54 protein-coding genes and 2 pseudogenes (1 of these 56 running past the window's edge) are annotated in these 57,671 nt (G+C 49.7%); 35 read left to right on the top strand and 21 right to left on the bottom strand.

The annotated features are described in order from the left end of the window. The 4 genes from nadA to nadB all read left to right on the top strand — a co-directional run. Positions 1-913: the 3' portion of a quinolinate synthase NadA gene (gene nadA, locus ACYVJM_RS29575; RefSeq protein WP_461151732.1), read on the top strand. Its footprint begins 77 nt before the window's first position; only the last 913 of its 990 coding nucleotides appear in the window; the start codon falls outside the window, past its left edge; its stop codon occupies positions 911-913. 33 nt (positions 914-946) lie between these two features. Further along, the gene (locus ACYVJM_RS29570) at positions 947-1,138 is read left to right on the top strand and encodes a DUF433 domain-containing protein (RefSeq protein WP_461151731.1); all 192 of its coding nucleotides are present in this window, start codon (positions 947-949) and stop codon (positions 1,136-1,138) included. Between the two features lie 99 nt (positions 1,139-1,237). Further along, positions 1,238-1,393: a hypothetical protein gene (locus ACYVJM_RS29565; RefSeq protein ID WP_461151730.1), complete on the top strand. Its 156-nt coding sequence runs from the start codon at positions 1,238-1,240 to the stop codon at positions 1,391-1,393. A gap of 321 nt (positions 1,394-1,714) precedes the next feature. Then, the gene (nadB, locus tag ACYVJM_RS29560) at positions 1,715-3,301 is read left to right on the top strand and encodes an L-aspartate oxidase (RefSeq protein WP_461151729.1); all 1,587 of its coding nucleotides are present in this window, start codon (positions 1,715-1,717) and stop codon (positions 3,299-3,301) included. A 184-nt stretch (positions 3,302-3,485) separates the two neighbouring features. Here nadB and ACYVJM_RS29555 read toward each other — a convergent pair whose 3' ends face one another. The 4 genes from ACYVJM_RS29555 to ACYVJM_RS29540 all read right to left on the bottom strand — a co-directional run bounded on the left by ACYVJM_RS29555 (position 3,486) and on the right by ACYVJM_RS29540 (position 7,056). Continuing rightward, a complete protein-coding gene (locus tag ACYVJM_RS29555; protein WP_461151728.1) occupies positions 3,486-4,169 on the bottom strand; it encodes a LytR/AlgR family response regulator transcription factor in 684 nt (227 codons plus the stop codon). Beyond that, complete coding sequence (locus tag ACYVJM_RS29550; RefSeq protein WP_461151727.1) at positions 4,169-5,020, bottom strand: lysostaphin resistance A-like protein; 852 nt, start codon at positions 5,018-5,020, stop codon at positions 4,169-4,171. Before ACYVJM_RS29550 ends, ACYVJM_RS29555 begins: the two co-directional genes overlap by 1 nt. A gap of 123 nt (positions 5,021-5,143) precedes the next feature. Next, positions 5,144-6,271, bottom strand: a complete 1,128-nt coding sequence (locus ACYVJM_RS29545) for a sensor histidine kinase (RefSeq protein WP_461151744.1) — start codon at positions 6,269-6,271, stop codon at positions 5,144-5,146. 35 nt (positions 6,272-6,306) lie between these two features. Further along, positions 6,307-7,056: a hypothetical protein gene (locus tag ACYVJM_RS29540; protein ID WP_461151726.1), complete on the bottom strand. Its 750-nt coding sequence runs from the start codon at positions 7,054-7,056 to the stop codon at positions 6,307-6,309. 238 nt (positions 7,057-7,294) lie between these two features. On the opposite strand from ACYVJM_RS29540, the gene ACYVJM_RS29535 reads away from it, so the two are divergent. From ACYVJM_RS29535 to ACYVJM_RS29460, 16 genes are all read left to right on the top strand, one after another. Next, on the top strand, positions 7,295-7,477 hold the full coding sequence (locus ACYVJM_RS29535; protein WP_461151725.1) for a hypothetical protein: 183 nt from the start codon (positions 7,295-7,297) through the stop codon (positions 7,475-7,477). Then, positions 7,443-7,967 (top strand): DUF6169 family protein, encoded by a 525-nt coding sequence (locus tag ACYVJM_RS29530; RefSeq protein ID WP_461151724.1) that lies wholly within the window; start codon positions 7,443-7,445, stop codon positions 7,965-7,967. Before ACYVJM_RS29535 ends, ACYVJM_RS29530 begins: the two co-directional genes overlap by 35 nt. A gap of 33 nt (positions 7,968-8,000) precedes the next feature. Continuing rightward, entirely contained in the window at positions 8,001-9,374 is a 1,374-nt protein-coding gene (locus ACYVJM_RS29525) for a glutamine synthetase family protein (RefSeq protein ID WP_461151723.1), read from the top strand. 99 nt (positions 9,375-9,473) lie between these two features. Continuing rightward, the gene (locus tag ACYVJM_RS29520) at positions 9,474-10,514 is read left to right on the top strand and encodes an aminoglycoside phosphotransferase/kinase family protein (protein WP_461151722.1); all 1,041 of its coding nucleotides are present in this window, start codon (positions 9,474-9,476) and stop codon (positions 10,512-10,514) included. A gap of 23 nt (positions 10,515-10,537) precedes the next feature. Beyond that, complete coding sequence (locus tag ACYVJM_RS29515; protein WP_461151721.1) at positions 10,538-11,131, top strand: RNA polymerase sigma factor; 594 nt, start codon at positions 10,538-10,540, stop codon at positions 11,129-11,131. A gap of 49 nt (positions 11,132-11,180) precedes the next feature. After that, positions 11,181-11,504, top strand: coding sequence for a hypothetical protein (locus ACYVJM_RS29510; RefSeq protein WP_461151720.1), 324 nt, complete (start codon positions 11,181-11,183; stop codon positions 11,502-11,504). Continuing rightward, on the top strand, positions 11,483-12,019 hold the full coding sequence (locus ACYVJM_RS29505; protein ID WP_461151719.1) for a Spy/CpxP family protein refolding chaperone: 537 nt from the start codon (positions 11,483-11,485) through the stop codon (positions 12,017-12,019). Before ACYVJM_RS29510 ends, ACYVJM_RS29505 begins: the two co-directional genes overlap by 22 nt. A 110-nt stretch (positions 12,020-12,129) precedes the next feature. After that, entirely contained in the window at positions 12,130-12,933 is an 804-nt protein-coding gene (locus ACYVJM_RS29500; protein WP_461151743.1) for a YHYH protein, read from the top strand. Continuing rightward, positions 12,890-13,507 (top strand): toxin-antitoxin system YwqK family antitoxin, encoded by a 618-nt coding sequence (locus tag ACYVJM_RS29495; protein ID WP_461151718.1) that lies wholly within the window; start codon positions 12,890-12,892, stop codon positions 13,505-13,507. The genes ACYVJM_RS29500 and ACYVJM_RS29495 overlap by 44 nt, the downstream gene beginning before the upstream one ends. Beyond that, positions 13,476-14,162, top strand: a complete 687-nt coding sequence (locus tag ACYVJM_RS29490; RefSeq protein WP_461151717.1) for an SCO family protein — start codon at positions 13,476-13,478, stop codon at positions 14,160-14,162. The genes ACYVJM_RS29495 and ACYVJM_RS29490 overlap by 32 nt, the downstream gene beginning before the upstream one ends. Before the next feature lie 116 nt (positions 14,163-14,278). Beyond that, positions 14,279-15,127 carry a TIGR01459 family HAD-type hydrolase gene (locus tag ACYVJM_RS29485; RefSeq protein WP_461151716.1) on the top strand — a complete coding sequence of 283 codons (849 nt, stop codon included), beginning with the start codon at positions 14,279-14,281 and terminating at the stop codon, positions 15,125-15,127. Between the two features lie 155 nt (positions 15,128-15,282). Further along, entirely contained in the window at positions 15,283-15,522 is a 240-nt protein-coding gene (locus ACYVJM_RS29480) for an acyl carrier protein (protein WP_012929621.1), read from the top strand. Between the two features lie 147 nt (positions 15,523-15,669). Then, entirely contained in the window at positions 15,670-16,920 is a 1,251-nt protein-coding gene (gene fabF / locus ACYVJM_RS29475; RefSeq protein WP_012929622.1) for a beta-ketoacyl-ACP synthase II, read from the top strand. A gap of 3 nt (positions 16,921-16,923) precedes the next feature. After that, complete coding sequence (gene rnc / locus ACYVJM_RS29470) at positions 16,924-17,685, top strand: ribonuclease III (protein WP_461151715.1); 762 nt, start codon at positions 16,924-16,926, stop codon at positions 17,683-17,685. Between the two features lie 231 nt (positions 17,686-17,916). Beyond that, positions 17,917-18,363 (top strand): Hsp20/alpha crystallin family protein, encoded by a 447-nt coding sequence (locus tag ACYVJM_RS29465; protein WP_461151714.1) that lies wholly within the window; start codon positions 17,917-17,919, stop codon positions 18,361-18,363. Between the two features lie 209 nt (positions 18,364-18,572). Next, positions 18,573-20,093, top strand: a complete 1,521-nt coding sequence (locus ACYVJM_RS29460) for a Do family serine endopeptidase (protein ID WP_461151713.1) — start codon at positions 18,573-18,575, stop codon at positions 20,091-20,093. Positions 20,094-20,245: 152 nt separating this feature from the next. Here the strand turns inward: ACYVJM_RS29460 and gmd are convergent, their stop codons facing one another. Next, on the bottom strand, positions 20,246-21,358 hold the full coding sequence (gene gmd, locus ACYVJM_RS29455) for a GDP-mannose 4,6-dehydratase (protein WP_461151712.1): 1,113 nt from the start codon (positions 21,356-21,358) through the stop codon (positions 20,246-20,248). Positions 21,359-21,439: 81 nt separating this feature from the next. After that, the gene (locus tag ACYVJM_RS29450) at positions 21,440-22,021 is read right to left on the bottom strand and encodes an SPOR domain-containing protein (protein ID WP_461151711.1); all 582 of its coding nucleotides are present in this window, start codon (positions 22,019-22,021) and stop codon (positions 21,440-21,442) included. A 121-nt stretch (positions 22,022-22,142) separates the two neighbouring features. On the opposite strand from ACYVJM_RS29450, the gene murB reads away from it, so the two are divergent. Next, positions 22,143-23,168 (top strand): UDP-N-acetylmuramate dehydrogenase, encoded by a 1,026-nt coding sequence (gene murB, locus ACYVJM_RS29445; RefSeq protein WP_461151710.1) that lies wholly within the window; start codon positions 22,143-22,145, stop codon positions 23,166-23,168. A 69-nt stretch (positions 23,169-23,237) separates the two neighbouring features. Here murB and ACYVJM_RS29440 read toward each other — a convergent pair whose 3' ends face one another. Next, on the bottom strand, positions 23,238-24,152 hold the full coding sequence (locus ACYVJM_RS29440) for an ROK family protein (protein ID WP_461151709.1): 915 nt from the start codon (positions 24,150-24,152) through the stop codon (positions 23,238-23,240). Between the two features lie 143 nt (positions 24,153-24,295). Further along, entirely contained in the window at positions 24,296-24,970 is a 675-nt protein-coding gene (locus ACYVJM_RS29435) for an SDR family oxidoreductase (RefSeq protein ID WP_461151708.1), read from the bottom strand. A 170-nt stretch (positions 24,971-25,140) separates the two neighbouring features. Here ACYVJM_RS29435 and ACYVJM_RS29430 point away from each other — a divergent pair, with 170 nt between their 5' ends. Beyond that, positions 25,141-25,872, top strand: coding sequence for an MlaE family ABC transporter permease (locus ACYVJM_RS29430; RefSeq protein ID WP_461151707.1), 732 nt, complete (start codon positions 25,141-25,143; stop codon positions 25,870-25,872). Between the two features lie 95 nt (positions 25,873-25,967). Further along, on the top strand, positions 25,968-26,714 hold the full coding sequence (locus ACYVJM_RS29425) for an ABC transporter ATP-binding protein (protein WP_461151706.1): 747 nt from the start codon (positions 25,968-25,970) through the stop codon (positions 26,712-26,714). A 21-nt stretch (positions 26,715-26,735) separates the two neighbouring features. Here the strand turns inward: ACYVJM_RS29425 and ACYVJM_RS29420 are convergent, their stop codons facing one another. Beyond that, positions 26,736-28,835 carry a ComEA family DNA-binding protein gene (locus tag ACYVJM_RS29420; protein WP_461151705.1) on the bottom strand — a complete coding sequence of 700 codons (2,100 nt, stop codon included), beginning with the start codon at positions 28,833-28,835 and terminating at the stop codon, positions 26,736-26,738. Between the two features lie 93 nt (positions 28,836-28,928). Then, a complete protein-coding gene (locus ACYVJM_RS29415; RefSeq protein ID WP_461151704.1) occupies positions 28,929-30,197 on the bottom strand; it encodes a hypothetical protein in 1,269 nt (422 codons plus the stop codon). A 216-nt stretch (positions 30,198-30,413) separates the two neighbouring features. Here ACYVJM_RS29415 and ACYVJM_RS29410 point away from each other — a divergent pair, with 216 nt between their 5' ends. Next, the gene (locus tag ACYVJM_RS29410) at positions 30,414-31,043 is read left to right on the top strand and encodes a thymidine kinase (RefSeq protein ID WP_461151703.1); all 630 of its coding nucleotides are present in this window, start codon (positions 30,414-30,416) and stop codon (positions 31,041-31,043) included. Further along, on the top strand, positions 31,036-33,333 hold the full coding sequence (gene porZ, locus ACYVJM_RS29405) for a type IX secretion system anionic LPS delivery protein PorZ (protein WP_461151702.1): 2,298 nt from the start codon (positions 31,036-31,038) through the stop codon (positions 33,331-33,333). The genes ACYVJM_RS29410 and porZ overlap by 8 nt, the downstream gene beginning before the upstream one ends. A gap of 16 nt (positions 33,334-33,349) precedes the next feature. On the opposite strand, the gene ACYVJM_RS29400 is transcribed toward porZ, so the two are convergent. Beyond that, positions 33,350-35,791: a TonB-dependent receptor domain-containing protein gene (locus tag ACYVJM_RS29400; RefSeq protein WP_461151701.1), complete on the bottom strand. Its 2,442-nt coding sequence runs from the start codon at positions 35,789-35,791 to the stop codon at positions 33,350-33,352. Between the two features lie 431 nt (positions 35,792-36,222). Between ACYVJM_RS29400 and ACYVJM_RS29395 the strand changes: the two genes are divergently transcribed. Both ACYVJM_RS29395 and ACYVJM_RS29390 read left to right on the top strand, forming a co-directional pair. Further along, positions 36,223-37,203, top strand: a complete 981-nt coding sequence (locus tag ACYVJM_RS29395; protein WP_461151700.1) for a pyruvate dehydrogenase complex E1 component subunit beta — start codon at positions 36,223-36,225, stop codon at positions 37,201-37,203. Positions 37,204-37,455: 252 nt separating this feature from the next. Next, a complete protein-coding gene (locus ACYVJM_RS29390) occupies positions 37,456-37,815 on the top strand; it encodes a hypothetical protein (protein WP_461151699.1) in 360 nt (119 codons plus the stop codon). A gap of 134 nt (positions 37,816-37,949) precedes the next feature. Here the strand turns inward: ACYVJM_RS29390 and nadC are convergent, their stop codons facing one another. Together nadC and ACYVJM_RS29380 are read right to left on the bottom strand one after the other, a co-directional pair. Then, entirely contained in the window at positions 37,950-38,783 is an 834-nt protein-coding gene (gene nadC, locus ACYVJM_RS29385) for a carboxylating nicotinate-nucleotide diphosphorylase (protein WP_461151698.1), read from the bottom strand. Between the two features lie 112 nt (positions 38,784-38,895). Further along, positions 38,896-40,038 (bottom strand): annotated as a pseudogene (locus tag ACYVJM_RS29380) (acyltransferase family protein). Positions 40,039-40,404: 366 nt separating this feature from the next. Between ACYVJM_RS29380 and ACYVJM_RS29375 the strand changes: the two are divergent. From ACYVJM_RS29375 to ACYVJM_RS29350, 6 genes are all read left to right on the top strand, one after another. Continuing rightward, entirely contained in the window at positions 40,405-40,788 is a 384-nt protein-coding gene (locus ACYVJM_RS29375; protein ID WP_461151697.1) for a hypothetical protein, read from the top strand. Positions 40,789-40,927: 139 nt separating this feature from the next. Then, positions 40,928-44,014, top strand: coding sequence for a protein translocase subunit SecDF (gene secDF / locus ACYVJM_RS29370; RefSeq protein ID WP_461151696.1), 3,087 nt, complete (start codon positions 40,928-40,930; stop codon positions 44,012-44,014). 166 nt (positions 44,015-44,180) lie between these two features. Then, a complete protein-coding gene (locus tag ACYVJM_RS29365) occupies positions 44,181-45,689 on the top strand; it encodes an APC family permease (protein WP_461151695.1) in 1,509 nt (502 codons plus the stop codon). A 114-nt stretch (positions 45,690-45,803) separates the two neighbouring features. Beyond that, positions 45,804-46,601 carry a sulfite exporter TauE/SafE family protein gene (locus tag ACYVJM_RS29360; RefSeq protein ID WP_461151694.1) on the top strand — a complete coding sequence of 266 codons (798 nt, stop codon included), beginning with the start codon at positions 45,804-45,806 and terminating at the stop codon, positions 46,599-46,601. Between the two features lie 71 nt (positions 46,602-46,672). Next, positions 46,673-48,070, top strand: a complete 1,398-nt coding sequence (locus tag ACYVJM_RS29355) for an MBL fold metallo-hydrolase (RefSeq protein WP_461151693.1) — start codon at positions 46,673-46,675, stop codon at positions 48,068-48,070. A gap of 153 nt (positions 48,071-48,223) precedes the next feature. Continuing rightward, a complete protein-coding gene (locus tag ACYVJM_RS29350; protein ID WP_461151692.1) occupies positions 48,224-49,099 on the top strand; it encodes a MerR family transcriptional regulator in 876 nt (291 codons plus the stop codon). Between the two features lie 72 nt (positions 49,100-49,171). On the opposite strand, the gene ACYVJM_RS29345 is transcribed toward ACYVJM_RS29350, so the two are convergent. Then, positions 49,172-50,143 (bottom strand): YheT family hydrolase, encoded by a 972-nt coding sequence (locus ACYVJM_RS29345; RefSeq protein ID WP_461151691.1) that lies wholly within the window; start codon positions 50,141-50,143, stop codon positions 49,172-49,174. A 53-nt stretch (positions 50,144-50,196) separates the two neighbouring features. On the opposite strand from ACYVJM_RS29345, the gene ACYVJM_RS29340 reads away from it, so the two are divergent. Next, positions 50,197-50,640 carry a hypothetical protein gene (locus ACYVJM_RS29340; protein WP_461151690.1) on the top strand — a complete coding sequence of 148 codons (444 nt, stop codon included), beginning with the start codon at positions 50,197-50,199 and terminating at the stop codon, positions 50,638-50,640. Between the two features lie 45 nt (positions 50,641-50,685). Beyond that, entirely contained in the window at positions 50,686-51,447 is a 762-nt protein-coding gene (locus ACYVJM_RS29335; protein ID WP_461151689.1) for a cupin, read from the top strand. Positions 51,448-51,536: 89 nt separating this feature from the next. On the opposite strand, the gene ACYVJM_RS29330 is transcribed toward ACYVJM_RS29335, so the two are convergent. From ACYVJM_RS29330 to ACYVJM_RS29300, 7 genes and pseudogenes are all read right to left on the bottom strand, one after another. Continuing rightward, positions 51,537-52,307 (bottom strand): glycosyltransferase family 2 protein, encoded by a 771-nt coding sequence (locus tag ACYVJM_RS29330; RefSeq protein WP_461151688.1) that lies wholly within the window; start codon positions 52,305-52,307, stop codon positions 51,537-51,539. Between the two features lie 30 nt (positions 52,308-52,337). Then, on the bottom strand, positions 52,338-53,312 hold the full coding sequence (locus ACYVJM_RS29325) for an aldo/keto reductase (protein WP_461151687.1): 975 nt from the start codon (positions 53,310-53,312) through the stop codon (positions 52,338-52,340). Between the two features lie 160 nt (positions 53,313-53,472). Next, positions 53,473-54,261 (bottom strand): TauD/TfdA family dioxygenase, encoded by a 789-nt coding sequence (locus ACYVJM_RS29320; protein ID WP_461151686.1) that lies wholly within the window; start codon positions 54,259-54,261, stop codon positions 53,473-53,475. 76 nt (positions 54,262-54,337) lie between these two features. Further along, positions 54,338-55,306 (bottom strand): glycosyltransferase family 2 protein, encoded by a 969-nt coding sequence (locus tag ACYVJM_RS29315; protein WP_461151685.1) that lies wholly within the window; start codon positions 55,304-55,306, stop codon positions 54,338-54,340. Between the two features lie 70 nt (positions 55,307-55,376). Continuing rightward, positions 55,377-56,201, bottom strand: a complete 825-nt coding sequence (locus tag ACYVJM_RS29310; RefSeq protein WP_461151684.1) for a hypothetical protein — start codon at positions 56,199-56,201, stop codon at positions 55,377-55,379. A gap of 111 nt (positions 56,202-56,312) precedes the next feature. Beyond that, positions 56,313-57,260: a glycoside hydrolase family protein gene (locus ACYVJM_RS29305; protein ID WP_461151683.1), complete on the bottom strand. Its 948-nt coding sequence runs from the start codon at positions 57,258-57,260 to the stop codon at positions 56,313-56,315. Between the two features lie 55 nt (positions 57,261-57,315). Continuing rightward, a pseudogene (locus tag ACYVJM_RS29300) lies at positions 57,316-57,671 on the bottom strand (NAD-dependent epimerase/dehydratase family protein); the annotation flags it as partial.

Here is a 57,671-nt window from a genome sequence, read left to right as displayed (position 1 = left end):
CGAAATTAACCGGCTCAAAAAAGAAAAGAATGCCGTAATTCTGGCCCACTATTACGTTGATGGGGCTATTCAGGATATAGCCGATTACATTGGCGATAGCCTGGGCCTGTCGCAACAGGCAGCCGCTACCCCCGCCGACATGATTGTGTTCTGTGGTGTCCACTTTATGGGCGAAACGGCCAAGGTGTTGTCGCCCGAGAAGAAAGTGGTCATCCCTGACCTCAACGCGGGTTGCTCCCTCGCCGACTCCGCTCCTGCGGATAAGTTTGCGGCTTTCAAAGCGCAGTATCCCGACCATATCGTCCTGTCGTACATCAACTGTTCGGCCGAAATCAAGGCGTTGTCCGATATTATCGTCACCTCGTCGAATGCGCTAAAGATTGTTGAAAGTCTGCCGAAAGATCAGAAGATCATCTTCGCGCCGGACGCTAACCTCGGCCGTTTCGTTTCGAAAAAAACCGGCCGCGACATGGTGCTGTGGGATGGTGCCTGTATCGTTCACATCGATATTTCGCTGGAGAAGCTGCATAAACTTCGGGTAGACTATCCCGAAGCGAAGTTCATTGCCCACCCCGAATGTCAAGAGCACATTCTGAGTGAAGCCGATTTTGTAGGCTCCACAACAGCGCTGCTGAAATACGTGGTCGACAGCCCGGAGCAAACGTTTATCGTGGGTACGGAAGCGGGGATTCTGCACAAGATGAAGCAGGCTGTTCCGCACAAGAAGATCATTCCGGCCCCGGCCAGCCAGAATAACACCTGCGCCTGTTCGGAGTGTCCGTACATGAAGATGAACACGATGGAAAAGGTCTACAACGCCATGCTCTACGAACAGCCGGAGATCATTGTACCGGAAGATGTGCGACTGAAAGCGTACGAGTCCGTGGCACGGATGCTGGAGTTAAGTAAGTAGTTAGTTAACAAATCCTTAAACACCAAGAGAATTATGAACTGGCGAGACTATATTGCTTCAGACCCAGCCATTATGTTCGGCAAGCCTGTTATCAAAGGTACATGTATTCCGGTGGATTTGGTTTTGGAGAAACTTGGTAACGGTGAAACGATACCTCAGTTAGTAACCTCACACACACGTGTTACAGAAGAAGGACTTTATGCCTGTTCGCTTCGGAGACAATAAAAAAACGAGGTTCTTATCTAACACAATGTCATGTAAATTATAATTGTACAACCTCAAAATCAGGGAGAGTTTCAATTAGTAACTCAATTGATGAAGCGTATGAATATCAAATTAACCATCGCAGAAGAGACTCCCAAGCAGAAAAAGAAGCGTGAGATTCTGGAAAGTTTGGAGCGAAGCGTTGATGAGATGAACGCGCACTTACGAGGGGAAATCCAATTAAAATCGGCGGACGACTTCCTTAAAGAGCTTTAACGTTACAATTGCCGAGGAGGCACAGCGTGAAGCTAAACAGGTAAGCAAAAAATATCGCTCATTCAAAACCGAGCTAATAAATATACTGAAAACGGATCCCCAACAAGGTGAACCACTTGGTAAAGATTGCTACAAAATTCGGTTGGCAATAACCGATAAACGAAAAGGCAAGCGTGGAGGGGTGCGAGTGATTACGTGCGTTAAGATTGTTAAAGAAACCGTGTTTCTTCTATCAATTTATGACAAAAGCGAAGCTGAAACAATTGCAGACAAGAATTTAGAACGTCGGCTTAAGAACGCTGGCTTACTTTGAATTAATCAATGCCCCATCAATTCGATTTCTTAGTTATTGGCTCCGGAATTGCGGGCCTGAGTTACGCCACCAAGCTGGCCATGCACTTCGACAACCTGCAACAGGATGTGCGTATTGGCGTCATTACCAAAGTGCAGGCCGACGAAACCAACACCAAATACGCACAGGGCGGTATCGCAGCCGTATGGTCGGAGGATGACTCGTTCGAGAAGCACATTGAAGATACCATGGTGGCGGGCGACTACCTCAGCGACCGGCATATTGTTGAGATCGTCGTCAACGAAGGGCCGGGACGTATTCAGGAGCTGATCAGCTATGGTACCCGCTTCGACAAGGAACATGGCGGTACGGATTATGACCTCGCCAAAGAAGGTGGCCACTCCGATTACCGGATTCTGCACTTTAAAGACATCACCGGGGCCGAAATTGAGCGGGCCTTACTCGAGAAAGCGAACTCGCTGAAGTCGATTGAGATTTTTACGCATTTCTACGCTGTTGAACTCATCACCCGCCACCAGCTCGGCGAAACCGTTCATCGGTACGATACGGACAACAAATGCTTTGGCGCCTATGTCCTGAACACCCAGACGGGGCAGGTCGAGGTATTCCTGGCGAAAACAACGCTGCTGGCTACCGGCGGCATTGGTAATATTTATCAAAATACGACCAATCCCAATATTGCCACCGGCGATGGCATTGCGATGGCCTACCGCGCCAAGGGCATTGGCAAGGATATGGAATTTATCCAGTTCCACCCCACGGCGCTTTACGAGCCGGGCAAAAAGCCCAATTTCCTCATTTCCGAAGCCGTGCGGGGTTTTGGCGGTATTCTCCGCACCCGAAAGGGCGAAACGTTCATGGAGAACTACGACCCGCGCCTATCCCTCGCCCCGCGCGATATTGTGGCCCGCGCCATCGACTCCGAAATGAAAAAAGCCGGTGACCCACACGTGTACCTCGACGTGACCCACTGCGACTACGAGAAGTTTATCGAGCATTTTCCAAACATCACGGCCTACTGCCGCGACCACCTGGGGCTGGATCTGCGAAAAGATTATATTCCCGTTGTTCCGGCGCAGCATTATCTCTGCGGAGGCATTCGGGTGAATGAATGGGGGCAGACGAACATTCAGTTTCTGTATGCCGTTGGTGAATGTTCCTGCACGGGTCTGCACGGTGCCAATCGACTGGCTTCTAACTCCCTGCTCGAAGCGGTGGTCTTTGGTCATCGGGCCTTCGAAAAAACCGTCGAGCTACTCGGCGGTGCCGCTATCCCAGACAATATCCCCGACTGGAACGATGCCGGAACCACCCATCCCGAAGAACTGGTACTGGTCACCGAAATGAAGAAAGAGCTGGAGTCGATCATGTCGAACTACGTGGGCATTGTCCGCTCGAACCGACGTCTGAAACGGGCCATGGACCGGCTTGAACTCCTCTATCTGGAACACGAAGAACTCTACCGCCAGTCGAAAGTATCGGTGCCTATCTGCGAACTCCGGAACATGATCGAAGTGGCCTATCTGGTGATCAAAATGGCCATGGCCCGGCGCGAAAACCGGGGGTTACATTATAATCTCGACAACGAAAAGTAACTGTACCGAACAGCAGCGGCCCGGGTGGCCGCTGCTGTTCGGTACAGTACATTAACGTAAATTTTGGATGTATTCGCTGTCAACTATCTGATTATCAAGGCCCTTTTTTGTCATTCCTCCTTGCGTTGGGATGACAAAAACGGGCTATTGCTCAGTTGTTGAGCTGTCCATGATTCACGTTACCTTACTTTACCCGTTCCAGCAACTCATCGCGGTAGGAACCGGCCAGGGGGATTTGCGCCTTGCCGATGGTGAGTTGATGCCGCTCTATCTTTTCAATTCGATCGATGGCTACGATGTAGGATTTATGAACCCGCATGAACCGGTCGATGGGGAGCAGGTCAATGGCTTCGGTAATGGTCATGCGGGTGAGGGCTTTTTTGCCGGTTTCCTGAAACGTGAGGTAGTTACCCTCCGATTCGATGTACTGTAACTCGTCCAGATTGATTCGTACCCAATCGTAGCCGTCTTTAACAAAAACGAAGGGCGACTTTTTTGAATCGCCGGACAAGCGTTCGTAGGCTTTGTTGGCCGTCTGCATAAACCGCCCGAAGGCAATGGGCTTCAGCAGGTAATCCAGCGCGCTCAGTTCAAACCCCTGCAAAGCGTATTCCGGGTAAGCCGTTGTAAACACCACCAGCGATTTGTTGCCAACCACCTGGGCGAAGTCCAGCCCCGTCAGGTCGGGCATATTGATATCCAGAAAAATCAGATCGACAGCTTCCGTTTTCAGGAACGTTAACGCATCGAACGCATTCACGAACGTGCGCTTCAGGTCCAGAAACGGTACTTTACCGGCGTGTGCCTTAATAATATCGAGCGCAATTGGTTCGTCGTCGATGGCGATACAGCGGAGGGTAAATGGCATTAAGTAGACTGATTAATCGGCGCAGTTGGCAAAATTCGATTCAGGTATCTGTAGGCAGCCACACAAACCAGCGCGCAGCCCACCAACAAAGCAACATAATAAACATCACTGCCCATCCACTCGCGAGTCGTATTTTCGCTCATATTCAACCCGTCATCACTTAAAAATGTAAGTGAGCTAAGGCCATTATTCACAAAGTGCAAAAACATACAAAGCGTAAGCGAACGGGTGCGATAATATAACCAGCCGAGCGCCAGACCGATGAAAGTCGCATTCAGGGCCTGGGCCGGGATGAAATGAATGAAGCCAAAAATCAGCGCCGACCAGATAATGGCTTTTGCCGGGCGGTAGTTTTTTAAGAATCCGTCCAGAATAATTCCCCGAAACAGAATTTCTTCCAGAATAGGTGCGGCAATAACAGCCGAAAGAATAACATGTTTGGTAAACGCTTTCCGTATAAGTTCCTCGATGGCTTCGGGCATGGGAATAGCGCTCACAATGGGTTCGGCCAATACACCCATCGCAATTAACCCAACCGCCGAGACCAGATAAGCCAAAACGGGAACCGACGCAAAAGACAACTCACGGCTACCCCGCTTCCGGAACGCATACCAGATGGTGAGCCCCATACCAAGAGCATAAGCCAATGTTTGCCCGATGGTATCCAAGAAAGGCAGTTTGTAGGCCTCGGCAGCCGCTTGCAGGCCAATCATCGGTAAGGCAGCGGGTACTTGTGCCAGCAGAAATACACCTATCAACGTCCAAATCTGCGTGAGATTTGGATACGTGCTTTCAGACGGAGTAATAGGCTGAACTCCTTCTTCAAATGAGTCAGCGGTATCAGTTGTCATGGTCATGTACAGGTTTTATGGTCGATATACTCAAACGTGTTCTATTGATATTTCGTTACTAACCTTATGCATAGCCCCTTAATCGTTGTGGCTTCTCAGCGAATATTTGTGTAACATACTTTGTCATAGACTAATAACCAAATTAACCAGAAATGTATCTTTAATTTTATTTACCGTTAGCGTATGCCGATCAGGGTAGGCTAATGTAAGGCGCTGACGAACGTTGGCCAAACCCAGCCCCGTTCCTTTTTCCAGGTCGGTGCGGGTCAGAACGCTATTCTCTGTGGTAAGGTGAAGTGTTCCCTGCTGCACCCGCAATCGAATATGAACGAAACAGGGGTATTGCATGCTTATGCCATATTTGAAGGCATTTTCGATAAGCGGATTCAGCAACAGCGGCACAATCTGAGCGGGCTTTTCATCCCAGTCGATGGTTACCTGAATGTCGATATTGTCCTGATTCGGGAGTCGAAGGCGCTGGAGTTCGACAAAGTCATCAATGAACCGAAGTTCGCGCTGAATGTCTGTCGTTTGCAGCCGGGATTCTTCCATCACATAGCGCACAATACCCGATAGCTGCTGAATACTCTCGGCGGTCCGGGGGCTATCTTCCAGAATGGCCGTGCCGTAGATGTTGTTGAGTGAATTGAACAGAAAGTGCGGATTGACCTGGGCTTTCAGGGCTTCGAGTTCGGCTTGGGTGCGCTGCTGGATAAGATCGAGTTGAAGCTTACGGCTTTTACGAAAGTCGACGATGAACCCGTAAATAACCATGCAAATCAACAAAAACAATGTCAGTGCGAAGGCAAACATCTCGTTGTAAGCCCCGGCGTTTTCCTTGTGTTCCAGATTATACTTGTCAAATACCTTAGTTAATCCATCTGCGCTGCCATTCCAGAGTAGAAGAAGACAAACAACATACAGCACGGTATAGGCCCCCTTATTATTTTTGAAGACATGCCGATGAAACAGGGAATAATAAATATGCGAAAGGCCCCATAATAACACGATAAAAAAAACAAGTACAAAGGCGGCACCCACAAGAGCCACAATGAATGAAATAGACTCCTTTCTGCCAGATTCCGCATACCCATTCTTAAAACCTCGCATGAAGTCCCCAAAGTCTGTAAAGAGGAACAAAACAAGCGTGCAAACGACAATAACGAGCCAGATTCCCCATGTCTCCCAGAAGCGAATAAGCCGGGGAGAAAACCGCTGTTGTGGAGCGAGGGGCACAGTCTGATAGGGCACTTTTTTCAAGGTAGTTTCTATTTACTTTGTCAAAGTTAGAGGATACGAATAGCTTCCGGTGCCAGCGCGGCCAACAATACCAGGACGTGCACCGCTACGCCATACCAGAAACCGTACTTCATGCGGACGTAACCAAAGTAAAACCCATTGAGTAAGCTGCATAGAAGTAAAATGGGCAGTAACAGCAACTGCGCATCTTTCAATGCACCCACATCGTCGATGATTTTCATGAAGCCGTAAACTATACCAACACTATAAAAAATCCAGCGGAAATTGGTTTGCCAGAATCGTTCGATACGGGCGAAAACAGCCGGACGTTTCAGGTAATAATTCAGTCCATACACAACCGCTGCCCATAAGAGTATCATCCAAAATAGCGTAAACTCATTGGTCATTACCTTTAGTGTATGGTAATAATAACCAAGCGGAATCCATAACGCGAATGCAAGCAGGTTTCGAAGTCGACTTGGTGCAAGCCGAAGTATAGCCCGGAATACCGCTTCTTCAAGAGTGACGGCAATCAGTATAACAAGCAAGAAGACACCCATAGAAGAGCGATGACGGTCCAGAAGCGGCCTAAAGATGACCTCCCCCGTTGTAAAATGCACCAGAAGAGTATTTCCGGCCGTAATCAGCAGAATTCCCAGCACTAACGGATAGCCCGCTAAAAAACGTCGGGTCGTCATCGCCGGTTGGTTGCCGGGATGATCGGCCAGTGGCTGGCGGTATTGCGGCCGACTAATATAGTTTCGAAAATCGGCAAAGGTGGTTTGTAGCGTTTCCATGATAACAATCAACGAGTAAAGGTTAATAATGCGCGCAGGCATCCAATTTGTACCCCACGACACGTGCGCCGTTTCGATGGATCAAAACAAGCACATGGCTGCCGCCCCCTAAAATCAGTGTGACGAAGTCCCCGGACTTTGGGAGGAAATGGGCAAAGTTTGGGATTTGACCGAACTTCGTTTTAGCCATCTATTGTTTTTCACTGAAATAAGTACCTTTGACTAATCACAGACTGAAATGGAATTAGCACACGACTCCAATACCCGTCCGAAAGGTGGTGCCGCCTTATTTCGATGGATTATGGAACAACGGAAACTCGAAGAGAGCAAGCCCCGGGAGCTTACCGAAGGGCAAAAAGCCGCCATCGCCGAATTGAAAAAACGTAATGCAGAACGAGGGACAACAGTCATTAAAGCATGACTTTACGTTTGGCGGTGGCCCTACTAACTCCTATTATTTCGCCAATGGACTGGGACTTACTTACGAAGTGATGTTTCAGCCATCAGGCTATTTGTTTCCTGATTATCCTGATTTCAATGGGGATGTATATGAGTTCATCATCCGCATCGAAGAAAACATCCTGACCATAAACCCGCCTGCCGATCCACTTTTGCCCCCAACCATTGCGGCTATTTTCCGGGATTTTTTTAAACGAGAAGGGGCTGTTGTCGTTTACATCTGTGATTCATCGGATGGTCGGCAAGCCGTTCGATTCAGAAAGTTTAACTCTTGGTATAGCTATTTCGAAGGCAGAGGAACAACCCTTATGAAAATTGACCTGGAGTTTGAGGATAAGGAACAACCCGTTTATACCTCTTTAATCGTACAGGCCAGACATCCACTTCTTCAACAAATCATTGTTGCATACCAGCAATTAGTTCTTTGGGATGATGACCCTGATAAACAATAACTGTAGTGCAGGTATTCCTCAACCCATTCACACATGAATCAGCAAGACATTATCGACTTCATACAACAGAGCGACAGCCCGAAAATCAAATACGCATTTACCGATATAGACGGGGTGCTGCGCGGTAAAATCATTCACCGCAAGAAATTTCTGGATGGTCTGGCCGATGGTTTCGGTTTTTGCGACGTTGTGTGGGGGTGGGATGTGTCGGATACGCCCTACGACAACGGCCTGACAACGGGCTGGCAGTCCGGCTACCCCGACGCCCCCGTTCGGCTCGATCTGGCCACGTTTCGGCAGTTGCCCTGGGAAGATAACATTCCGTTTTTCCTGGCCGATTTCACGCCCAGCGCAGACAAAAAACCGAATCATTACGCGCTGGCGGCCTGCCCACGCAGCCTGCTCAAACGCATCGCGGGGCAGTGCGCCGACATGGGCTTTCATGCCGAATACGCCCAGGAGTTCGAGTGGTTCAACTTTCGCGAAACCCCAAAAAGCTTACAGGAAAAGAGTTTTCAGCATCTGGAGCCGTTAACGCCGGGCATGTTTGGTTACTCCATCCTGCGTCCCTCACTCGAAAGCGCTTTCTACCACGATCTGTTCGATTTGCTCGCCCAGTTCGATATTCCGCTGGAAGGCCTGCATACCGAAACCGGACCGGGCGTGTACGAAGCCGCTATCATGCACGACGAGGTAGTCCGGGCCGCCGACAAAGCCGCCCTGTTCAAAACCGGGGTGAAGGAAATAGCCTACCGCCATGGCATTGTAGCTACATTTATGGCGAAATGGAATGCCGACCTGCCGGGTTGCAGCGGGCACATTCACCAGAGCCTGTGGGACACCGACCAAACAAAGAACCTGTTCTATGACGCCACCCAGCCCGATAACATGAGCGAGCTGATGCGCCAGTTCATAGCCGGTCAGTTATATTGCTTACCACACATCACACCCATGTTTGCCCCGACCATCAACAGCTACAAGCGGTTGGTCGAAGGGGCCTGGGCGCCTACCACCGTTACCTGGTCGGTCGATAACCGAACTACGGCGTTGCGGGTGCTGAATCACAAAGAAGCGTACACTCGCGTAGAGCATCGGGTGTCGGGGGCGGATACCAATCCCTATCTGGCTATATCGGCCGCGCTGGCATCGGGGCTGTATGGCATTCGTCATAAATTGACGCTCGATATACCGGCTTCGGTTGGCAACGGGTATACAGATAAACGAAATGGTATCTTACCCTCAAATCTGGCCGAAGCAACCCGCGCAATGGCCAATTCGCCGGTGGCGGCTGAACTGTTTGGCGCTGAGTTTGTTGACCATTTTACCCGCACCCGCGACTGGGAATGGCGACAGTACATTCGCCAGGTGAGCGATTGGGAGTTAAAACGATATTTTGAAATTATTTAACGTGTAGAGACGCAACCTTTTGCGTCTTTTAAGCTAAGCGTCAGCCAAAACCATCCGGTTAAGGAGACGCAAAGGGTTGCATCTCTACACACACAAACAATGCGTCTTGTTGATTACTCTTCAATTATAAAGAAAGCCTGGGCGAACTTTGACGGTTCTGTCCAGATTGATACCATTCAGGATATAAGTGCCCGCGTCTCGACTAACCACGTCTTCAAAGTTACCTTCGAAGACGGCGACCATATTATTGCCAAACTCTCTTATTTCGGTAAGTACGAACAATTTCTGGAAGATCACCAGATCATCCACGCCCTGGCGAATAACCTGCTTTACCCCTTCGAAAATGTGCTGGCGAAGTCGCTGGTTCGCGACGGTCAGGTATATACGTACCGCCACCGGGACGGCTTTCTGGACGCCTGGGTGGTGTTTTATAATCCAATCCGAATTCAATTGAAGCTCCCCCGCCGACTGGAGGAGCACCACATCCGCACACTTGGCCGGGAAATTGCCCGCTTTCATAAAGCCTGTTCACGGGTTAGCCCCGTTTTGCCCAAATCCAGTAAAACCCTACGCTCCGATGTGTGGGATCTGCTCGATCTGCTGGAAACAGAAACCGGGCAGTTTGAACACCGGATGCATATCGACGAATTGAAACGCCAGTGCGAACTCTTCCTGGCAAATCGCCAGAAACTGGTAGCGGGCACCGTCGAAACCATGCCCGTTTTTGTGGACTGGAACATCGGTAATTTTTCGGTTACCAACGAACTGGAGCTTTATTCGCGCTGGGATTACGACTGGTTCCGAATTAGTTACCGGGTCATGGATTTCTATTTTTTCAGTAGGGTCGTTTCCAACATCGGCGACCGAACGGTCTTCAGCTACGTAATCGGTCCCTTGATGGAAGACCGTTTTTTATTATTTTTAAAAGAATATCACCGCATATTTCCACTAACAGAAAACGAAATTCGTTTCTTACCCGAGGCTTATCGGTTTTTCATACTCAACTACGTCATAAAATACGGTCGTTATTTTTTCCACCGTACCTACGCTATCAAACTCCAGCAGGAGGCTTATGACATTTATTTCCCGTCGATTGACACCTTCGACGCGGAAAAAATCCTGAAGGCGCTGGGTATTTAACCGCTTCGGCGGTCATCGTAAACGTGACCGACACAAACGACCTGGTCGTATTGATTGAGGCTGTCCGGCAAGGCAATCAGGACGCTTTCCGGCATCTGTATGAACGAACGAAAATCCGGGTTTTCCACCTGGCGCTCGGCTATGTCCGAAACCGGGAAGACGCCGAGGAAATTACGCAGGACGTGTATGTCGAGTTATTTCGGTCGGCGGGAAGTTTTAAAGGCGACGCCAGCGGAACAACCTGGCTCTATCGCATTGCGGTCAATAAATCGCTGGACTTCCTCAAACACCAGAAACGCCGGAAACGCTTTGCCTTCCTGACGAGTTTATTTGATGCGAAAACAGGCGAGACGCTCCATCAGCCTACTGATTTTTCGCACCCCGGCATCACGCTGGAAAACAAAGAACAGGCCACCCTACTGTTCAAGGCCATCGATACACTTTCGGAGAAGCAGAAAACCGCGTATATCTTAACCAAAATAGAAGGGATGAGCAACATTGAAACAGCGGCCGTCATGACCATCAGCGTCGGCGCGGTAGAGTCGCTGCTACAACGAGCTACCGATAATCTCAAAAAGCAATTAGCTGGTGTTTATAAATCGTTAATAGATGGTTGACATGTACGTTAACCCGTAGGAATCGCTCACATTTGTCGTCTAACGCGCTATGGAACCAAAACAAGAGAAATGGATAAACGATATACTGGACAGTGTGAATAGCCTTCAGCGGACCGAACCGAGCCCGTTTCTGTTCGCTAAAATTCGTGATCGCCTGCATTCTGCTCCGCAATCGGTCTATCTACCCGCCCGAACGGTGTGGCTGACCGCGGCCTCTTTTGTGTTGTTAACATGGCTTAATGTGCAGCTCTCAACGCAGCGATCAGCAGCAACAAGCCAGGAGGCAAGCCCGTTGAATACGGTGATCACCGATATGCAGCTTTACCCGGCAACGACTCAACTTTACGACGCATGGAGCGGACCAAACTACTAACCCTTGCCGTCGTCGGCTTACTTCTTCTCAATCTGCTGACTATCGGCTTTCTTTTTCTTAAGCCAGACGGCCCGCCCCAACCGGAACAGGCCCCGGGAAGGCCCGGTGCAGAAGGCCCCGCAGCCGTAATTATTGAGCGGCTTCATTTGGATGCTAATCAACAGGCACACTATCGCCAACTGGTTCAGGCGCACCAGGAAAAAACGCGTACGCTAAACCAGAAAACGGCTCAGCTCTACCGCACTTATTACGGATTACTGGAAGCGCCGACTTATGATGTCCAACAGGCCAACTCCATGAGTCAGCAAATCGCCGATAATCAACGGGCGATAGCTCAATTGAATTTCGATCACTTCAACCAGATCAAATCCCTTTGCCGTCCCGATCAACTGGCAGATTTCAACCGGCTGGTTAGCGAATTAGCCCGCTTGTTTGGCAGGCAGCAACGCCCACGACGCCCTGGTATGAGCGGACCGCCACCGGGAGCACCTGAAGATTTACCACCCCGCCCGTAGGAATTGCGAAGCAGACAGCGTCTAACGGTATTGAGTGACGAGGTTGTACCAGACAGCATCTTGCAGTTTGGTACAACCAACTTCTCGACAAACCGTCAACCAACATGAATATGCTGTCAATCGCATCCAAACCAGGTAGTCTGGTTCTTTTATTGTCAATTGTCGTTTTTATAGCCTGTCAGAAGAGTGACGACGCGGTTTCGCCAACTACGTCCACGACCACCGGCACGACGAGTTCAACGGCCACCAGTGTGGGGGCGGGCGTGCCGGATGTGTACAAAAAGATTTACGGCGCTACGGAGATTTATGTAGAAGGCACGAATATCGTTATCAAGACCAAAGGGCGCCCCGACCATAAAAGCCCGTATTATCAGGGAACAGCCTGGGAAAGTACCCTGTATGAAGCGTATAACGGAACGAACACGAAATACGCCACTAACCCAAACCGAATTGCAGAAGTTAACCTGACGTTTAAAATCCCACTGAGTCCGGCAGTCGATGCGGCCCACGTCGAAACGCCTTTGGGGGCCATTGGCGTTTCGCTCAACGGCGTTGCTTTTTTCAATCAATACGCAGCACAACGGGCGGTGTTAACAAACGAAATCAACGGCTTTGATCAATACAACGGTCACCCCCAGCAACAGGGGCAATACCATTACCACGTTGAGCCAACCTATCTGACCAAAAACAAAGGGAAAGATGCACTCCTGGGTTTTCTGCTGGATGGTTTTCCGGTCTACGGCCCGCTGGAAAATGGCAAAACCATCACCAATGCGGATCTGGATAAGTACCACGGACACACGGCGGCAACGGCCGATTACCCAAACGGCATCTACCACTACCACATCACCGCCGAAGACCCTTACCTCAATGGCAGCGGATACTATGGCAAAGCAGGAACTGTTACGCAGTAAGTTCGGGTCGATAGCCGTTCTGCTCTTTCTGCTGGCCGATTGTCGACAAACGGCACCGGTTACCGGCACCATTCCGGGCGTGTATGTCTCGGCCAATCAGGCGGGATGGCAAAAGCGGGAGGGTAAACTGTGGCGGCACGACACCCTGTTTAGTGGTTGGTATTATCAGCTATGGCCCACCGGCGACACCGCTTTTGTGGGGGCTTACGATCAGGGAAAAGCGGAAGGTCTTCATCGGCAGTGGTATACAAATCGTCGGCTGCAGGCAATACGCCGGTATAAGAAAGGCTGGCAGGAAGGTGAGCAGCGCGGCTGGTACCAGTCGGGCAAGCCTGCTTTCATTTATACGTTTAAAAGCGATGTGTATGAAGGCCGTCGGCAGGAGTGGTACGCAAACGGAAAACCGGCGCAGGATGGCCATTACCACGAGGGCCATGAAAACGGATGGCAACGAATGTGGTACGCCGATGGTCGTTTAAAAGTAAATTATGTAGCCCGCAACGGCCGAAATTATGGATTTACCGGGGTTAAAAATTGCGTCAATGTCTGGGATTCGATCCCTATTTCACATTAGTCTACTGACCATTTTGGTGGTGAGTGTGTTGGCTTGCTACAAACAGGAGTCGGCGGATGGTACACAAACGCCTTCGAGCGACGATGTTCCGTATTACAACACGCCGGATTTTACGCCCGTCTGGCTTACTAACTCCGGAGATGTAGATAAACAGATTACCCATCGCATTGCCAACTTTAGTTTGCGTGACCAGACAAATACGATTGTCACCCAGCAAACCATGGCAAACAAAATTTACGTGGCTAATTTCTTCTTTACCTCCTGCCCTACCATTTGCCCCAAAATGACCAACCTGCTCAGGGCAGTGCAGGATACCTTCCGGCAAGAGCCAGCCGTTGCGTTACTTTCCTTTAGTGTTACCCCCTGGCTCGACTCGGTGCCAAGGCTTCGTAAATACGCTGCTGAAAAAGGCGTTATAGCCGATAAGTGGCACCTCCTGACCGGCAGCCGGAATGACATATATAGCCTGGCACGACGGTCTTATTTTGCCGAAGAAGCCATAGGTTTCACCAAAGACTCGACTGAGTTTTTACATACTGAGCACATTATTCTGGTCGACCGGAACCGACGGATACGGGGGGTTTACAACGGGACGCTACCGCTGGACATTGACAAGCTGATTACAGACATTAAATCGTTATTACAGGAAATCTGATAAAAAATTCGGGCTGCGTCGTACTTTTACTAATAATCTATTGCCCGCAACGCCAATTTATTCGTATTGGCTGATGAACGAGCCGGACGTTGCGATTCATTTTTTCGTGTGCCCTCATGCAGACTACTGATTTCAAGACCGTAGCAGAAAAATACAAAGTTATTTTCTTCGATGCCTTTGGCGTACTGAAAAACTCGGAAGGGTTATTGCCGGGTATCGAACATACATTCGACTGGCTTCGGGAAACGGGCAAAGAGTTTTATGTACTCACCAACGATGCCTCCCGCGGTCCCCACGAGTTGGCCGAGTCTTATTACAAACAGGGCTTTTACGCCATACAGCCCGAACGCATTATTTCGTCCGGTATGCTCGCCCGCGAATACCTGGACCTGAAAGTACATAATGGCACCGTTGCGTATTTAGGAACCGAGAAATCGGCCCATTACCTGGAAACGACAGGTCTTAAAACACTGCCTATCAGCCAGGTCGACCTGAAAGATGTGGCTGATATCAACGCCCTCGTTTTGCTGGATGACGAAGGCTTCGACTGGAATACCGACTTAACAAAAACAGTCAACCTGCTCAGAAAACGAAACATACCGGTCATTGTGGCCAATACCGATACAACGTATCCCGTATCGAAGACCCGCATTGCCATTGCGATTGGAGCCGTGGCTAAAATGATCGAAACCATCGTTGGAAAACAATTTATCCGATTTGGCAAACCTGACGCTCAACTGTTTATGTTTGCCTACGAGCGACTGAAGGATGTCGATACCATTAGTAAACGGGATATCCTGATGGTAGGCGACACCCTGCGAACGGATATATTGGGCGGTAATAAATTTGGGCTGGATACGGCTCTGGTATTGACCGGGAACACCCAGCCGCAGGATGCCGAGGTATTAATTCGCAGTACCGGCATTATCCCTACCTATATCTGCAAGTCGGTCATCATCCGCTAAACTAGGCCTCATTTACCAGTTAACAGGCTTTTTGTGAAGCAGATAGCCTCACCAACAGAGTATATACGAACGATTCATGTGCTAAAAAATTGTTTGATAATACAAAGGTAAATACGTTTCTTTGCGCAGTTTTTTAACTCGAACAGACTACTAAAATGTCGGACATTGCACAGAAAGTAAAGAATATCATTGTTGAAAAATTAGGCGTTGAAGAATCAGAAGTGACGCCTGAGGCAAGCTTCACCAACGATTTAGGGGCCGATTCGCTCGACACAGTTGAGCTGATCATGGAATTTGAAAAAGAATTCAACCTGCCTATTCCTGACGACGAAGCTGAGAAAATCTCTACGGTTGGCCTGGCCATCGAATACCTGGAGAAGAACATCGGCAAATAAGTCGTAATCAGAGTAAGCAAACGTCATAACGAATACCTCGGTACCTGTCCAATTAAACGAATTGGAACTGGTACTGGGTATTGAAGCCAACGCCAACAAATACGGTATCGGCGTTGTTTTTCTTTTTTCATTTCGTAGTAAACCCGTATGACAATCAAGCGAGTAGTAGTGACCGGCCTCGGTGCCTTAACACCGATCGGCAATGATGTAGCCTCTTACTGGAACAGCTTAGCCGCCGGTGTAAGCGGGGCCGGTCCCATTACAAAGTTTGACGCCAGCAAATTTCGCACGCAGTTTGCCTGCGAACTCAAAGGCGTGGATGTTACCCAGTTCATTCCCCGGCAGGAAGCCCGTAAAATGGACGCGTTTACCCATTACGCGCTCATTGCCACCGATGAAGCCGTGCGTGATTCAGGATTAAATCTTGACACTATCGACAAAAATAAGGTTGGCGTTATCTGGGGGTCCGGCATTGGTGGTCTCAAATCATTTGAGGATGAGATGATCGACTATGCCAAGGGCGATGGTACTCCCCGAATCAACCCGTTCTTTATTGTCCGTATGATTGCAGACAGTGCATCGGGCCAGATTTCGATGCGGTATGGCTTTCGGGGAACGAACTACGTAACTGTCTCGGCTTGTGCCTCGACAAACAATGCCATTATTGATGCGTTCAACTACATTCGGTTGGGCAGACTCAATATGTGTGTGGTAGGTGGTTCAGAAGCGGCCGTTACCCGGGCCGGTATCGGCGGATTTAACGCCAACCGGGCGCTATCTGAGCGTAACGATTCGCCCCAGACGGCCTCACGTCCTTACGATAAGGATCGGGATGGTTTTGTACTGGGCGAAGGAGCTGGCTCGCTCATTCTTGAAGAATATGAGCATGCCCAGTCTCGTGGGGCTAAAATATATGCTGAGTTAATTGGCGGGGGTATGTCGTCTGATGCCTATCACATTACGGCCCCCCACCCCGATGGCCTGGGCGCTTTTCTGGGAATGCAGGATGCGCTGGCCGATGCGGGAATTGACCCGACGGAAATCGATTACATTAACACGCACGGCACCTCAACGCCAATTGGAGACCCTCAGGAGTTAAAAGCCATTCATCAGTTATTTGGTGAACATTCGTTTAAATTGAACATTAGTTCAACGAAGTCGATGACCGGGCATTTACTGGGAGCCGCCGGAGCCGTTGAAGCTATCGCGTGTATTAAAGCACTGGAACATCAGCTTGTTCCGCCTACGATTAATCACTTCACCGACGACGACGAAATTGATCCCCGCTTCAACCTAACGTTCAACACCGCACAGGAGCGCTCGATGACAACTGTGATGAGTAACGCGTTTGGATTTGGCGGCCACAACGCCATCGTTATCTTCCGTAAACTTAGCTGAGTCGTGCAAATCGCTCTGCCCCGTAGTTTATTCAATCCTCTCGACTGGTTCAAGCGTGGCAGCGCTGATCCGCGCAAAAATCTGCGCCGATCCATTGCGCATATCATAGGCGCACGCCCGTCCAATCTTGGCCTGTATCAGTTGGCCTTACGCCACACGTCGGCGTCAAAAGCGACGGCTATTGAGGGGTTTCGGGAATCGAACGAACGGCTGGAGTATCTGGGCGATGCCGTACTGGGTATGGTTATTGCCGAGTTTCTGTTCAAGAAGTACCCCTACAAAGACGAAGGTTTTTTAACCGAAATCCGCTCCCGAATTGTCAACCGGGAAACCCTGAACGGGATTGCCCGTAAAATTGGTCTCGACCAGCTTATTGAGTATGACGGCAGCCGAACCCGCAGTTTACCCGCCCGAACATCCATGTACGGCGATGCGCTCGAAGCACTGGTAGGTGCCGTATACCTGGATAAAGGATTTCGATTTTCACGTCAATTTATCCTCAAAGATCTGTTGGCCCATTATGATATTGAGTCCGTTGTTCAGAATAATGGCAACTACAAGAGCCGCTTAATTGAGTGGGCGCAGCGAGAAGGCAAGGAAATTCGCTTTGAGATCGTTTCCGAAAAAGGCAACAGCCACTTCCGGGAGTTCATTTCACAGGTCGTCATTGACGATGAGCCGTTTGCAACGGGGAGCGGTTACAGCAAGAAAAAAGCGGAGCAGTCCGCAGCCGAAAAAGCCTTCGAAATGCTCGCCAACAAGTGAAGTCGTTTCAACAAGCTTAAGCTACTTATGGCCTTATAACGAAAAAGCCACTCTGACAGAGTGGCTTTTTTTTATAACCTTTATCCGTCATTCTGGCACAATTGCGCCCTTTTCCTTACTTTCCCAATGACAAACTTGCCGAAATCCGCGCGCTTTAGCCTATGGCATAAAGTTTGAAAAATACCAGATAGAACCTGTTAACTAATTCTAAACTTAAAATCTCAATTAGTCATGAATCCGTTAATGCGCACGAACAACCACTTACCCTCATTGATCGAGAACTTTTTCGGCCGCGACATGAACGACTTATTTAATACGAATGGTGCCGGTGTGGCTAACGTTCCAGCCGTAAATGTGGTCGAGCACCAGGATGGATTCCGGATCGAAGTAGCCGCACCGGGTCTTAAGAAAGAAGACTTCAAGCTCAATCTGAACCACAATAACCTGACGATCACAGGTTCTCAGGAAACTCAGAAAGGAGAGCAGGATAAAAATAACGAACGGTATACGCGCCGGGAATTTAGCTATTCATCCTTCCAGCGGACGTTTACACTGCCTACGTCGGTAGATGCCGATAACATTCAGGCCTCTTACACGGATGGTGTCTTGAAAATCGACATTCCCAAACGGGAGGAAGCGAAAGTGAAACCACCCCGGCAGATTGAAATTGGTGGTTGATTCAGGTAATTGAACACCTATCGGAGAAGCCCGTGAGTACACAGCCCACGGGCTTTTCGTCAATCAAAAAGCGCCTTAACAAACTGCTGTTAAATTTTGTTAAGGACGCACAATACCCGGATTTTTCGGACGCTTCTTTCCGTTATACTACCAGCAGACAATATCTGGCCTTAACACAAAAAGAGAGTACTTAGATTTTCCCATTAACTATGAAAAGCAACTGGAAATTATTAGCGTTGATGGCACTCCTGTCGAGTGCAATAACGCTGGCCGCTTACAACCTGTTGGGATTCAACAACCGGGATGTAATTTTTAACGAAGCGTCGCCCATTCAGCAAATTACGGGTCGTCTGGCATCAATGCCCGGTGGACCGAACGCTGCACCGGGAGACTTCTCTACGGCTGCCGAAGCCGTAACGCCAATGGTTGTACACATTCGCACAACCATGACCCGTACTGTACGTCAGCAACAGGTTCCCGACATTTTCCGGGATTTCTTCGGTGATGAATTTGGCGGTGGTCAGCGGCAGCCTCGCCGTCAGCAGGGTCAGGCATCTGGCTCGGGCGTGATCATCAGCAAAGACGGTTATATCGTAACCAACAACCACGTGGTGCAGGATGCCGATGAGGTTGAGGTGATCATGACCGACAAACGCAGCTTTAAAGCGAAAGTAATTGGTACCGACCCACTGACTGACCTTGCCGTTATTAAAGTAGAAGCCAACAATCTGCCGGCTATTACGCTGGGCGATTCTGACGCGCTGAAATTAGGCGAATGGGTACTGGCCGTTGGTTACCCGCTCGATCTGGAATCGACCGTTACGGCCGGTATCGTGAGCGCTAAAGGCCGCCGGATTGGTATCCTCGACCAGAATATCAGCAAAACGGATGCAAAGCCGGATTCGCCTGTAGAAGCCTTCATCCAGACAGATGCTGCCATCAACCCTGGTAACTCGGGTGGTGCGCTGGTTAACCTGCGTGGCGAATTAGTTGGTATCAACTCCGCTATTGCTTCGGCAACGGGTTATTACAGCGGCTATGGTTTCGCAGTACCGGTATCGCTCGTGAAGAAAGTATCTGCCGACCTGCTCAAATATGGTAACGTACAACGCGGTTATATCGGTATTCTGCCAATCGAGTTGAACAGCACGGTAGCCAAAGAGAAAGGGGCAAAAATTGGCCGTGGTATTTACGTTGAGAGCGTTGTTGAGAAAGGCGCTGCCGAAGCAGCAGGTCTGAAAAAAGGCGACGTTATCGTGAAAATGGAAGGCCAGACGCTTGACTCGGACGCGCAGATGCGTGAGATCATTGGTCGTCGTCGTCCGGGTGATGTGGTAAACGTTACCGTTAACCGGGATGGTGCCGAACGCGACTTCAAAGTCGAACTTCGCAACCGCAACGGTGGCCGGGATGTGATCAAGAAATCGGACGTTACAGCTGCTAACACATCCTTGAACACACTGGGTGCCAGCTTTGAAGAGCTATCGGCTCAAGAAGCGAAACAACTTGGTGTTACCGGTGGAGTTCGGGTTAAAAAAATCACCGATGGTAAGTTAGCCGAGACCGATGTTGAGGAAGGCTTCATTATCGTGAAAGCAAACGGCAAGAACGTTAAAACGACAAAAGACCTGCAAGCCATCATGTCGACGGTAAAAGAAGGTGAAGGCTTAATGCTGATTGGTATGTACCCCAACAGTTCGCGGATGTACTACTACGCAGTGCCAGTCTAATAGTCGGTAAGCTTTTAAAATAAAAAGTCCTTTTGTGGCGTCGGGTTTTCAAACCCGACGCTTTTTTTATGTACCAGTGAACAAAAAAACGGTCGGGTTTGAAAACCCGACCGCACAAACGATTTTTTATAAACAGGCTGACTTACCAGCTACTATTCGAAGTAATTCAGAACCTGATGGCCGCTATTGGCGAGGAGCTGGTCACGGCGGAACAGGTCGATATCAGCGCTCATCATGTCTTTCACCAGAGCTGGAAGGTCGTATTTGGGTTTCCAGTTCAGTTTGGTCATCGCTTTGGTTGGATCACCCAGGAGTAGGTCTACTTCGGTTGGGCGGAAATAGCGTGGGTCGATACAAACAACGGCCTTACCAACTTCAACGGGGAAATCCGCATTTGTCGAACTCACAACGGTACCTACTTCGGCAACACCTTCGCCCGTAAATTCCAACTCCACACCAATTTCGGCGAACGACATGCGCACAAAATCCCGAACGCTGGTTGTTACACCGGTGGCAATGACAAAATCCTCCGGTTTTTCCTGCTGAAGAATCAGGTACATCGCTTCTACATAGTCTTTGGCATGGCCCCAATCGCGCAGGGAATCGAGGTTACCCAGATACACTTTATCCTGAAGGCCCAGTCCAATTCTGGAAACAGCGCGCGTAATCTTACGCGTTACGAACGTTTCGCCCCGTAACGGTGATTCGTGGTTGAACAGGATACCATTGCAGGCATACATGTTGTACGCTTCCCGGTAATTGACCGTAATCCAGTAGCCATAAAGTTTGGCTACAGCGTAGGGAGAACGTGGGTAGAAAGGGGTCGTTTCCGACTGGGCATGGCCCTGAACGCCACCGTAAAGCTCGGATGTTGATGCCTGATAGATGCGCGTCTTTTCGGTCAGGCCAAGCAGCCGGACGGCTTCCAGAATACGCAGTGTACCAATACCATCTACTTGAGCCGTATATTCCGGCTCATCGAAACTAACACGCACGTGCGACATAGCACCGAGATTATAAATTTCGTCGGGCTGAATTTCCTGGATAATTCGAATAATATTCGTCGAATCGGAAAGATCGCCGTAGTGAAGCTTAAAATGGATGTTTTTCTCATGCGGATCTTCGTACATGTGATCAATCCGCTGCGTGTTGAAAAGTGAGCTACGGCGTTTGATTCCGTGCACTTCGTAGCCTTTTGCTAACAGTAATTCGGCCAAATAAGCCCCATCTTGTCCGGTAATTCCGGTAATTAACGCTTTTTTCATAGCATTCGATAACTGGCGTGGCCAATTCCTAGATTTCCATTATACTGCCAAAGATAGGCTATGTTGCTAAAAGTGTGTTGCTTATTTTATCGACAGGCTCCGCCGGATGTCAACTTTGTCCGGTTGAAGCTGAGCAGAGTCGATCATCCGCTTCACTAATGTGTAGTAACGTTCGGCATCCATACGGCGCATGAAGTCGCCGACCTTCAGTCGATAGGTTGGCTGATTGTAGCTTAGATAAGGGCTCAATTCGGGAAAGTTCTGCGTAAGGAGCTGTCGCATGGCATCAACTTCCTGGCGCTGTGTACCGACATATACCTGAATACGAAAGCCGGGAGCATAACGTATCGACCGATTTTGCGCAGCAATGGTGTCCAGTACCATATCGAGTCGTCGATTAATATGCATGGCCTCAATAGGAGCCATGGGTTTGCGGTTTTCCGGTTTTCGGACAACAGGGCCTGGTGTAGTAGATGGTGCTGGCGTAGTTACATTACCGGAAGATATCGGAGCAGACCGGTAAACAGGTCGTACTGACGATAAATCTTCGTTGTAACTATTGTAATCAACCGTAGAGCGACCCGATGTAACGGAGCGGTTGCTGGCACACCCCACCATCATCAGCGAAACCAAAATAAGTATACCGCCAAGTTTACTCTTCATAACTAGTCTTTTGTACGAGACAAAATTAACCTTTTTGCTCTTGTAATACCCGAAACGTTGGGCAACCCTATGAAGCCCTCCTCTATTTTGGTTAATTTTGGGCATTCATCATGTAAACTACATGCTAAATTTACGAAGCTACGTTTCGCTCAAACCCTACAATACATTCGGAATTGATGCCAACGCGCGGTATTGGGTTGAGATTAGTCATGAAGAAGATCTCCGGACGTTACTTCAGCTAACTGAATTTGTTGACCAGCCCAAACTGATTCTGGGTGGCGGCAGCAATGTTCTGTTATGCCATGATTTCAGCGGCCTGGTCGTCAAAATCAACATTCAGGGTATTGATGTTGTACGGGAAGACGATACGCATGTGTACCTGACCGCCGGAGCGGGCGTTGGCTGGCATGAACTGGTGCAGTTTTGTGTCAGACATGGCTATGCAGGCATGGAGAATCTATCCCTCATTCCGGGTACCGTTGGGGCAGCCCCTATGCAGAACATAGGGGCTTATGGTGTTGAGCTGGAACAGGTATTCGAGTCGCTTACCGCCATTCACATACATACGGGTGAGCGCCAGACGTTTACTCACGCAGATTGTGCATTCGGATATCGGGAAAGCGTTTTCAAGCGGGAGTTGAAAGGTCAGTATATCATCACGAGTGTTACGTTTCAGCTGGATAAGCAGCCGACGTTTCATACCCGTTATGGGGCTATTCAGGAAACGCTGGCCGAGATGGGCGTATCGGACGATCGTCTTTCGATCAAAGCTATTAGCGAAGCCGTTATCCGTATCCGGCGAAGCAAACTTCCTGACCCGGCACAGATTGGCAATGCGGGCAGCTTCTTCAAAAACCCGGAAATCCCGAAGGCCCAATTTGACGCCCTAAAGAGTGAGTTTCCAAACTTACCCGGCTACCCGCTGGGCGACGAGGTAGTGAAAATTCCGGCGGGCTGGCTTATTGAACAGGCGGGCTGGAAAGGCTACCGCACTGGCGACGCAGGCGTTCATGCCAAACAGGCACTCGTATTAGTCAACTATGGTAACGCCACGGGCGATGAAATTCTGGCACTTGCCAAACAGGTACAGGAATCCGTACAAACCAAATTTGGTGTAACAATTACGCCCGAGGTAAATATAATTTAACAGCCTTAAAACGGAAAAACGAGTAACAGGTGTCTGTTACTCGTTTTTCCGTTTTAAGGCTGTTTGGTTTTATTCAAAGCAGAGGGAAGCAGCCCCTAGCAGACCCGCGTCGTTCCCTAAGGTAGCGCGTTTAATGCTTAATCCATTTTTATAATACGGATTGAGCCAGTAGTCGAGCGTTTTATTAACGGCAGGCAGTATGTAATCAAACGAAGCTGAGAGTCCTCCGCCAATCAATACTTGCTTTATATCCAGTACTTTAATGAGAGCCGCCAGGCCTTCTCCCAGGATTTCGCCCACCTCGGTCCAGATTTGCAGGGCCAGTTCGTCACCTTCAGCGGCAGCCGCTACCAAACCCGTTGTTGAGATACTATCGTCGGCGGGCAGTTGCGTCTCGCCTTTGTATTCGCGCCGACGCTCATTGGCTAAATCCAGGAGTTCTTTTTTACCGATGTTACGTTCCAGCACCCGCCCGTGGCGGGAAGGAATGTGGCCGGGCTCCATGGCATTGCCATCACCACCCGTAAAGATTTTTTTATTGATGATAGCCGCACCGCCAACACCTGTTCCAAGGGTGATGAAAATATAGTTTTCGGTTATCTTCTCTTCGGCAAAGTAGTATTCGCCCAGGGCCGCAGCATTGGCATCGTTAGCCAGGAAAAATTGAGTTCCCGGAAATCGCTTGCTTAGCAAATCAACCATTGGCGTACCGTTGATTTCGGGGATCGCCGTAATTTCAAGAGGAATCGTGCGCTCACGGTTAATCATACCGGGCAAGCCGATACCAACCTTTTTTACGTCTTTATTGGATAACAATTGTAAGGCAACTGCGTCGCCGAAGCGATCAACAAAGTGACCCGATTCCCGCCAGCTGATGGTGTCGTGGCTATAAAAATTGGAGATTTTACCGGTATTTGCATCGACAATACCCATTTTGACGTTCGTACCGCCGACGTCAATACCCAAATACTCAACGGAAGCCATTCGTAATAATAATCAGTTAATAGTGAACAGTTATCAGGTCAGGAACGGATGAATTGGGCGCAAGATACGAAAAGTAGGTGGTCGTTGGGCATATGTTACCGGCGGTTCCCCTTCATAGTTCGTTTACGGCGCGTTGACTTTGGTTAAATATCCCCCAATTGAGGGCGAATTAGTATCTCTTCAATAACGGCGCTTTTGGAAAGCGCGTAAGCAGCCCAGGCACTGTCAGCCACATCGTCGGCCTTCAGAAAGCGGTCTTCGGGCAGTTCGGTTCCTTCCCAGCTGGCGGTTAGCGTGGCCCCCGGCAGGATTGCCGTCACCTTCACATCATGGGGTTTCAACTCTTCGCGCAAAACCCGACTCATACCCAGCAAGGCGAATTTTGAGATACAATAAGAACCTCCATTGGTGTAAGCGGTAATACTGGCGGTTGAACACATCATAAAAATATGCCCTTGCCGACGGGCGATCATATCGCCCACCAGGCCCCTTGTGAGGTGATAAGCACTCGCCACATTGGTGCTCATGAGCTGCTCAAAGGTCCCTTCCGCTTCGTTATGGATCTGCCCCGGCTGAAACACGCCGGTATTATTGACCAGCACAGCTACGGGCCGTTGCAGGGAATGAATGTACTGAAGCAGACTATTGACCCCATCGCGGGTGGACAAATCGGCCGCAAAGGGCAAAAGGCCCGGCCCTTCTACACGATCAACCGAGCGGGCGCACACGACGGCATCGAAGCCCTCGGCAATAAATCGGTCGGCAATGGCGCGTCCGATGCCTTTTGAGCCACCGGTTACAACAACTAATGGGTTCATATACGAAACAGTCTGTTTTATACCCATTCGCTAGCTTATTAGCGGTTAACATCCGGGATAAACGAGGCTGCAAGTTACGTCAGAAACCATTCTGTCTTTACTAGGGTTCTCCCGAATGAATACTATCAGAACCACCCTGACGAGATTCAATTGATTTTCTACATGCTTTTATGTCACGAATAGGCAGTTACTTTCTCTTTTTAGGCACTCTTTTCCGCAATCGGGAAAAACTCAGTGTTTACCTCGGCCTGATTTTAAATGAATGTACGTCCATTGGTGTTGGCTCCATTTTCATTGTCGCCCTGGTAAACATCTTTATTGGGGCCGTTACCTGTGTTCAAACGGCTTATAACCTCACCAACCCCTTCGTGCCGAAATACATTATTGCGCTGATCGTGCGCGACAGTTCCATTCTGGAATTGGCCCCAACGCTCTCCTGCATTGTACTGGCCGGCAAAGTTGGCTCCAACATTGCCAGCGAACTGGGGACGATGCGCATCACCGAACAGGTCGACGCGCTGGAAGTGATGGGTATTAATTCCAGTTCGTATCTGATTCTTCCAAAGGTCATAGCCTCGGTGCTGATGTTCCCGCTGCTGGTTATTATGGCGGCTTTTCTGGCCATTCTGGGCGGCTATATTGCCGGAACACTGGCGGGGGTAATTTCGGCAGAAGAATACGTAACCGGTCTTCGTTTCGATTACAAGCCCTTCGGTATTGCCTTTGCACTCATCAAAACCGTGGTGTTCGCTTTCCTGATTTCAACGATCTCGGCCTTTCAGGGGTATAACGTGAGCGGGGGAGCGCTCGAAGTAGGTGCCGCGTCAACATCGGCCGTTACCAACAGCTGTATTGCCATTGTGGCCGCCGACTTCGTTCTGACCCAGTTGTTACTCACCTAAAGGTAAAATTGGACCGCCGAAGCGGAGCGAAAGAGTGAAAGAGTGAATGCGCAACCACGCCTTTCACTCTTTCACTCACTTACTCTTTCACTCTTATGATCGACATTAAAAACATAACGAAATCATTCAATGGCCGACAGGTACTGGCGGGTATCGACGGTAGTTTCAAACCCGGTGATACCAGTCTGATCATTGGCGGGAGCGGCACTGGTAAAAGCGTGTTGCTTAAGTGCATGATTGGCCTTGTTGCCCCCGATACCGGCGAAGTGCTGTATGACGGACGTAATTTTCTGAGCAGCGATTTGAATGAGCAGAAGGCAATCCGGCGCGAAATGGGGGTACTGTTTCAAGGGTCGGCCCTGTTCGATTCCAAAACGGTGCTGGAGAATGTCCGGTTTCCGCTCGACATGCTCACAGACCAGTCGGAAAGTGAGAAAGTTGACCGCGCTCAGGAGTGTCTGCGACGCGTAGGACTAGAAAACGCGGGCGACCGGATGCCATCAGAAATTAGTGGTGGGATGAAGAAACGGGTGGGCATTGCCCGTGCCATTGTGCTGAATCCTAAATATTTATTTTGCGATGAGCCTAACTCGGGCCTCGATCCATTGACGTCGATCAAGATTGATCAACTTATCTCCGAAATTACCGACGAGTACCAGATAACGACCGTTGTTATTACGCACGATATGAACTCGATGATGGAGATTGGCGAAAAAATCATGTTCCTCTACGAAGGCAAGAAACTCTGGCAGGGTGATAGTAGCACCCTTACTCATTCTGGCGTACCGGAATTGAACGAGTTCATCAACGCCAATAAGTTGATTCGGGAAATGGAAAAGTAAGATCGTTTGTCTATCAGTCGCTTAAAACTGCCAGCGGGCCTGCACTTTCACTTCCGATTTGTGGGGCGCATTGATCTGGTCGAGGGCGGAGCCAACGGTGTCCTGATTCGTAAGGTCTGTTCTGGCCCAGCGTACCCAGATGTCCAGATGGCGACTCAGGTTATATTGAACCATTGCGTAATGCCGGAAACCCCGATTATAATAGGCCGGGAATGAGAAGGCATAGAGCACATCGCGCTCGTACACATACTGGCGACTGTCGTAATCGTCTGTTCCGAACAAGGCTATCCGGGCACTTACACTTAGCCGCTTCATCTCCAGCGCGGCATCCTGTACCATCGCAAATCCCCGCGACGCCGATTGTCCCGCATACCGAAACCCACCCCATTGCACCCGCGACCGCAACCTTAGTCGAGGTATCAAAATATAATCGGCAGTGAGCGCGTAACTCCGGCGGGTGGTGCCTACTACGGTCTTTGCTTTATCGACCGTGAAATTCTTTTCTTTATGCTCTTCGTGATAAACCCCGTAAAAGGCCGTTTGCCGATTGGGGGTGTACCGAAGCTGAAGCAGGTAGTCGAATCCTTTTGATGGCGTATCCACTAAATATTTCAGCCACGGGAAACTGAAATAATCGACAAACCCACCCACGGATAGTTTTCGATAAACCGTGTATTTCAGACCTATGTAAGCCCCCGACTCGTTGATTGTCCGGCTCCCCTCGCTGAAGCCGTTGCTGTAAAAACTGTGAAAGTTCCGGTCGTAATGCCGAAGCGTAATGGCCAGATCAAGCTTTTTCGTTAAACTGGCCAACGCACCGGCAACGGCTCCTATCCCTCCCGAATTAGTAGCCGAACCACGGCTGCGGGCCACTTCGCCAAACAGGTTCCAGTTGTGCCAGATGTATCCGCCATGCAAACCGACCACCAGGTTTTGGGTACCCGTAAATTCGTACTGGTTGTAGGCCAGATTACGACGTTGGAAAAACGTATCGAATGTCGTTTGTAGAATAGTCAGGCCAAGCTGCTGCTGGTTTCGGGTATGATAAAGCAAGTGGAGACCAACATTTGTTTCGAGCAGACTACCTCGGTCATCCAGTTCAGATGGCGTTCGGTGCAGTCCGGATGTTTGCAGGGACGTAGCCACGACACCCGTTCCCAAGCTATCCGCAGCCGTATTCGCATCGCGCCGATTACGGGCCGCCAGAATCGTCAGGTCGACATTTTGATGGATAGCATAGGTAGCGGAGAAACCCCGAAAATAACCGTATTCGGAGAGAGAAGTATAGGGGCGGGCACCCAACGTCGGCCGGCGGACAGTCTGCACTGTTTCGGCACTTTTACCCAGGACAAATCCCGCCGATAGGACCAGGCCCTGCCCGATCTGTAGTTGATAGTCGCCCAGCAGAATGTTTCGCCACTTACCCCGATTTTGCAGCTGGGCATGAAACGATAAATAATCGGCTCCATACTGACGGGCCGATGGCCGCCAGTTTATCGCTTCGCCAGGATCTTTTTCTACCGTTACCCCAAGGCTGAAGGCGCGGGGACGGCTGTACCGGTAGCGGGCGTACCATTGCCCGGAACCACCCAGATAACGAGTGGGCAGATTACCTTTTTTATCGGGCGTAGCTACCGAAAAGCCTTTTTGCGGCTCCAATACCTGTTCGTAGCGCAAAATCAGGTAGTTATCCACAGGTGTGGGCAAGGCTCCGAACAAGCCCGGACTGCCGGCTACTGTTACAAAGGGCCGTAGTTTCCGGATAGTAGGCAAGTCGAAATCTGGAACGGCCTGCAGTTCATTAATAGACAGTAGATCACCAAATTCAGCCCGGTAAGCGGCCAGGTTACTTAGCTGGCGTTCGGAGAGCAGATAAGTGGCTTCCAGCTCATCGCGGGTGGCCATGTTCAGGTCGATTGGATTGGCGTAGAGCTGCGTGAGCGCGTCGTAGACAGCGACATAGTCGATTCCCTCCGTCTGTACCGGAAACAAATCCTGCAGGTACCGATTCAAGGCATCGGCCGATGGCTCAGCCCCTGGATACCCAGACCTGTCATTTTGTGAAAACGCCGGATAAGCGGTTAGCCAGCTGGCAACCACAAGCAGGTAAATAAACCGCAAAGCCCTTTGTGATGAATACGTTACACATACGGGCTTAGACGGGAACAAGACAATAAAGACACAAATTCACCCCAGAAGGACACTTGCAAAAGTCTATGCAAAGCGACGCTTCAGGATTTCGACCAGTTCGCTTACTTCATCGCTGCTCATGTCCCAAAGGTATTGCGACGCGTAGCGGTATGAAATCAGATCAAGTGCCTGACCATAATTATTGAGCGTATCGATCTCTTCTACGGCCTGGTTATAGGCGCTGGCATTGCCATTGAAGAGTTGATTGATAAACCGGAATTTCTGGTTCAGCGAGATACTCCGCGCAATACTTTCGATGGGTGCCCGGTGAAACGTTTCGGCAACGGTCGTCGGCTCGGAGGAAGTGGCGTCGCGCAGAGTGTCATTCAGCGTGGTCGGCGCTTCTGACGAACTCGCAGGCCGGGCCGTCTCGGCATCGGGGAGTTGCGTGTCCGGGCCATCTGTCGACAGCTGCGACGGTTGCGCACTCGGTGCTACCGGCTCCGGCCCGGCAGTATCATCCAGGAACAGGGCTCCTCCGGAGCCGGACTCTTCCATACTGCTGAGGATAGGTTCTGCATAAGCCTGCGACGGAATGGCCGGTTTGGGTTCAGCACCGGTCATGGCTGACTCCTGAGCCACCAGAGGAGCGGGCGGCACAGAGGCTTCGGTTGCCGTATCGAAAAAAGACCGTAACGGAGTCGTCGGGATACCGTCGGGTACATGACTTCGTAACAAAGCCGACACATCCATCGGTAATTTTTCCGAAAAAAGTTCGACAAACGGCTCATACTTCTCCAGATCATGTCCCCGCTGCGTCAGCGCTTCATCCAGATGGGTTAATGCCTGAGTCGCGTAGATGAACGGTTTCCCATTCATCCGTTGCAGGACATGCGCTGGAATAAACTGGTTGATTTTCGTGTAACGGATAATTTGTTTCAGGACATTGGCCGTCAGTGTAAAATCCGGCTGGCTGCGGAACATATCATCAAAATAAGCCCGAGGGTCGAAAATCATGATAATGGTCCGGCGGGTAGCATCGGCCAGAAGCGGTTCCAGATGTTCACGACGAACGGAAATATATTGCGACACCACGTTCATGAAGTTGCGTAAAGCTTCCTGAACCTCTTCGTTCGTAAAATCAAAATAAGGGCTACGAAACTTAACCGCATCGGCTTGCCATTTATCCGATAAACTGCTAATGATAAACAGATTGATCTGGCTAATGGGCGTTAGGGACAAAATCTGCTGACCATTCATCGTCGAATGTTGCTGATAGAAGTCGGACGCTATCCGACGGGCATACGACTTACTGTATTCAGAGAGGGCGTTGGCGTTAAACTTGTTCGACATTAGGAAAAGCCTTTGTTTTGTAAATATATAACTTTCGGCCACAAACCGGCTGTTATCAATGAAGAAATCAAATGCAGCGGGTTCTGCTCCGTGGTTCAATCCAACAACGGGCAGACCGTGTGGATATATGAAGCAGTATTCGTTCTTATTGTTCATCGTCCTCACATTTGATCTGGCTATCCAGCTGTATTTATCAGTCTTTTTGATGTCTATCTGATGTTTATTGAACCCTCACGCCGACGCGAGCCCCCTCACCTTCGTACCGGATGGATTGAAGTGATCTGCGGCTCGATGTTCTCCGGAAAAACGGAAGAATTGATTCGCCGGCTTACGCGTGCCCGGATAGCAAAACTGAATGTCAAAATCGTTAAGCCCGCTCTCGACACGCGGTACCACGATGAAAATATCGTTTCGCATTCTTCGATTACGATTGCGTCCATTCCAGTGCAAACAGCGGGCCAAATTTTAACTCTGGCGGGAAATTGTGATGTAGTTGGCGTCGATGAGGCTCAGTTCTTTGACCAGGAAATCACGGATGTTTGTACTCAGCTGGCCAATCAGGGAAAGCGGGTCATTGTTGCAGGGCTGGATATGGATTTTGCCGGTAAGCCCTTCGGGTGCATGCCGCAACTATTAAGTATTGCCGAGTACGTTACGAAAGTCCACGCCATATGCGTTGTATGTGGCGATATAGCCCAATACTCTTATCGGCTGGTTCCCTCTAAAGAGCGTGTCCTGCTGGGCGAAACGGATAGTTACGAAGCCCGCTGCCGACGGTGCTTTAATCTTGGTAAAGATGCGGGCAGAAAAGAGTGGGCTTACGAAGACGCCGACAAGGATGTATGAAGAATTGTATTTTTCGCATACTAACGGAAAGGGCAGATTGATCAAATACTGGCTTTTATTACCCGTATGTCTGGTATCATTTCTTCGTTGCTGCCCATCATTGGCCCAGATTGGCAACTGGCAGACACACGTTAGCTATCAATCAGGACGCTCGGTAGCGGTGGTGGGTACAACCGTGTACGCAGCCACCCAAAACGGTTTCTTCTACTATAATAAAACCACCGGGGAAACAACAACCCTTGGCAAACAGGATGGCCTGAGCGACGTGGGCATCAGTCGCCTGCTGTATCTACCCGACCAGAAACGGCTGCTCATTGCCTATCAAAACGGTAATATCGATTTCCTGAATCTTACCGATACGAACGAGCCGGGAACCGTCGATCATGTGAATACCATCGTTACGGCCCCGGCCCTCCCCACCGCAAGAAGCATCAATCACATCAATAGATTAGGCTCATTCGCGTATCTGAGCACCGATTTTGGCCTTGTTGTTCTGGATTTACAAAAGAACGAAATCCGGGATACCTATTTCAGTCAGCGAGCAGATGGCACACCCCTTCCTATCGTTCAAACAGCCGCCACATCAGACAGCCTGTATGCCTTGACTGCGCCCATCCGGGTTACGGATACCGGCCGTAGACTCCGGGCGATACGCTTTGCTGCCAGCGTCAATATAGCTGACCCTGCCAACTGGAAGCCGGTTCCCGAACCGGGCCAACAGCCTGAATCCATTGTGAGTAATCAGGGTCGATTGTCGGCCAGCGTCAATGGGCAAGGAATTTATGAACGACAATTGGGTCGATGGGTGCTAACACAGGCACTCACAAATCCATTGATCCGGCAATTTCCGAATGCAACCGGCCCGCTTGTGGCGACCAATCAGGCCGTAACGGCTCCGGGTATCGGCTCATTGACCGGCTCTCTTCTGAGTAACCCGCAGGAAGCACTGGTCGATGGCGCTACAGTCTGGGTTGCCGATGCCTCAAGCGGTTTGCTGGCGGGCAATAGCGGTACGTTTCAGCGCATCGCTCCGGAAGGCCCATCCCGCGATTTGTTTGCCCAGCTGTATGCATATGCACAAACGCTGATCGCCTTACCGACCGGTCCTTTAGATGTTACGCTGCTTTCGGGCAACCAGCCGCCGGTCGATGTCTTAGCCGTGCCAAATAACCGCTGGATCAGCAGCCCAATCTCCGGTCTGACACGTGGGTTCAATGCGGCCGCCTATGTATCTGTCGAGCAAAAACTTTACCTGAGCAGTTTCGGTGGCGGACTCTGGAGCCAGCCCGACGGTCAGACGCCCACGGCGGTTCCCTTACCTGCAACGATTAGCCCATTTATCACCAGCCTGGCTACTGACATCGATGGGAACTTATGGCTGACAACCGGACGAACAACATCTACCCAGGCGACTTTGCACGTTCGTCGATCCAACGGCCAGTTTCAATCGTTTCCGGTCGTCAATCAGACAAACATCGTCCAGATTGTACCCGACGACAATGGTTTTCTCTGGCTTCGTCCCGACTTGGGTGGTGGCTTGCAGGTGTTCGATCCCCAAACGAACCGCATTCGATTTTTAGGCACCGGCACCGGACAGGGCGGCTTATTGACCAATACCGTTCGGGCGCTGGTTAAAGACCGGACGGGGGCAATTTGGGTAGGAACGGATCTGGGACCAACGGTTTTTGATAATCCGGCAGGGGCATTCGATGCCGCCATTGATGCCCAGCCCCCTATCATTAACCGGCGTCGGTTGCTGGCCAATGAGTTAATTACGGCCATTGCCGTCGATGGCGGTAACCAAAAATGGCTGGGTACCCGCAGCGGTTTATACCAGGTTGCACCGGATGGCTCACAATTGCTCAACACATTTACCGCAGCCAACAGTCCACTGCCGAACAACACGGTTCAGGCGCTGGCGATTGAGCCTATAAGCGGCAAAGTATACATTGAAACCGGAACCACCGACCGGCCCACTGGCCTTGTTTCCTACCAGAGCACCGCCACAGAACCGGCTTCGGCGCTTAGCAACCTGACGATTTTCCCCAATCCCGTCCGCCCTGACTTTACCGGTACGGTTGGCATCAATGGACTGACGGACAACGCCACAGTAAAAATCCTGGATGCGGGTGGGCAGCTTGTTTACGAAACCCGGTCGCAGGGGGGGACCGCTACCTGGGGGCTTCGCGATTACCGGGGCCGCATGGCCCAAACGGGTATCTATCTGGTTGTTGTCGTCTCTGCCGATGGCTCCGAGGGATTGGCCGGAAAGCTGGCCGTTATTCGCTAATCATCGTACATTATCTTTATTGCCCCCCGCCTTTACTATCGTCGTTACGGATTTTCCGGCTCTGTTTACCACCCGAACTCATTTGTCCAAACTTATAACTCAGCGTCAGCCGCACCGATCGGTTGACGAACGCCGATGTATTCTGCGCCGTGAAACTGGGTGCAAACTGCTCACCGGTTATGCGGACATTCCGGTTGAACGGATTATTGACGTTCAGGGTTAGCGTGATCTTCTTGTCCATCAGCTCTTTTTTGGCCGACAGACCGTAATAATACCAGCCCGAGTTCCGGTTTTGGAGGGAGATCCAGCCCGAGCCGACGTACCCATTGGCCTGTATAGTAAGGTCTTTGGGTAGTTTGTAAGATACATTGGGGCTTATACTCCAGACCCAGCCGTTGGTTCGCTGGTTGAGCGCGAGGCTGGTTAAGTCCACATAGGTAAGGTCAGTACTAATCGTAGCATTGAGCTGCTTGGTAGGCTGAAGCGTCAGGTTCATATTAGCTCCGTAGCTGGCATTACGACCAATATTCTGGGGCGTCGTCAGCGCAACACCCTGCGCATTGACCGTCGACAGCCACTCGATCGCGTTATTGGTTTGCCGCCAGAACAGAGCCGCATTGAACGACGAGCCTTCTTTCCCGAATGTGCTGTACGACAACTCGGTAGCGTGGGTCAGCTCAGGGTTCAGAAACGGGTTGCCGGTCTGGATGTTATTAGGGTCGCTGGAGTTTCGGAACGGATTGAGGTACCAGATCAGCGGGCGGGAAATCCGCTGCGTATAGCTGACCTTAAATGTGTGTTTGTCATGCAGGGTTTTCGCCAGGGTAAAACTCGGAATCAGGTTCTGATACTGGCTGTTAAATGCGGTCTTCGTCGAGATGAAATCCCCCGATATAGTCGTATGCTCAAGCCGGGCCCCGGCGGTCAGATTCCATTTGCGTTTTGAATCGACTTTTAATGACGTGTACCCGGATATCACCCCCTGATCGTACATAAAATCGTTGGAACGACTGGGGTCGATCATGTAGTCGGCATCCAAACCGGTGGTTGCCTGTTCAACAACAAACTCACTGCCGATACTGCGCTGAATGGCTTTGGCCCCTGCTTCCAGCTTGAAACTAAGCGTATCCCGTTTGGTGTGCGCCGTAAACGGATGCGTGTAATCGGCCTGAAACGTGTATTCGTTGTTACGGCTCAGGTTCTTGCTCCTCTCCAGATAGGTAGGCACTTCCGAATCCATGTTGTTTTGCCGGATGGTGTAGTAATAATTGTCCGGCATCCGGGCGTACTGTGTGAGCAGGGAGAACTCCTGCCCCGGTTTTTTGAACGACTTCGTCCAGCCGAGGTTAAATTCTGTGTTGCCATACGGGTTCCGGAATTGTATATCGCGGTGATACGCCTGCAGCAGCCCACCCTGTGCATCGGTCAGGCGGCTGTTGAGGGTGCTGTTCATGGGAAAGTTACCTCCCCAGGCGTTGGCCGAAAAATTAATCCGGTTCGTTGTGTCGGGGTCATAATCGAGACTCATCTCGCCATAGCCGCCGGTGCCGGTATTGTCACGATACGTACTCTGCCGAAGAATGCTGGTTGGGAGGCCAGCGGATAGTGACGTGCGGGTGCTGGTATTCTCGCCAATGTTGCGGTATTGATACCCATTGAGCGAAACAGCAAAGCCCAGTTTTTTGCCTTTGATATTCAGATTGCCGCCCAGCGAGCGGTTCAGATTACCCGCCGTGGCATTCACTGTTCCGTTCGTTCCCTGTACCGCTTTTTTAGTGATAATGTTGATAACGCCCGCCGAGCCTTCCGCATCGTATTTGGCGCCGGGGCTGGTAATCACCTCCACCGATTTAATGTTGCTGGCGGGCATCTGTTTCAGCGCGTCGGCCAGATTACGCGCCATGATACTCGACGGTTTTCCGTTCACCAGCACCTTAATGTTGCCGCTCCCGCGCATCTTCAGGTTACCGTCCAGATCAACCGTCAGCATCGGCACTTTCCGCAGTACATCGGCGGCTGTTCCACCCGTATTGGAGGCATCTCTCTCGGCATTATACACCAGCCGGTCGCCTTTATCTTCCACCAGCGCCTTTTGCCCAACCACATCTACCTGCTTCAAACTACGACTGTCCAACGCCAGCGCAATGGATGCCAGCGTCACAACGGGCTTTTCAGCAGTGATAGCAACGTTATCGACTATTCGGGTGCGATAGCCCACGAAAGAAATGACAAGTTTATACCGCCCAATAGCTATTTGCTCGATAGAAAAACTTCCTTTTTCATCCGTAGTTACTCCCTTTATGATGGTACCGTCCGGAGTTTGCAAGGCTACTGTAGCAAAAGGAACGGCGTTGGTTGTGGTCGAGTCGGTAAGTGAACCGCTGATGCGGCCAGGGCTTAGTTGAGCCAACGCCATGAAGGGCATTAGCCAGACGGCAATCAGGAAAAGGTTTTTCATAACAGAAGGTTGGAGCAATGGTCAGTTTTCTCAGCTCATTGGCTGATCGTTGAGCAAAACTAGGAGGCTGTCAGGCAAGGTTATATGTCGTTAGGATAATTTAACATCCCGCCTATTCAGCTCTCTGTTCTCAACGATGAGAAAACAATCGATTAAGTTGCATCCCGTTTTCCATAGCTTTTCATTCTTTACCTGAAAAGTCGATCAGCTTGCTTCGGCGGGTATTTCAACGTCTGTAAGAATCTGCGGCACCACGTTTGATTGCCCGGCAAAGCCATTCATTTTCAGCCGATGGTTTCCATATTGAAAGAAGCCTGCAAAGCAATTTGATGAATCAGGGCATTTTGCCTAATTTTGACCGTTTTTCTGCCACCTCGTTCACGTGCCAAACAGGCCCGAATGAGTAACCAAATGCAATCAACGCACTCATTATGAGAGAAATACAATTCCGTGAAGCCCTGCGGGAGGCCATGACGGAAGAAATGCGCCGGGATCCGAAAGTTTATCTGATGGGCGAAGAAGTCGCCGAATACAACGGAGCTTACAAAGTCAGTCAGGGAATGCTGGATGAATTTGGGCCTGAGCGGGTTATTGATACCCCCATTGCCGAGCTTGGTTTTGCCGGTATTGGCGTTGGGTCAGCCATTAATGGACTGCGACCCATTATCGAGTTCATGACCTTTAACTTCTCGCTCGTAGCGATTGATCAGGTTATCAACTCGGCGGCTAAAATTATGTCGATGTCGGGTGGACAGTATTCCTGCCCCATCGTATTCCGTGGACCAACGGGTAATGCCGGGATGCTATCGTCGCAGCACTCGCAGAACTTCGAAAACTGGTTCGCCAACACCTCCGGTCTGAAAGTGGTCGTTCCGTCAAATCCATACGATGCCAAAGGACTACTCAAGTCGTGTATCCGCGATAACGACCCCGTTATTTTCATGGAGTCGGAGCTGATGTACGGCGACAAAGGGCAGGTTCCGGAAGAAGAATACCTGATTCCGATTGGTCAGGCCAATGTTGTTCGGGAAGGAAACGACGTGACGATCGTATCGTTCGGCAAGATTATGAAGGTAGCCCTGGCGGCTGCCGATGAACTGGCGAAGAACGGTGTTTCGGCGGAAGTGATCGACCTGCGTTCGGTTCGCCCGATCGACTACGCAACGATCATCAACTCGGTTAAGAAAACGAACCGCTGCGTTATTGTTGAAGAAGCCTGGCCATTAGCCGCCATTTCGTCGGAGTTGACCTATAATATCCAACGGAATGCATTTGATTACCTCGATGCGCCCGTTGTTCGGGTCAACAGCATGGACTTGCCGTTGCCTTACGCACCTACCCTCATCGAAGCTATTCTGCCAAACGTAAAGCGTACTCTGCAAGCGGTGGAAACGGTGATGTACAAGAAGTAGGTATACTGATTTTGGTATTGAGGAGCGTCGGCCTGCCAGGTCGACGCTTTTTATTTGCCAGTTTTGATGCCCCGATAGGGCAAAAATTAGTTGGCGGCAAGGCTTTCTGAAACACGTTAAACAAAAAATGCCCGGCCGTTTGAGCGTGGCCGGGCAAATCACTATTGCATAGTTGTAGGTAAAACCACAATACGATTTGAAAAGTTTACACCTTGAAAAATAATTAAATAGTTTTTCGTATTATTGATATGTATGAACGATTTGTCCGACAAGACGCCCAAAAAGGCGATTCTGAAGCAAAGTGGCCGTATTATTTATGAAGTCACGATCCAGCATGTTGGTACGTTAACGACATTACGTCAGCGGGAACCAACGGTCATTTTCTTTTCTAATCTTCGAAAAGCAGTGGATGCCATTACGGCTGAACTGGCGTTGAACAACTGGCCTTCCAAAGTCAATTACACAGCGGTGTATCGGGGCGTAAAGCAACGGGAATTTTACAGTTGTGATTTTAATGTAGCGGGTGCCCGGGTTTTTCGGGTCAAGGTTGTTCCCCGGGTACTCAACCCGGCTCTACCCCGCTTAGGCATTGATGAGAACCCCGCAAAATGAGTGACGGGTACTACCAATGCTATCCCATAAAATTTTAAACACAGAGGCACGGCGTGCACAGAGATTAAAAATTTACTTGTCGATTAGTTAATCTCTGTGTACGCCGTGCCTCTGTGTTTGATAACTATACCTACTTAATAAGCTTTCAGGCTTAAATCAAGGCTTTTGATCTGGTGGGTTAGCGCACCGGATGAGATGTAATCGACGCCGGTTTCGGCGTAGGCCCGCAAATTGGTTTCGTCGATTCCGCCTGAGGCTTCCGTTACGAAGCGACCGTTGATCAGGCGTACCATATCCCGGATTTCGTCGGGCGCAAAGTTATCCAGCAGGATCACATCGACCTGGCCTACCCGGAGTACTTCCTCCACCTCGGCCCGGTTACGGGTTTCTACTTCAATGCGTAGACTCCGACCGGTATCTTTCAGATAGGTAACAGCTTTGGTAATGGCCGCTTCAATGCTGCCGGCATAATCGACGTGGTTATCTTTAATGAGAATCATGTCGTAAAGCCCAAACCGGTGATTCACGGCTCCACCAATTTTCGTAGCCATTTTCTCACAAATCCGGAAGTTGGGTGTGGTTTTGCGCGTATCCAGGAGTTTGGCACGTGTGCCTTCCAGCAGGTTGACCAGCTCTCGGGTATGCGTAGCAATACCACTCATACGCTGCATACAGTTGAGGACCAACCGTTCGGCGGTTAAAATATTCCGGGCATTTCCGCTCACGGTCAATACCACATCACCGGGGTTGATACTGGCCCCATCGTGCAGGAGAACGTCCACGACAAAATTGGGGTCTACTTCGGCAAATACGGCTTTCGCCACCTCAACACCGGCCAGGATACCCGTTTCTTTCACCAACAGCCGGGCACGCTTCTGCGCATCGGCCGGAATGGTCGACAAAGATGTATGATCCCCATCACCGACATCTTCGGCAAGGGCTAACTGAATAAACTCGTGTAGATTCATAGGCGCAAGGTACTAGATAATTCTTTTTTGACAGCTACCAATTCGCTCAAGTCATTCAACAGATCCGCTTTGGTCGCTTGTGCGATTGAAGCATAGCCGATATCATAAAACTTTATGCAACCGTTGACTGATAGCGCAAGTAATCATCTTGAGTTGTTAAAACCTTTGCTCTTTTTTGACGAATCACTTCTATTCTTTTTACAACGGTATGATGCAGCACAATAGCCAAACCGACAGTAAAAGGTATGACAAAATTTACACTATTAATGGCAAATCTTTGATCAACGTATATTGATAATGATTGACACAAATATATTGGATAAGACAGTTCGCCTATATAGCTATCAATCTTAGAATCTTTTGTTAAGATAAAAATGAAAGGCAGGGTAATAACGAAGCACACTATATAAATTAAATGAAATGCTGTCTGATACAATGGAAGACCGTCAAAAAGGGCAAAAATATTACCATAAGCGGCTATATAAATCCACAGGAATACCGTTATTAAAACTAAATAATTTTTATTTAGATTGTAAGTCAAAATTTGCTTATAGCTTCTGTAACAGACATTTCCTATGAGGAAATACATCATTTCTGTTGGAAAAAACCGATAAATCCAAGGATCATATTTCATTTTCAGAACATAATATATATAGAGCCTGATGAGTAGTGAAGTGAGTAATAGTATAAAGACACTCGTTAATCTGCGTCTGACGATAAAAGGGGCAACCAAATAGAACATTATTTCCAAAGCAATTGTCCAGGCTTGACCTAACAACATGAACGAGTTCACTTCTGGCTGTACATTATGAAAGTTTTTTGTAAAAAACAGGGCCCCTGTCGAAACATCCAGTCCTAAAAATAAGGCTAAATCCTAGCCCATAATGAAGGTATTAGCCAGTAGAATATAGGCCAACGTAACGCCATTTAATTCGGCTATATGCGATGACATAATACCGAACCAGTTTTCGGTTTGGTTAAAAAATGAAAAATCGATAAATGTGATAGCCAACGTTATAAGACCAGTTAGCAAATACACGGGATATAAACGCAGTAGACGATTAGTAATAAATAAATTATAAGTACTTGTTCCCTTCTTATACTTTTCATTAAGTATCAGAGACATATAAAATCCTGATATCACAAAAAATAGCTGAACAGCCAAAGCACCACCACTAAACTTTACTCCCAGCAAAGGTTTTCCGGTGTGAAAAACCACTACCGAGATGGCCAGCAAGAATCTTAGTATCCCCATTACATCCTTTAGTTTATTTACAAATAAACTAAAGGATGTGTTTATAACGACAAATAGTAACTTTCATTTTGCTGCTAATTAACTTTAAGCAGGATTGACTTCGCCTGATAATCGGGCTTTCCATATTTTTTCTGTAACGAAGCACTCATCTATAGGCTAATACCCTTTTTCTAACCAGTTGTCTATCATAGTTAATCCCACACAGCCGCATTGACTATAAACTCGATGGTACCTGGGCATCGGCTCACCCAACCGACGGCCTACGATCAGCCCACCAGGTTTTGGCTTTACGAATGAAAAACAGTGATATGTGCACTTGCATTCCATCGAAAATGGTACGAAATTTGTCATCCGCTAAGGAATAATATGAAGCAACCCCGTGTCATACAACGCTTTTCCAGTCTCGTGCTGGCTACTCTGCTGCTGTTTACAGCCGTTTGGGGCCATGGCAATGTGACGCAGGCGAAAGCACCTGTAACGCACAAATCGGTTGCCGAACAAGCGAAATCGGGTAAAGCTACGGATGCGCCTTCATCGGCGAAATTGAGTGCGGCTCAATTTGAAGCCGTTGTGACCCCCGCTATCCAATTGGGCGAGTCGGGTCAGAGCGCCTTTCTACTGCCCGCACCTACCCTGCTCATTTTGTTACTGCTGAGCGTTCCACTGCTCCGCTTTTTCACCTTACCGCATTTCTATTTCTCCTTTTTCAGGCACGTGTTCGGGCATCATATAGCCACCAACGCACCCTAGTCTACACACAACAGGCCGATATGCATTCATTGGCCTGCACCCGCTGTTCATTTTCGGAAGCTATGCCTTTACGCTGGCTCCATCTTTTCTTATCCTAGTAACTTAATAGCCAAATCACGGGCGTGGCCTGTGTAAACCAATGCAAAACAGAACCGGAATTATCATTCTGACAGGCGTTATTGCAGCCATCTGCATCTATTTTCTGTCGTTCACATTTGTCTCCCGGGGCGTTAAAGCCGATGCCGAGGCTTACGCTACTAACAAACAGGGCGTAGTTGATCGCTCTAAGAAGCAACACTACCTCGATTCCCTTTGGAAGGAACCAATTTATCTGGGCAGCACGCTTCAGGAAGTTACCGAACGTGAGCTCGGTCTTGGCCTTGACCTGCAAGGTGGTATGCACGTTGTACTGGAAGTATCGCCTGCCGATATTCTTCGCAGCCTGTCGGGCAACAACCGCGACCCAAAATTCAACGAGGCCCTGAAGCTGGCCGTTGAAGACCAGAAGACGAGTAGTACCAGCTTTGTCGATCTGTTCGCCAGTGAGTTCAAGAAACTGGCTCCTGATACCAAACTTGCTTCTGTTTTCGCTACCAGCGCCAACCGCAGCAAGATCAACTACCAGTCGTCGGACACCGAAGTTCGGAAGTTGCTGAACGACGAAGTGAACGGTGCCACGACACGGGCGTTCCAGATCATCCAGGCGCGCGTCGATAAGTTCGGGGTTGCCAACCCAAACATTCAGCGGTTACCGGGTTCGGGCCGTATCCAGATCGAGTTACCCGGTGTTGATAACCCCGAGCGTATTCGTCGCCTGTTGACCGGTGCCGCCAAACTTGAATTTACCGAAGTATACCGCCTGAACGAACTGGCTCCGGCTATTGAAGGCATGGGGGCATATCTGCTTAGCCAGGAAGCCGCTCGTAAAGCAGCTTTGAAAACAACCACCACAACACCGGCAACGGGTTCGGCCGCACAAGGTGCATCGAGCCTTGAGTCGCAGCTGGCACAGGGAAGCAAGAAAGATTCGACAGCGAAAAACGATACCGCTGCCGCTTCGGCACAGGGTACTGCACTCACTCAATTATTCCTGCCCGTTGGTCAGGATCAACTGGGTGTTTACCTGAAAGATACCGCCCGGGCCAATGCCGTTCTGAACGCACCCGAAGTAAAAGGTCTTTTCCCGGCCGATGCTTTTTTTGCCTGGGATCGTAAGACGTTTAAAGCTACGGATGGCAAAGAAATTCTGCCCCTTTATTTCCTGAAGAAAGCCGGTGGACGTGCTCCCCTTGAAGGTGATGTCATTACTGAAGCCTCGAATGACTACGACGATCGTGGTCGTCCGGAGGTAACCATGAACATGAACCCCGAAGGTGCCCGTAAATGGAAAAACCTGACGGCAGCCAACGTAGGGCGGCCAGTCGCTATTCTGCTGGACAACCTGGTGTACACGGCGCCAAACGTGCAAAACGAAATTCCAAACGGTCGTTCGAGCATCTCAGGCAACTTCACTGTCGAAGAAACCAAAGACATGGCCAACGTACTGAAAGCCGGTAAGCTGCCTGCTCCAACCAACATCGTTGAAGAGAGCGTTGTAGGAGCTACCCTGGGTTCGGAAGCGGTAAGTGCCGGTGTTCTTTCGTCGATCATCGGTATTCTGCTGGTACTGGCCTTTGTGGTGTTCTATTACAACCGCGCCGGTTTCATTGCCGACATTGCCCTGATCGTCAACTTATTCTTCCTGATGGGCGTAATGGCCTCGCTGGGAGCGGTTCTAACCATGCCGGGTATTGCCGGTATCGTACTATCGATTGGTATGGCCGTTGATGCGAACGTACTGATTTTTGAACGGATCAAAGAAGAACTGGAACTGGGCAAGACGTTTAAGCAGGCGGTTTCGGATGGTTTCCAGAACGCCCTATCGTCGATTATCGACTCCAACGTAACGACCTTCCTAACGGGTATCGTTCTGTTCATCTTCGGAACAGGTCTGATTCTGGGCTTTGCCACTACCCTGATCATCGGTATTTTAACGTCCCTGTTCGCGGCTATTTTCATCACCCGTCTGTTGCTGGAATATTATATCCGCAACGGGAAGACGCTGTCGTTCAGCTCAACCTGGGCAAAGAACCTGTTTGCTGATTCTAACTTCGACTTCGTATCGCGCCGGAAACTGTATTATACCGTTTCGTCGATCATTATTGCAGCCGGTATCATTTCGGCTGTTTTCAAAGGATTCGGTCTTGGGGTTGACTTTAAAGGTGGCCGTTCATACGTGATTCGCTTCGAGAAGGCGGTTAGTACAGAAGATGTACGTAACTCGCTGGAAACTGTTTTAGGCGGATCGCCCGAAGTAAAAACCTACGGTGGTACGGGTATTGGTGCCAACCAGGTGAAAGTAACGACACCTTATCTGGTGGACGATAATTCGCAGGGAGCCGACAAGAAAGCCGAAGCGACCGTCTATCAGGGCTTGAGTGCGATAAAAGGCAATCCGGCTAAGATTGAAAGTTCACAAAAAGTTGGTCCGACCATCGCGTACGACTTACTGACTTCGGCCTTATGGTCTATCCTGCTGGCCGTAGCCGTGGTATTCTTATACATTCTGATCCGCTTCAAGAAACTCGCTTTTGGTTATGGAGCCGTTGTGGCCATGTTCCACGATGTGCTGATCATTCTGGCTATTTTCTCGATCTTCAATGGTCTGCTGCCATTCTCGCTGGACGTTGACCAGGCGTTTGTAGGTGCCTTGCTCACCATCATGGGTTACTCCATGAACGATACCGTTGTGGTTTTTGACCGGGTTCGTGAGTATCTGGCCGAAAACAAAGGCAAGAAAGAATCCATTGCCGTTATTATCAACAACGCTCTGAACAGCACCCTGAGCCGCACGGCCGTAACGGGTTTCTCAACTATTCTGGTACTGTTGGTTCTGTTCATCTTCGGTGGTGAAACCATCCGTGGTTTCTCCTTCGCTATGCTCATCGGGGTTGTGGTAGGGACGTACTCATCCCTGTTCGTAGCTACCCCGATTGTAGTTGATGCACTGACCAACGCTCAGGAAAAAGAAACGATTACACCAACAGTGGCCGCGGCCGAAAAGAAAACTGGGTTCGATGCCATTCCGGCTGATTTCACAAGTGCTGCTCCGGCGACTCCGGAAGAATTCACAGCCAAGAAGGAAAAGAAAGACAAAAAACCATTGATCCGCCCTTCGCAGTCGTAATTAAATGAGCGAAAGAGTGAAAGAGTGAAAGAGCGAAACCCGGTTAACCGTTTTCTTCGCCCTTTCACTCTTTCACTCTTTCGCTCATTTAATTTCGTATATTTCGCTTAAATCCTTAAGATTATTTCCCTGAACGACACAATCACCAAACTCTAATTGATCCTGCATGGAAACCAAACTAAAACCTGTTGATACCAGTGTCTGGCGCAAAAAGCCTTTAGCGGCTTATGAGGCAGACATGAAAAAGAGTGAACTTAAGCGTGTACTGACCCGCTGGTCACTAACCTCACTTGGCATTGGTGCTGTTATTGGCGGGGGCGTATTCGTACTCACAGGTATAGCAGCTAACGAGTGGGCGGGGCCGGCACTGGCACTGGCGTTTGTTATGGCAGGAGTTGCCTGCGCATTTGCGGCATTGTGTTATGCCGAATTTGCGTCGATTCTGCCGGTAGAAGGGTCCGCTTATGCATACTCATATGGTACCGTAGGGGAAATATTTGCCTGGCTTATTGGCTGGAACCTCATCCTGGAGTACATGATGGGAGCAACAACAGTAGCGGTAAGCTGGTCAGGTTATTTTGAGAAACTACTCCACCTGGTGGGTATCAATCCACCCATCTGGTTAATGAACGACCCCGTTACAGCCCAGGAAAAGGCCGAAAAACTGCGGGCTGCCGGTGAGAGCATTCCCGACTTTTCGTTCGCCGTTAACCTACCCGCTTTCCTAATCGTTTGGTGCGTAACCTACGTACTGGTTAAAGGAATTAAAGAAGCAGCCAGCACCAACAATGCTATTGTAATCCTGAAAGTAGCCACGGTTATTTTCGTGATTGTTGCCGGTGCGTTCTACGTCGATGCCGCCAACTGGACACCGTTCATTCCAGAGCCCGTTATGGACAAAGGTGGACAACAGCACTACGGTTTCAATGGAATTGTAACTGCGGCTGGTATCGTGTTTTTTGCGTATATCGGTTTTGATGCCGTCTCGACCCAGGCGGGCGAAGCCATCAATCCAAAGAAAGACGTTCCTTTTGCGATTATCGCATCGCTTATTATTTGTACCGTTCTTTATATTCTGGTTTCGCTGGTGTTGACCGGTATGGTGAAATACGATGCTCTTGACTTGAAAGCACCAGTAGCACAGGCCTTTGCCGACCAGGGACTGACCTGGGCTGTGTACCTGATCACGATTGCGGCCATTGCCGGTCTGACGTCAGTTATGCTGGTCATGATGCTTGGTCAGACACGTATCTTCCTGGGTATGGCCAAAGATGGCTTGCTACCGAAAAACCTGTTTGCTTCTATTCACCCAACGTTCAAAACACCTTGGAAAAGCACGATTCTGGTAGGCGCCATTGTATCGGTCGTAGCGGCCCTGACCCCAATTGATAAGGTATCGGAGTTATGTTCATCGGGAACGCTGCTGGCTTTTGCCATGATCTGCGGAGCTGTCTGGTTATTGCGCGTTCGGGAACCCAATCTGGAACGCCCTTACAAGACCCCGGCTTTACCACTCGTTGCCACGCTGGGCATCCTGGCAAACCTGTATCTGATGTATAATCTGCGAACCGATACCAAAATCTCGTTCCTGATCTGGTGTTCACTCGGTCTTGTCGTGTACTTCCTGTACAGCCGCAAACACAGTCATCTCAATAAACCTGAAGACCATCAGTAGAATGGTCAAATGATTAACCTATTCAGGTAAATTTGAATTGAGCGCCCTCTACTGTATGCAGTAGAGGGCGTTTTTAGTAGTCTATAGGCTAAACAAGTGTAGTTTTGCTCCATAATGAGTGAACAGGAGTTGTTTGGCTATGCGTCGGCCATCGTTGTGGGTTTGGTCATCGGATTAGCCGGTGGGGGTGGTTCTATTCTGACCGTACCTATATTCGTATACATTTTTCATGTACCTACCGTACTGGCCACTACGTATTCGCTGTTTGTCGTTGGCTCGACCTCACTGGTCGGTTCCCTAAATTACATCAGGCATCGAAAAGTCGATTTACGGGCGACAGCCGCGTTTGCATTGCCGTCGTTCATATCCGTCTACCTGAGTCGTCGGTTTCTGGTTCCGGCCTTGCCCGATCCGCTGTTTCAGTTCGATCGTTTCGTCTTGTCGAAGAGCGAAGCCATCTTATACTTCTTTGCCATCGTTATGATCATTGCCGCCCACGCCATGATCAAGAACGATCGTCCGGAGCAGGGCGAAGCCGCCGACGGCCGCCCCCGTTATGGTAATCTGGCCCTCGATGGACTGGCAGTTGGCTTATTGACGGGTACAATTGGCGCTGGAGGAGGTTTTTTGATTGTGCCTATGCTGGTGCTAATGGCCGGTCTGCCTATGACCAGAGCTGTGGCTACCTCCGTCCTGATCATTGCCGTCAACTCATTCGTCGGGTTTATTGGCGATATTCAGCATACACAACCGGACTGGAATTTTCTGCTACCCTTTACGGGTTTATCCATTATCGGCATTTTTATTGGTATGTATTCGGCTCAATTCGTACCACCTGATAAACTCAAAAAAGGGTTTGGCTGGTTTGTTCTGGTAGTGGCCCTTTACATGATTAGCCGGGAATTAACCTGATACGAATGGGTCGGCTGCTACTGCAGCAACCCGCACCTGTAAGTTACATTAAAGCCTCTCACCTTCGCACAATGATCATCGAACAACTATACACGGGCTGTCTGGCTCAAGGCGCTTATTATATTGAAAGTAACGGCGAAGCGGCCATCATCGATCCACTCCGCGAAACATCGCCTTACATCCGGAAAAGCGATAAAGCGGGTGCCAAAATAAAGTACGTTTTCGAAACCCACTTTCATGCCGACTTTGTATCCGGCCACGTAGATCTGGCTCGAAAAACAGGTGCGACAATTGTGTATGGCCCCAATGCCAATACTACTTACGAGGCTTATCACGCTAAAGATGGCGAAACCTTTGCCCTTGGCCATGTGACCATAAAAGTACTGCATACACCCGGTCACACACCCGAGTCGACAACGTACCTGCTCATCGACGAAACAGGAAAAGACCACGCCATCTTTACCGGCGATACTCTGTTCATTGGCGATGTTGGTCGGCCGGACTTAGCCATTAAAGGAGATTTGACCGAACATGATCTGGCCGGTATGTTATACGACAGCCTTCAGGCCAGAATCATGCCGCTTCCTGATGATGTAATCGTTTATCCCGCTCACGGGGCCGGCTCGGCCTGCGGCAAGAACATGAGCAAGGAAACAACTGATACCTTGGGCAACCAGAAGCGCTTTAACTACGCCCTGCGTGCTAATTCGCGGGAAGAGTTTATTCAAAAAGTGCTCGATGGCTTAACAAAGGCGCCCGCTTACTTTGCCGAAAATGCCCGGCTTAATAAAGAGGGATATGAACCCATCGACCGCGTTTTACAGCGGGGGAGCCAGCGCCTTTCGCCCGATGCTTTCGAAGCGGCCGTAAACGAAACGGGAGCGCTCGTTCTGGATGTACGGGAAGCTGCTGATTTTGCCCGGGGATTTATCCCAAATTCAATCAATATTGGTCTTGACGGGCAGTTTGCGCCCTGGGTTGGCGCGCTAATTCCGGAGTTAACTCAACCTATTGCACTCATCGCTCCTGAAGGCCAGGAAGAAGAAACCATTCTGCGGCTGGCGCGCGTTGGCTACGATAACTGTATCGGCTTTTTGGAAGGTGGCTTTCCGGCCTGGCAGCACGCGGGGAAAGAAGTTGACCAGATCGACTCTATATCGGCGGAGGAATTTGCCAGTCGATGGCAGCAGAATCCGCATATTTCGGTTGTCGATGTACGAAAGCCAACTGAATTCGCGGCCGAACACGTTGACGGTGCGAGCAACGTGCCGCTCGACAACGTCAACGATCACATGACCGTAGTACCCCGCCATGAGCCCGTGTATGTACATTGCGCCGGAGGGTATCGCTCCATGGTCGCTAATTCGATCTTCAAAGCGCGAGGGTTCGATAACGTTATAAACGTGAAGGGCGGTTTGGCCGCTATTCGAAAAATGGGAGTTGTTGCGCTAAGCAGTGAAACTGTTTAACACTGAACTTAATCTACTAAATTAATTACGAACCAGGTCGTAGAAGTTCGTTAGATAACCGGCGAACACAGCAAATAGTCTGTTTAACATAAATAGGAAAAAGATTAAACAAAATTTCATTATCTTCGTTGACAGTTTATTAATTGTACGACTATGAGTACGTATTCAATCAGAGATTTAGAGCAGCTTTCGGGCATTAAAGCTCATACGTTACGCATCTGGGAACAACGCTACGCTATTCTGACGCCAGATCGGACCGATACCAATATTCGTTCTTACGGAGATGAAGATCTGAAGCGCGTTCTGAATATTTCGTTGTTGAAAGATCACGGATACAAAATTTCGGAGATCGCCAAATTGTCGTCGGAAGAGCTGGCCAATGAAGTCGTAAAAATCTCCGAACGGCAGCTCAACTATCCCGATCAGATTCACGCATTGACCATTTCGATGCTTGATATGAGCGAAGATCGGTTCGAAAAAATCATCAGCACCAACATTAATCAGTTCGGCTTTGAGAGTACGATGATCAATATCGTCTACCCTTTCCTGAGTCGCATTGGCACCCTTTGGCTGACGGGTTCGGTAGGTCCGGCGCAGGAGCACTTCATCACCAACCTGATCCGGCAGAAATTAATTGTCGCCATCGATGGGCTATCCGGAACACCAAGCAACGGCAAGAAATATATGCTGTTTTTGCCAGAGGGCGAGTTTCACGAAATAAGCCTTTTGTTTGCGCATTACATCATTCGCTCCCGTGCCAACAAAGTCATCTATCTGGGCCAGAGTTTACCGTTCAATGAGCTGGTATTTGGCCACTCATTGTACAAACCGGATTATGTTTTCTCCGTCCTGACATCGGTTCCGTCTAACCATGAAGTACAGCCTTATGTGAACCGACTGGCCCAGGCTTTCCCCGACTCGCAAATTCTGCTGACGGGTTACCAGGTAGTTGGGCAGGATATCGAGACACCCGAAAATACCCGCATCATCAATCAGATTAATGACCTGATGCGCCTTGCCAGTCATTAAAGGGCCTTTCTTGTCAGCTGGTGGCGAAGGTGATGAGTGCCATGATGGTCGCTTAGAAAAGGTCCGGGACGTTCAGGTATTCCCTAAACGCTGGGCAAACCAGAGCGCACGCCGTTCGGCATAGGTATACGAATCACGGGCGAGCTGGAAACCCACATGACCGCCCGTGCGGGGCGTCTCCAGAAAAATATGTGGATGGGATTTTGCCAATTCTTCCGGCGAGCATTCCGGCGAAAGCAGCGGATCGTTCTGGGCATTGAGCAAGAGTACAGGAACAGCAATGTCGGGCATAAAATTAACCGCTGATGCCTGCGTATAAAAATCGTCGGCGTCCCGGTAATTATTGACCGGGGCAGAAAAGAACTCATCAAAATCTTTCCACTGTTTCACCAGCCGGATCTTGCTCATATCCAGCTGCCCCGGAAACATCTGCGCCTTTCGGGCAATTTTGACCAGCAACTTTTTCATAAATCGATTCCGATAGAACCGGTTCGACGGTCGGTCGAGCAGGCAGGCGCTGGCCCCAAGATCCGTTGGAGACGAGATGGCAATACCGGCTTTTATGGCATCGGAAAGCCGGTTTCCATGTACCCCGAGGTATTTCAGGGTAATGTTGCCGCCCATGCTGTAGCCAACCAGAACAACTTCCTGATAGCCCATTGTACGCAAAGCATGATCGATTACTTCGCCTAAATCACCAATTTCGCCGTGGTTATAAAGCCGGAAAGCCTGATTCATTTCGCCACTGCACGACCGGCAGTTCCAGGCGAGTACATCGTAGTTATGCTGTGCAAATAACTTGGCCGTTCCCCGGATGTATTGCCGGTTGCTGTCACCTTCCAGCCCATGTGTCAGCACAACGAGACGACTTTTGCCCGCTTTAATCCAGTCCAGATCAACAAAATCGCCATCAGTTAGTACCAGGCGTTCGCGCTCGTATGGAATCCCGGTAACTTTGCGCGTCAGGCTGGGAATGATGGTTTGCAAGTGACCATTGTATTGATAAGCGGGTGGACCGGGGTAAGGCGAATGAATGATGGGCATATTACCTGAACAACGAATACATTTACGATGTTGTTTCACCACATCTTATAGCTATGCAGTTTGCCAAATACGCTTCTGTCGTTATCGCCAGCACCATAAAATTTGTGGGCGGGCCAATCTCGGGCGCTGCCCTTGGCTTGGGCTGGCTTGAAACAACCATCTGTACGGCACTGGGCATGATGATCAGTGTGGTGGTCGTTACGTTTGCAGGGGCGGCTTTACAGACTCTTTTGCAACGCTACCGGAAATCGACACCAAAACGCTTTACCAGGCGCACACGAATGGCCATCCGTATCTGGAAACGTTCCGGACTGGCAGGTATTGCCTTCCTTACTCCCCTGATCCTGACCCCCATTGGCGGAACCATTCTGGCTCTTTCGTTCGGCGTTAAACGCGGTCAGCTGGTGTTTTACATGCTTGTTAGCGCTCTGGTGTGGGCCGTTGTGCAGACACTCGCTTTTTACCAGATTCCGGGATTAAAAGGTATGTTTGCCTAGGATGACGTTTTCGTAAATCAATTGAATTTAGCCTATACATTGCCAATGAAAGCCCTGCTCTTCTTCTGGGTAGTTGTTTTGGTTCCTGGTCTGGCCTTTCCACAGGCAATTATCTCCAGTGTCTATTCCTTTAGTCATTCATCTACCCTCAAACAGACTGGCTACGAGGAGAAAACACTGGCAGAAGGCAACACACGCGATTTTTCCCACATTATCGTTCAGGCCATAACGCTGGCAGCGAATCGACCCGCCCAGTCCGTTCAACAGCTTGACGAAGAGGCTATTCTGTTCGTTAAATCGGGAGAGCTAACACTGACATTCGGCAAAAACCACAAAACCCTACTCCCCGGCAGCGTCGCTATGATCATGCCCGGCGACGAGTACCAGATTGATAACAAAGCTAACCAAACCCTTGTCTATTATCAGATTCGGTATACATCCAACGAAATGCCTGATCTGGATTTGTATCGGCTGTTGGGCAACTCATTTTGGGTCGACTGGCGGGACATACCTACGAGCGATGACCAGCGCGGAAATAACCGCCGATTTTCACCATATCCAACCATAATGAGCAGCCGCGTATCTCTGGATATGACAACCGTTAACGCCGGTCTGGCGGAGCAGCCGGTTCACACCCACCGGGCGGCTGAGCTTCTACTCATTCTGGACCGTCCGGTTCAGTTACGTATAGAAGGAACGCTGAAAGAAGCTCAGGCCGGAGACCTCATCTTTATTGAATCGGAGGTAGCGCACGGCATCAGCCCGCTCCGTGGAGAAGAGTGCACGTATATATCCGTCCAGCTTTAGCGATTATCCTTGGTTGTTGACGTAATCGTATGATGGCGTAAAACCTGACAGTAGCCCATACCTGCGCTCGATCAAAAATGCGTTCTCTACTACCGACTGACCGTTTGTGAGACTGACGTGGGTGTTTTTTTACGGAAATCTCCTTGTGAAAAGTACTTCTCGATCAGGCAGTACATCAGAATGAAGAAATAGCGGCTGCCCATCTCCTTGATCTTCAGTTTCGATTCGCCGTACTTCCGGTTTGTCCAGCTGTTGGGAACAACGTCGAACGAATAGCCCCGCACAATGGCCTTTAGCGGCAGTTCAACCGTGAGGTTAAAATGGGGTGCCAGAAAGGGTTTGACCCCTTCAATAGTTTCGCGTTTATAAAGTTTGAAGGCGTTTGTAGTATCGTCGTATTTGATACCCATCACCATCCGGACAATGAAGTTGGCAATGCGGTTGATGAATTTTTTCAGGGGTGGGTAGTCGATCACTTTGCCTCCTTTTATCCAGCGCGAACCAAATACCGCATCGACGCCCGTGTCCAGCATCTTGTTGTAAAACAGAACCAGATCTTCAGGGTCATCGGAGAGGTCGGCCATGAAGACCGCCACACAATCGCCCGAGAAGCGTTCCAGACCATAACGAACAGCGTAACCGAACCCATTGGGACCGGGGTTGGTGTAATGGACCAGTGTCGGAATTTCGGTGGCCGCCAGTTGCTCCAGTATTTTTAGCGTACCATCCTTCGAATTATCGTTTGTAACACATATTTCGTGCGGAATTCCGTGCTTTGCCAGCGTCTGGTAGAGCGATCGAAGAGTTGGCGGCAACGACTCCTCTTCGTTATAGGCGGGAATGACAACGCTTAATTTCATGCGTAAAAATAAAAATAACAGTTGGTAAAGCTAGACTTTAGGCTTCCAATGTTGGGCTACATCAGGAACAGCCTGCCGAATACGGGCTAGTAAATCAGGCGGTAAGTGCCCCAATGCTTCGGCTCTACGATTGGCCGCAACCTGCCGTTCGTTTCGCATCCCCGGAATAACGACACCAATGGATTCATTGGATAAACTGAATCGCAAAGCAGAAATGGCCATTCCGCCGGGTTGCTCATCAAGAAAATTTAGTTTACGCATAGACTCAAGAAGCCAGTTGCGATCCCGTTCGGGCAAATAATGCCGGTACTGGTCGGTAGGAAAAACGGGGTCCTGCGTTAGATAGGCTGGATTCAGGAAACCGGAAGCCAGCGGTACCCGACCGATGAAAAAATACTGACTCGCCTTGGGTGCGGTGAAAAGGAGGTCCTCGGCCCGACGGTCCAGCGCGTTATAGATCACCTCCAGCACACTGCCAAAGCCAGCATCCATTACGCGTCTGGCACCATATACCGACCGGGAACTTACCCCGTACGAACGAATTTTGCCTGCCTGAACCAGATCGTCAAATGGTTTGGGATCGTAAGTCGACCAGTCGAAGGCATCGGGCGGGCTATGCAGCAGTAACACATCAAGGGTATCGACACTTAACCGACGAAGACTGGCGTCTACAGCTTCGGTCAGATAGGCCGCGCTATAATCCTGAATCGGCTGCCCATCCGGCGTTTGCCGGTTACCAAATTTGGTACAGACGAGGGCATTAGTTGCTGATTTTTGGGCAAACGCTTCCTGCAATATGGTTTCAGCCTGGCCCCGGCCGTAGCTGTCGGCCGTATCGAAGAAGTTTATACCTGCCTCCAGGGCAGCGTGTACGGCGCGTATAGCGTCTGTTTTGTCTACCTCGCCCCAGCCGGTTGGGTTACCGTTCACGACGTTGGGGCCACCAAACTGCCAGGTGCCAAACCCCAATCGGGATGTAAGCTGTTCGTTTATGGAAACAGGCATAAGTAAGTAATGAAACAGTCTGGTTGTCCCCAAGCCACCGACTGTAGTCAACTGCTTACGTACAACCAGACTGTAGTTAGTCTAAAGAAGTGCTTTCCTCTTTTCGGCCATTTTAGTAGTCCTGAGAAAAGTATTATCCAGTAAATTTTTTTACATAGGCTCAATAAACAGCCTCGGCGGCTGGTGTAATAATAATTTTCCCTTTGATCAAGCTACGCTGGCCTGGGTACTCGGCAAAGAACGCATTCCGGCCATGCAGCACCCGATCGTCGTGGAAGAAAACAGCCTCACCCTTCTGCAATTGAATTGGGAGAATAACACCGGCATTCATGATCCGCGATTCCAGGAACTGGTGAAAACGCTCGCAAAGGTCCAGCACTTCCGGCGTATTCTCCTCCCGCGACAGGCAGAAGTAGTTCCAGTTGGCCAGGTACCCTTCACCGTCCTTGTCAATGATCTTCCGCACCTTGCGGGCGCCCCCTTTGGCATGAACCACATCGGTAGCCATCAGTTCATCCAGCAAAGCCTCTTGCCCATCCAGCTTCATGCATTCAACCAGGTCGGGCAGGTCGAAGAAGGTCGTTGCTCCACCAGTCTTGGCTCTTGAAGCACAGTAGAAGAAGTTTACGGCTTCTTCGTCGCCCAGTTCGACGTACGAATCGTCTGTGTGCAACGGTTGACGTGTGTTGCTGGAGCGGTATCGATCCGGAATCTGCGGATCGTAGGTAATGTCAATCCAGCGATTTCCGGTCATTTTACCAGTGGCAAGATCTTCATCGGCGGCATGGATGCGGCCAATGGTTTCAGATAGCCTGCTGTAGAAATCGTGGACTGGCAAATCCTCCCGAAAACCCGATAGGAAAACTAGTTTGTTCGTCTGAACGGCTTCTTTTACTTCTTGAATTGATTGGTCTGGGGTAGTGTAGACAACTTGTCTGTAAAAGTTCATAGCGTCTCTCATTTCGTTAGCTAGACACAAAATAGATAAAGTCGATTGGCTGCCCAAATCCTTTTACCCCAGATAATCAATTATTTAGCATACGGTGCAGTCCAATAGCAACTGTACCATAAGCACGTTGTATACTGAGTGGTGTAAGGTGTTCAAAGACAATCTTTTTGAAATCAGCCCACTTGGGCTTTGCCAGTGAATAATATCTGGTAGCCAGCCCCAGTTTCGATAAATATCTGGTGCTATACTGATGGCTACCCAGCATCATCCGGTAGTAACGGGCTATGTTTTTCTTCAGCAAATCGTCGTATTGGTAATTCAATTCGCGGTTAATATTCGCATACATGTCAATCCGGTTTTGCAGAAAAACAGCATCATCATACTTATCCGAGAAGCTGGCCCCGTTCTTGTTTTTTCGATAGACCGACATTACATCGGGTATGTAGCCTATTTTACCCATCTTAGCTTTGAGAATCAGACGGGGAATATCACCACTAACCGATTCGCTAAACCAGGCAGGATACTCTTTAATTGAGTTTCGATACATGGTACTCGACGTAGCCATGAACCAGATTTCGTCCTCCCCAATTAAGTCTTCAATGGTAAAAAACGGCTTTGTATCAGGTCCGTTGAGCACATGCGACGGACTTCCGTCTTCGTAGGTAATCAACGCATTATGGAACACCATCGAGTAATCGGGGTGTGCATCGAGTAGATCGGCCTGCTTCTGTAGTTTGAGCGGATCGGTAAAATAATCATCGCCATCCATCAGGGCATAATACTCCCCTTGAGCCAGTTTCAGCGTTTCCAGAAAGTTAATACCCCCGTTTTTGCCCATGTTGCGCGGGTGCAGTATACCACGCACCAGGCCGGGGTGCTGGCGTTCATACTCCTGAATAATGTCTCTTGTTCCATCCTTCGAGAAGTCATCGCCAACTAAAATTTCAATCGGAAATGTAGTTTGCTGGGCCAGTGCACTGTCGATGGCCTGACGGATGAAATTCTTCTGATTATAGGTAATGATCAGAACGCTTACTTTCGGCATAAAGAACGAATAATCAATCAGTTTGGGCAGCTGCTAGTGTATAGCCTTTTCCGAAACCGTGAACTAAGTATTAAACAGCAACTTCAGAGGAAGTGTTTTTTGCTGTTTGAATCTGTGCTTTCCAACCCTGTGGTTCATCCTTTTCGGCGGGTTTGGCCCAGGGGTCGTAGAAGGGTAAGATAGCTACCCAGCGACCAGCCGGATCGTCCCAGCTGAAGCGGTCGGCAAAACTCGACGGACTAACCCAGTGAGGCAGATCATACCGGAACAGAATGATGTCGCCCATATCCTGGAAGCCTTCCGTCTCAACGATATGGTCATTGATCACGTAGCCGGTTCCTCCCGATGTATAGTCTTTCCCATACTGGTTCAGCGCCAGAATAGTGCCTACTTTCTGCGGATTAAGCGGGTGCCAGTGGCGACCAAAGAAACTTCCGCCCAGTGGATAATGCGTAACCTGCGGATGGAAATACGGCTGGCCTTTGCGGATTCCGTATTCTTCGTTATTGCCCGTCAGATCATTCCAGAATTGCCGCATTGGGGTAAAAACGCTCAGCAATGTTTGTCTGGTCGACTCGTCGAGGTCCAGAAGGGCATCAAAGGTATGGTCGTGAAACAACTGCGGGGCCTGCTGAATTTTGGCAATGTGCAGCCGTTGCTTATGCTGGTTGTTATCGAATGTATCCGGCCCCTCGGCCAGCGGTGTGCTGTCGGCCCAGGCGCGGGTAGTGGCAATAACGCTGCGGAGCGTAGTTTCCGGAATACCGGTTCTGATTATAACGATGTTTGGCTCGTTGACCAACCGCATTACCTCCTCGTAAGGAACCTCAGGAACGATCCGGCCATCCTTAAACTCAGCGTCGATTTTTATCAGGTATTTTGCAACTTCTTTCATAAAGAAAACTAGTCATTGCGCGATTTCCGCGTATGTTCTCAATTGATTAATTTTTGTCACAAAGTAGGACGGTATCCGCAAAAAATGCAACGGGTCGTTTGTTGATTCTGATCAGTTTGCGGACTGATTTGCATAGCCAAAACCCGATGCACCAAACCCGTTTCCGTTGTATAACATAATCCACTGGTTCTGGTGTTCAAAAATATGACAGTAGTCCATCATGATCGAATCCCAGCCTTCTGTCGATCGTTCGATACCGGCTAGCTCGTCTTTCCGCTCCCAGCTTATGCCATCTTTCGACTCGGCATAGCCAATCCGGTAACTTCGTTCAACGTCGGTGCGGTAGTTGGTTGCGTTGCGGTACGAAAAATACATTTTGTATAAACCGCCGTCCTTATATACCGTTGGCCGACCAATGGCATCCGTAAACTCGTCGTAACCTACGCACACATGACCCGTACGCTTCCAGTCGATACCATCTTCCGATTCGGCGTACTTGACATCATAGAACGGCTCGGGGTGCCCGTTGATCACCTCTATTTTGGTGCACGACAGGTACCACATCCGCCAGCGGATAGCGCCATCGGGTTGCTCCTCGCGCATCACGCAGGGTTGCGCGATCCAGACCTGATCGTATATGGATCGGTCGAGCAAAGGGCCCGTATACTTACGCTCAAATGTCAGGCCACCATCCCGACTGATGGCTAATCCAATAGCGAGTCGATAACTGGCCGTTTCGCTTTTGTTCCAACCGGTGTAGTATAGCCAGATCTCATCACCTACGGGTAAAAACCAGGATGGCATGGTTCCGGTTTCATCGAACATACCGACGGCCCCTTTCTGTAAACAGGGCTTGTCGTGTACGTACGTCACCTCCGACAGATTGTTCGGATTCAGTTCCACGAACGATACCGCCGACGCACTTTGTTCGTCGCGGGTAGAAAAATAAACCCGCACCTTATCCTGCATCGGGAAACCAAAGGGAACCTGTGCGTGGGTACGGCTGAACGGTTTTGACCCGTCGGGCTTATAAACCAGTCCTTTTTTATACCAAGTCATTGAATTCAGGAAGTAGGTGTATGTGGGCCGGATACAAGTACCCGGCCCACATGTATTAATGATTGGTAGCCAACCGGGCCACCATGCTGTCGTGAATCTGGGTCATGGTCTCCTTCAGATCGAAGGTCCAGTCCCAGCCCGGATAGTGCGCCTTGAACTTGCTCAGGTCCGAGATGTACCAGATATGGTCCCCGCTCCGGTTGGTCTCCGAGTACTGATAGTTCATCTTATTGCCCGAAATCTGCTCACACAACGCGATCGCTTCCAGCATCGAACAGTTGGCGTAACGACCACCCCCCGCGTTGTACACCTCCCCCGGACGAGGATTCTGGTAGAAGTGCCAGAACATGTTCACCAGATCCCAGCTGTGGATGTTGTCCCGCACCTGCTTGCCCTTGTAGCCGAACACCG

The organism is Spirosoma pulveris, from assembly GCF_054781875.1.
The sequence above is the reverse complement of the archived record's forward strand: the minus strand, read 5'-3'. Positions and strand labels throughout refer to the sequence as shown.

Coding starts and splice junctions, on each gene's coding strand:
- ACYVJM_RS29345 (WP_461151691.1), bottom strand. CDS start 50,143: ATGCCCATCATTCATTCGCCTTACCCCGGTCCACCCGCTTATCAATAC.
- ACYVJM_RS29495 (WP_461151718.1), top strand. CDS start 12,890: ATGGCAGCGGATACTATGGCAAAGCAGGAACTGTTACGCAGTAAGTTC.
- ACYVJM_RS29310 (WP_461151684.1), bottom strand. CDS start 56,201: ATGAAAGAAGTTGCAAAATACCTGATAAAAATCGACGCTGAGTTTAAG.
- ACYVJM_RS29335 (WP_461151689.1), top strand. CDS start 50,686: ATGAAAGCCCTGCTCTTCTTCTGGGTAGTTGTTTTGGTTCCTGGTCTG.
- ACYVJM_RS29450 (WP_461151711.1), bottom strand. CDS start 22,021: ATGAAGAGTAAACTTGGCGGTATACTTATTTTGGTTTCGCTGATGATG.
- ACYVJM_RS29490 (WP_461151717.1), top strand. CDS start 13,476: ATGTCTGGGATTCGATCCCTATTTCACATTAGTCTACTGACCATTTTG.
- ACYVJM_RS29525 (WP_461151723.1), top strand. CDS start 8,001: ATGAATCAGCAAGACATTATCGACTTCATACAACAGAGCGACAGCCCG.
- ACYVJM_RS29555 (WP_461151728.1), bottom strand. CDS start 4,169: ATGCCATTTACCCTCCGCTGTATCGCCATCGACGACGAACCAATTGCG.
- ACYVJM_RS29500 (WP_461151743.1), top strand. CDS start 12,130: ATGCTGTCAATCGCATCCAAACCAGGTAGTCTGGTTCTTTTATTGTCA.
- ACYVJM_RS29565 (WP_461151730.1), top strand. CDS start 1,238: ATGAATATCAAATTAACCATCGCAGAAGAGACTCCCAAGCAGAAAAAG.
- ACYVJM_RS29415 (WP_461151704.1), bottom strand. CDS start 30,197: ATGTCGAACAAGTTTAACGCCAACGCCCTCTCTGAATACAGTAAGTCG.
- ACYVJM_RS29410 (WP_461151703.1), top strand. CDS start 30,414: ATGTTTATTGAACCCTCACGCCGACGCGAGCCCCCTCACCTTCGTACC.
- ACYVJM_RS29315 (WP_461151685.1), bottom strand. CDS start 55,306: ATGCCGAAAGTAAGCGTTCTGATCATTACCTATAATCAGAAGAATTTC.
- gmd (WP_461151712.1), bottom strand. CDS start 21,358: ATGAAAAAAGCGTTAATTACCGGAATTACCGGACAAGATGGGGCTTAT.
- ACYVJM_RS29530 (WP_461151724.1), top strand. CDS start 7,443: ATGCAGAACGAGGGACAACAGTCATTAAAGCATGACTTTACGTTTGGC.
- ACYVJM_RS29400 (WP_461151701.1), bottom strand. CDS start 35,791: ATGAAAAACCTTTTCCTGATTGCCGTCTGGCTAATGCCCTTCATGGCG.
- ACYVJM_RS29325 (WP_461151687.1), bottom strand. CDS start 53,312: ATGCCTGTTTCCATAAACGAACAGCTTACATCCCGATTGGGGTTTGGC.
- ACYVJM_RS29440 (WP_461151709.1), bottom strand. CDS start 24,152: ATGGCTTCCGTTGAGTATTTGGGTATTGACGTCGGCGGTACGAACGTC.
- ACYVJM_RS29305 (WP_461151683.1), bottom strand. CDS start 57,260: ATGACTTGGTATAAAAAAGGACTGGTTTATAAGCCCGACGGGTCAAAA.
- ACYVJM_RS29395 (WP_461151700.1), top strand. CDS start 36,223: ATGAGAGAAATACAATTCCGTGAAGCCCTGCGGGAGGCCATGACGGAA.
- ACYVJM_RS29430 (WP_461151707.1), top strand. CDS start 25,141: ATGTCACGAATAGGCAGTTACTTTCTCTTTTTAGGCACTCTTTTCCGC.
- ACYVJM_RS29535 (WP_461151725.1), top strand. CDS start 7,295: ATGGAATTAGCACACGACTCCAATACCCGTCCGAAAGGTGGTGCCGCC.
- ACYVJM_RS29390 (WP_461151699.1), top strand. CDS start 37,456: ATGAACGATTTGTCCGACAAGACGCCCAAAAAGGCGATTCTGAAGCAA.
- ACYVJM_RS29520 (WP_461151722.1), top strand. CDS start 9,474: ATGCGTCTTGTTGATTACTCTTCAATTATAAAGAAAGCCTGGGCGAAC.
- ACYVJM_RS29435 (WP_461151708.1), bottom strand. CDS start 24,970: ATGAACCCATTAGTTGTTGTAACCGGTGGCTCAAAAGGCATCGGACGC.
- ACYVJM_RS29360 (WP_461151694.1), top strand. CDS start 45,804: ATGAGTGAACAGGAGTTGTTTGGCTATGCGTCGGCCATCGTTGTGGGT.
- ACYVJM_RS29320 (WP_461151686.1), bottom strand. CDS start 54,261: ATGAACTTTTACAGACAAGTTGTCTACACTACCCCAGACCAATCAATT.
- ACYVJM_RS29425 (WP_461151706.1), top strand. CDS start 25,968: ATGATCGACATTAAAAACATAACGAAATCATTCAATGGCCGACAGGTA.
- nadB (WP_461151729.1), top strand. CDS start 1,715: ATGCCCCATCAATTCGATTTCTTAGTTATTGGCTCCGGAATTGCGGGC.
- ACYVJM_RS29570 (WP_461151731.1), top strand. CDS start 947: ATGAACTGGCGAGACTATATTGCTTCAGACCCAGCCATTATGTTCGGC.
- murB (WP_461151710.1), top strand. CDS start 22,143: ATGCTAAATTTACGAAGCTACGTTTCGCTCAAACCCTACAATACATTC.
- ACYVJM_RS29485 (WP_461151716.1), top strand. CDS start 14,279: ATGCAGACTACTGATTTCAAGACCGTAGCAGAAAAATACAAAGTTATT.
- ACYVJM_RS29460 (WP_461151713.1), top strand. CDS start 18,573: ATGAAAAGCAACTGGAAATTATTAGCGTTGATGGCACTCCTGTCGAGT.
- ACYVJM_RS29550 (WP_461151727.1), bottom strand. CDS start 5,020: ATGACAACTGATACCGCTGACTCATTTGAAGAAGGAGTTCAGCCTATT.
- ACYVJM_RS29355 (WP_461151693.1), top strand. CDS start 46,673: ATGATCATCGAACAACTATACACGGGCTGTCTGGCTCAAGGCGCTTAT.
- secDF (WP_461151696.1), top strand. CDS start 40,928: ATGCAAAACAGAACCGGAATTATCATTCTGACAGGCGTTATTGCAGCC.
- ACYVJM_RS29330 (WP_461151688.1), bottom strand. CDS start 52,307: ATGAAATTAAGCGTTGTCATTCCCGCCTATAACGAAGAGGAGTCGTTG.
- ACYVJM_RS29350 (WP_461151692.1), top strand. CDS start 48,224: ATGAGTACGTATTCAATCAGAGATTTAGAGCAGCTTTCGGGCATTAAA.
- ACYVJM_RS29480 (WP_012929621.1), top strand. CDS start 15,283: ATGTCGGACATTGCACAGAAAGTAAAGAATATCATTGTTGAAAAATTA.
- nadC (WP_461151698.1), bottom strand. CDS start 38,783: ATGAATCTACACGAGTTTATTCAGTTAGCCCTTGCCGAAGATGTCGGT.
- ACYVJM_RS29505 (WP_461151719.1), top strand. CDS start 11,483: ATGGAGCGGACCAAACTACTAACCCTTGCCGTCGTCGGCTTACTTCTT.
- ACYVJM_RS29510 (WP_461151720.1), top strand. CDS start 11,181: ATGGAACCAAAACAAGAGAAATGGATAAACGATATACTGGACAGTGTG.
- ACYVJM_RS29365 (WP_461151695.1), top strand. CDS start 44,181: ATGGAAACCAAACTAAAACCTGTTGATACCAGTGTCTGGCGCAAAAAG.
- ACYVJM_RS29540 (WP_461151726.1), bottom strand. CDS start 7,056: ATGGAAACGCTACAAACCACCTTTGCCGATTTTCGAAACTATATTAGT.
- ACYVJM_RS29340 (WP_461151690.1), top strand. CDS start 50,197: ATGCAGTTTGCCAAATACGCTTCTGTCGTTATCGCCAGCACCATAAAA.
- ACYVJM_RS29465 (WP_461151714.1), top strand. CDS start 17,917: ATGAATCCGTTAATGCGCACGAACAACCACTTACCCTCATTGATCGAG.
- porZ (WP_461151702.1), top strand. CDS start 31,036: ATGTATGAAGAATTGTATTTTTCGCATACTAACGGAAAGGGCAGATTG.
- fabF (WP_012929622.1), top strand. CDS start 15,670: ATGACAATCAAGCGAGTAGTAGTGACCGGCCTCGGTGCCTTAACACCG.
- ACYVJM_RS29375 (WP_461151697.1), top strand. CDS start 40,405: ATGAAGCAACCCCGTGTCATACAACGCTTTTCCAGTCTCGTGCTGGCT.